The following is a 55,973-nucleotide window of genomic DNA, read 5'->3' as shown; positions in this document are numbered from 1 at the left end:
TGGGCTCGGCTCCAGCATCCACCCCCGCAACGTCGCCTACGAGAACTTCTCAGAGGTGCACTGGGTCGCCCCGCACGAGGCCGTGTGGACGTGCCGCCGACTGGCCGCCTCCCACTACGCCACCGGCGGCTGGAGCGTCGGCGCGGTCGCGTTGGTGGCCGGCTGGCTGGCCCGGACGATGCCCGCGGACGCACGGATCGTCGCGATCTTCCCCGATGGCCCCCAGCGTTACCTGGGGACGGTCTACGACGACGACTACTGCGTCGCCCACGGCCTGCTGAACTCCCCACCGGCGCCCGAACCGGAACTGATCGGCCGCTTGGACGAGAAGGAGGTCACCCGCTGGACCCGGTGCACCACCGTCGTCGATCCCCTCACTCTGCAAGGCGCTCAGGACGTGTCGGACGCCGAGTCCGGCGCTTCGGAGGAGGACCGGTGAAGGGGCTGTTCACCCAGGTCCGCTCGTACGACCGCAGCGTCCGGCTGTTGATGGTCAACCAGTTCACCATCAACCTCGGCTTCTACATGCTGATGCCGTATCTCGCCGCCCACCTCTCCGGCACCCTCGGCCTGGCCGGCTGGATCGTGGGACTCGTCCTCGGCGTACGGAACTTCAGCCAGCAGGGCATGTTCCTGGTCGGCGGCACGCTCGCCGACCGGCTCGGCTACAAGCCGATGATCGTCGCCGGGTGCGTGCTGCGCACCCTCGGCTTCGCGACGCTCGGACTGGTCGACTCCCTGCCTGCCCTGCTCGCCGCCTCCGCGGCAACAGGGCTGGCCGGTGCGCTGTTCAACCCGGCCGTACGGGCGTACCTCGCGGCCGACGCGGGGGAGCGCAGGGTCGAGGCGTTCGCCTTGTTCAACGTGTTCTACCAGGCCGGTATCCTGCTCGGCCCGCTGGTGGGCATGGTGCTGACCGGGGTGGACTTCCGCGTCACGTGCCTGGTGTCCGCCGCGATCTTCGCGCTGCTGAGCGCCGTACAGATCCGCGCGCTGCCCGCCCGAAGGTCCGAGGACACCGGGCGGCAGGACGGCGACGGCGATCAGGGCGTACTCGCCCAGTGGCGCGGCATCCTCGCCAACCGGCCGTTCCTGCTCTTCTCCGTCGCGATGATCGGTTCGTACGTCCTGTCCTTCCAGGTCTATCTGGCGCTGCCCTTGGAGGTGCGCCGGCTCGGCGGTGACGGGGAGTCCGGCACGGCGGCGGTGGCGGTGCTCTTCGCCGTCTCCGGGCTGAGCACGATTCTCGGGCAGACGCGGGTGACGGCGTGGTGCAGGGCGCGGTACGAGCCGGGACAGGCGCTCGTGCGGGGGCTGGCGGCGATGGGGCTGGCCTTCGTGCCCCTGCTGCTCGCCACCGCCGTGCCGGTACCGGAGTCCGGGATCGGGCTGTGGCTGCTCGCGGCGGCACCGCCGACGCTCGCCGCGCTGCTGCTGGCCCTCGGCACGATGATCGCCTACCCGTTCGAGATGGACACCATCGTCCGCCTCTCCGGTGACCGTCTCGTCGCCACTCACTACGGGCTGTACAACACGATCTGCGGCATCGGTATCACCGTCGGCAACCTGGGCACGGGCGCCGCGCTCGACGCCGCCCGCGCGGCCGGGATGCCCGCACTGCCCTGGATCACGCTGTGCGCGCTCGGCCTGGCCTGCGCGGCCTCCCTGTACGGCCTGCACCGCACCGGCCGACTGGCGGCGCCGGCCTCCGAGCCGCTGGCCGCGACCGTCTGACCCGACGGCCCTCCGGCCCGGGGGCGGGGCACCGCACGGTGCCCCGCCCCCACGGCCCCGCGGCAGCGGCCAGGTTCCCGGGTGTCAAAGACGCCCCCGCCGGAGGAGTACACCGCCTGTGCGGGTGTTCGTCAGGCGGCGGCCCGCGGCAACTCCTCCAACGGTTGCCGCAGTGCGTTGCGGTAGGCCGCGAGGCGGTTCGTTCGGCCGATGGTCAAGGCTCCGACCAGTCGGCCGGCCCGATGGTAGGTGATGTCGAGGCGGCGGGCTTCGAGGTCGTACTCGACGACGCGGGCCTCGTCCGCCGCGGCAGGCAGGCCGACTGAGCGGACCTTGACGCCGTGCAGGTCCGACCAGAAGGACGGCACGCCCGTGTAGGGCTGTGGGGCAGCCGGGTTGAGGAGCGTGTGCGCGGCGGTGGCCGACTGTTCCACGGCGTTGGTCCAGTGGCCCAGCGCCAGTGCGGTGCCGTCGGCCAGCGGTTGCGGCACCTTGGCGACGTCGCCGGCGGCGACCACACCGGGCACCACCGTTCCGTCGGTGCGCAGGGCGCGCAGATACGGATCGCAGCGCACGCCGCCCTCGATGGCGAGGCCGGATCCGGTCAGCCAGCCGGTGGCGGGGACCGCTCCGAGGGCCAGCACGGCGCTGTCGGCGGGCAACTCGGTGCCGTCGGAGAGGCGGAGGCCGGTGATCCGGCCATCGGCCGACGAGCGGAAGTCCGTGACCGTGGTGCCGGTCCGCAGGTCGATGCCCGCCTCGCGATGCAGCGCGGCCATGAAGGCGCCGCCCTCGGCGCCGATGGCGCGTTGCAGCGGCTGGGCACCCGCCTCGACCAGCGTGACGTCGAGACCCCGGCCACGGGCAGCGGCGGCGATCTCGCCGCCGAGGAAGCCCGCCCCCACCACGACGAGCCGCCGCCCCGGCACGAGTTCGGCCCGCAGCGCCAGCGCGTCGTCCCGCCCGCGGAGGGTGAACACACCCCGTGGCGGTGCCGGCCGGTCCGCGGGCCAGCCGCGCGCGGTCGAACCGGTCGCGATGAGCAGCCCGTCGAAGGGCAGGTGCGTCCCGTCGGACAGGGTGACGGTCCTCGTGCCCTCATCGAGGCGGACCGCCGGCCCGCCGAGCAGCCAGCGGGCCTCGAGATCCCCGGACAGCGGCAGTTCGGCGCCCGGGGGCGGCCCGTCGGAGGTCAGGACCTGCTTCGACAGCGGCGGGCGGTCGTACGGCCGGTGGGGTTCGTCGCCGACGATGGTCAGCGCACCGGTGAAGCCCTGGGCGCGCAGGGCCTCGGCCGTGCGCAGTCCGGCCAGGGAGGCACCCACGATGAGCAGTCCGCGGGGGTCGGTGCGGCTCACGGGGCGGCCGGACCGACGGTGATGGCGCGCACCGGGCAGACGGCGGCGGCCTTCTCGGCCTTGTCACGCAGGGCCTCGGACGGCCCGGCGTCGTACACGAGGTAGTCCTCGTCGTCGAAGGAGAAGATCTCGGGCGCCGCGAAGACGCACTGCCCGTGGCTCTCGCAGAGGTTCATGTCCACGGTGATCTGCATGTCTGGCTCCGTTGCGGGGTGCAAGGTCGAGTAAGGGGGCCGGTGCCGCTCAGGCCACCGGCGGGTTGAAGCGCGAGTAGCCGGGCGCCGTCCAGCGCAGGGGCGAGGCCGCCGAGATCTCCCGTACGGCCTCGACGGAGAACTCCACCAGTCGTTGCGCGCCGGGAATCGGCGCGACCTCCTCCGCGTCCCACACGATGCGTGCGGTGCCGGTCAGCTGGAGCGAGGAGCCCGTTTCCCAGTCGGGGACGACGATGCCCGCGGCCGGGTTGAGCAGCAGGTTGCCGAGCGTGAGGAACATGGCGTTCCCCGCGTAGTCGGGCCAGCGCAGCAGCGTCGGGGAGAGAACCCGTACGAAACCGGGGTTTCCGCCGCGGTGCGAGGCGTCCGCGTCGCCCCGGTCGGAGGCGGTGGCGATGAAGAAGGTGTCCGCGGCGCTCACCGCCCGGAGCTGGGCGGCGCTGAGTTCCGTGCCTTCGGTGACGGTACGGGCCCCGGCCGCCATCGCCTCCTCGGTCGGCGGCAGGGCGTGGTGGTCGCGCTTCTGTATGTACTTGGGGCAGTTGGCGATGACCTGGTCGAGGTCGACGCGCAGGCCGCCGCCGTCCCGGACGGCCCTGCCGTTCATCCGCATCCGGCGCCGGGTGGCGGGCTCGATGGCGATCATCCCGATCCGGGCCGGACCGTCGGCCCCGGCTTCCGCCAGTACCGCTGACAGCGGGTCCTCCCGGATCGGGAGCGCGTCGATGACGAGGGTGCGGGGGTCGGGCACCCGGAGGAACCCGGGTGCCCCCGTCAGCTGGGTGGCCCAGACGCGGCCCGCGCGATCGGTGCTCCCCACGACGATCATCGGCTGTTCGGCGAGGAATTCCGCCGCGACCGCGGGGACGGAGTCGCCGATGCCGCCGAGGGAGAAGTGTGCCTGGTCGGTGAGAGCCGCACGCTTCTGCACCGCGATCTCACCGCTGTGATACGTGGCCACGGCGTTCCTTTCCGAAGGGTCCGAAGTGTGGGCGGCGACCGATGTGGGGTGTGGTCGCTTCCTAGAAGAAGCCGCAGGTCGGCGTGCCGGTGGTCGGGGCGTCGGCCGGGTCGGCCCCGGTGGGGGCGTAGACCTCCAGACGGATGCCGTCGGGGTCGGTGAAGAAGATGCCGCCGGAGGTGGCGCTCTCGCCGTGCGGCACGACGCCGGCGTAGTTGAACTCGGCGCCCAGGCCGCGCAGCACCTCTTCGGTGGCCCTGACCTCTTCGATGGTGTCGACCTGGAAGGAGAGGTGGTGCAGGCCGGCCCGGTCCGCGGCGAAGGCGGTGCCGCTCTGCTGCCAGAGGGTGACGAGCAGGCGGGAGCCGCGGCCGAGGAAGGCCCAGCGGCGGCCCTCGTCCTTGCCTTCGGCCATGACCTCGAAGTCGAAGACCTCGCGGTAGAAGGGCAGGGAGCGGTCCAGGTCCGTGACGTTCAGTCCGACGTGGCCGGTCTGCAGGTTGGGTGCCTTGCTCATCGTCAATCACATGCCTTCTGTAGGGGCCACGAGGCGTTCCCGTAACCGTTGAAAATGAAGTTAGTGGTTAGGTTGACGATCGTCAACCGGTGATCAAGGAATGACCGGTTATCGTTGGTGGGGTGATTCCGTCCGTCTCCGCCCCGCAGGAAGGACCTGGCCTGTGCCGTCGCCCACCGAGGCCGACCCCCGGCCGCTGACCGGAGAGCCCCTTTCCATCGACCTGCTCAACACCCGGTGGATCGACGCCGGGGGCCGCCACGACCTGCTCGACTCCGTCGCCGGCCTGGCCGTGTGGCTGGGCAGCCCCCCGGTCCGCCAGAGTCTCGGCGACCGTCCCGTACCGGCCGACGAGAGCACCCTGGAGCGGCTCCTTCAGGCCCGCACCGCCCTCGACAAGGCGGTCACGGCCCTGCACCACCCGGCCCCGGGCGCCGCGACCGCCCTCAACGACGTTCTGGCGCACGGCCTGGTCCGCCACCTGCTGCGTCCCGACGGCCGGCCCGACACCGTGGTCGAGGTGGACGAGCCGTCCTGGCTGCCGGCCTGGTCGGCGGCCGAGAACTTCCTGCGGCTGCTCGCCGACCGCCCCGACCGGATACGCCCCTGCTCCAACGACGAGTGCGTGCTGCACTTCTACGACGTCTCGAAGAACGGAACCCGGCGCTGGTGCTCGATGGCGGGCTGCGGCAACCGCGCCAAGGCCCGCCGCCACTACGCCCGTCAGAACCCTCTCTGACCGGCGCGCCGCGACAGGCCCGGGCGGTGGCCGGCCGGGACGCGTACGCCGAAGGGCCCGGGCCTCGTGAACATCCGAGGCCCGGGCCCTCGCACACGGCCCGACCGGCGGGCCGCGTACGGTGTGACCGGCCGCAGCGCGAGAGGAACGGCGAGATCAGCCTCCGTGGGGCTCCCGCACGTCGATGCGGTGCTCGACGCCGCCCGCCACCCGCTCCCTCAACTCGGCGCGGCGTACCTTCCCCGAAGTGGTACGCGGCAGGGACGGCACGAACTCGATCACCCGCACCCACTTCTCGGGCGGCAACTGCGCCCGCACCCGCTCCAGGATCCCCTGCGCCGTGCCGGGCCCGGCAGGGTGGTCCGCCGTGGGGACCACATAGGCCTTGGGCGCCCACAGGCCCACCGGATCGGGCACCGGCACCACGGCTGCGTCGGCCACCGCCGCGTGGCGCAGCAGCACGTCCTCCAGTTCGCGCGGGGAAATCCGGTGGTCGAACGCCTTGAACATGTCGTCGGCGCGCGCCAGATAGGTGAGCGCGCCGTCCGGGGTACGCAGCGCGAGGTCCCCCGTGTGGTAGTAGCCGTCGGCGAACGCCTTCTCCGTACGGGCCTCGTCTCCCACGTAGCCCCGCATCAGACCCAGCGGGCGATCCGTCAGGTCAAGGGCGGTCTGCGACGACCGTGTCTCGCTGCTCCTCATGGACTGTCCCTCCCGGAGCCGGCTGAAGATCCTCGGCCGTGCCCGGACCGCCGGCGTCGACCGGTGGCCGGAGGCGGCCGGTGACGTGCTGCCCGGCGGCTACCGGGCGAACGTCGAGCGGATCGTCCTCGTCCAGGTCGAGGCGTACGACTGGGACTGCGCCCAGCACATCGAACCCCGCTACACCGCGGCCGAGTTGGATGACGCGCTCAAGCCCGTCCGGCAGCGCATCGCGCATCTGGAGCAGGAGAACGCCAGGCTGTAGCAGGCCCTCCGGTCACACCCCCGGTCCCATGCGCACTGAGCCCACCGCGGTCCGTACGCCGTCCTTCGCCGCGCACCCGGGGATGGCACGAGCCTTCCCCGGGGGCCGGGCGACGCTCGGACTGATCGCGCCCCTGGAGTCGTTCGCCGGTGACCTTCCCACCGTGACGGACCATCTGGAGCTCGCCCGCGTCGCCGAGGACCTGGGCTTCGCGTCGTTGTGGCTGCGCGATGTCCCGCTCCTCGTGCCCGGCCCGGGGGACGGCGGACAGCTCTACGACCCCTGGGTGTACCTGGGCGCACTGGCCACCGTCACCCGGCGCATCACCCTCGGCACGGCCAGCACCGTGCTCCCCCTGCGTCACCCCGCCCATGTCGCCAAGGCCGCGGTCTCCGTCGACCACCTCACACGGGGACGGATGCTGCTCGGCCTCGCCGCCGGGGACCGCCCCGCCGAAGTACCCACCTTCGGCCTGGCCGGAGCGGATATCGGAGCACGGCTGCGCGACGGCTGGGACTACCTCCGCCACCTCACCGGACGGTCCACCGCCGGATACGCGTCACCACTCGGAGACCTGGCACCCGGCGTGGAACTCGTACCGAAACCGCTCCACGGCCGGTTGCCGATGCTGATGACCGGCCGCGGCGGGCTGCCACTGGAATGGACCGCCGAACACGCCGACGGCTGGCTCTACACCGCACTCACCCCCGAACAGCAGCGTATGAACACCGCCCGCTGGCGCCGCCTCACCGGCGAGCCGGGCGCGCCCGGCGCCAAGCCGTACGCCCAGGCCGGCTACCTCGTCCTTCACGACAACCCCCGCTCAGCGCCCCGGCATCTTCCCCAGGGCTGGTCCATGGGACGCGAACCGCTCATCGACGGCATCTCGCTCACCACGACGATCACCCCCGAGGGCCTGGGGCACGACCCGGCCGAGCGTGCCGCGCACCTGGCCGGCATTCTCGACGCGTACATGGCCTCGGGCGGTTTCCACATGAACGTCAACGTCCTGGACCGGGCGACGCTGGAGGACGCCATGGAACACCCGGAGAAGTACCCGGAGCTGACGGTCCGGGTCTCCGGGTACGCGGTCAACTTCGTCCGCCTGACCCGCGAGCAGCAGCTCGACGTGATCAGCCGCACCTTCCACGGATCACTGTGAACACCACCGTCGAGCCGGTGACGGGCCGGATCCACTCCTGGGACCTGTCCACGGGAGTGGACGGTCCCGGGACCAGGTTCGTGCTCTTCCTCAGCGGCTGCCCGCTGCGCTGCCTGTACTGCGCCAACCCGGACACCTGGCACATGCGCGACGGCAAGCGGACCACCGTCGACGAGGTGCTGGCCGAGATCGAGAAGTACCGGCCCTTCATCACCACCGCCGGCGGGGGAGTGACCCTCACCGGCGGCGAGGCGCTGCTGCAGCCCGCCTTCACGGCCGCGGTCTTCCGCCGCTGCAAGGAACTCGGCCTGCACACCGCCCTCGACACCTCCGGCTTCCTCGGCGCCCGCGCGACCGACGAACTGCTCACCGACACCGACCTGGTCCTGCTGGACATCAAGTCCTTCGACGTCCGCACCTACCGGAAGCTGACCGGAGGAGACCTCTCCCCGACCCTGGACTTCGCCACCCGCCTGGACCGGCTCGGCGTCCCGGTGTGGATCCGTTACGTCCTCGTTCCCGGGTGGACCGACGCCCCGGCGGCCGTCGACGGCCTGGGCGCGTTCCTGGCCGGGCGGGGCAACGTCGACCGGGTGGACGTCCTGCCGTTCCACAAGCTCGGCGCCCGCAAGTACGAGGCGCTGGGCATCCCCTTCCCGCTGCGCGACACACCCGCGCCGGGACCCGACCTGACGGAGCGGGTGCGCGAGCAGTTCCGGGAGCACGGCCTTCGGGCACTGTGACCGAGGAGCGCGAGCGAGGTGCCGCGAGTACGTGCCGGAGTACGTCCGCGAGTGTGACGCGGGCCGGGCTCCACTGCCTCGTACACGTCCACGAGTCCGGCTCTGCGCAGCTCGCCGATCAGCCGCCTGATCACCACGGGGTGGTGTTCGCGCTGGTCGCGATGTGCTCGGAGGTGCGGTGATTCCTGAAGGCCGCGTCTGCCCCGCGGGTCAGGGATACCGGGTGTTCAGAAAGATCCCGTTGAGGCGCGAGTCGAGGACGTGGACCTGCTCGCGGCCGAAATCCCTCTTCGGCGGGTCTACCGTACCCGGGTACACGGCCGAGCCCCAGTTGTTGTTCGTCTCTATCTTGTGGACGGTCCAGGCCGGGTCGTTCGGGCTGAACCCCACATAGCCTTGGCCGCTGAGGCAGGAGGTGTCCCCGTCAGCGAACGTGACCTTCAACGATCCGGCCGGGGCCATCCAGCAGAACGCCCAGTAGTCCGCGGACGGCTGCTGCTGCGCGGCCGTGGCCGGGGAAGCCGCCCCCGCAGTCACCACCGCGGCGGCGGCAACCAGGGCAGCGGACAGCCGTCGGAGCATCGAAGAACTCATGATCCCTCTCATCTGGCTATTGCTGTCTCACTGATGTGGCAACCCGTACCCTGCCGGCGCTTTTCGCCCCGGTGCGGGATACGGAGCGCGTCTCTGACGGTAGGCGCCCGCAAAGGGCCGACGTGCCGCTGGGATCCCTCTATGGACACAAAGTCACACCCTTTCGACATGCGGGCGCACATCTCCCACGCTCCGGGCACACTCGATACGGGATCTTCCGCCTTCACCACAGGGCGTCTGCGCCACCAGAACCCGTCCGGGCGACCTGAGGGATCGGGGCCCGGACTGAAATTCAGCCGTGGTGAGACCGGTACTCCGCGGAGCCTGGCGCTCTGTGGACGTAGGCCGGGACGTTGCCGGCGCCGACGCCCAGGGCGGGCTTGCCGGCCGAGTAGGCGGCCTTGACCATGGCGTTGCCGCCGGTGGCCAGGATCAGCGAGACGCCCGGGTGGCGCATGAGCGTGCCGGTCGCCTCGACCGACGGGGTCTCGATCCACTGGACGCAGTGCTCCGGAGCGCCCGCGGCGACGGCCGCGTCGCGCACGACCCGGGCCGCCTCGGCACTGCACCGCTGGGCGGAGGGGTGGAAGGCGAACACGACCGGATTGCGGGTCTTCAGCGCCATCAGCGCCTTGAAGATCGTGGTGGAGGTCGGGTTGGTGACCGGAGTGATCGCGCACACCACCCCCACCGGTTCCGCGATCTCGACCATGTCCTCGATGTCGTCACGGGCGATGACACCGACGGTCTTCATACCTCCCATGCTGTGCGTGACGTGTTCGCACGCGAACATGTTCTTGGCCGCCTTGTCCTCGAAGACACCGCGTCCGGTCTCCTCCACCGCCAGGCGGGCCAGTGCGGTGTGCTGGTCCAGGGCGGCGACCGACGCCTTCCTGACGATGTGGTCGACCTGCTCCTGCGTCAGATCCTCATAGTCGGCGAGAGCCTTGAGCCCGTTCGTGACCAGCCGGTCGACGGCGATGACGGTCTCGGACGGCTCGCCGCCCGGGGCGGCGGGGCTGGTTCGGGCGTCCTGTCGGGTCATGAGGGTTGTGCCTCCATCGTCGAGGTCGTAGGCCGGAAGTCCGGCAGCCTGCCGTGCGGGAGCGGCACCGCGGGCGCCGGTACCGCTCCCACCGCCACCGTCCCGCGGACGGGAGCCGCCCCCCAGGCGTCGAAGGTCCCGGTCCGGGCCCGACCGGCCCGGGTCGCCGGGGCCGGTCGGGGTCACCGCTCGGAAAGCCAGTGGCGGGCGATCCGGGAGGAGTGCTTCTCGGGCGGGCGGGTGTCGTCGTCACGGAAGGTGAGGCCGTTCAGCACACCCACCACGCCGTCCACCCGCCAGGTCAGCCGGACCGCCACCGGGATGTCGCTGCGGCGTTCCAGGCGTCCCTCCAGCGTGGCCGTGCCGTCGTGGACCGAGACGAGGACAGTGTGCGGCGGCAGGCACATGGCGTGGGTCAGTACCTCGTCGATGATCTCCTGACGGATCTCCGCCTCGGTGCGCAGGAAGACCCGCAGCAGGTCACGGCGGGTGGCGATGCCGATCAGGCGGTGCTCCTCGTCCACCACGGGCAGCCGTTCGATGCGGTGACGCTCCATCACTCGCGCCGCGGCCGCGACGCGTTGCTCCGGGTGCACGGTGATCGCGGGTGTCGTCATCAGCTGCCCGGCGGTCATGGCGCGGGCCTTGGCCGCCGCGACACGTGCCGTGCGGCGCAGTGCCGGCAGCCGGAAGCGCCCTTCCCGGCCGCGCTCGGCCTGCGCCGCCTGCCGGTGCACCAGGTCGGTTTCGGAGATGACGCCGAGGACCTTGTCGTCGGAGTCCACCACCGGCAGGCCGCTGATCCGGTGCCGGGCCAGGAGCTGTGCCACGTCCTTGAACGGTGTGTCCTGGTACGCCTGGATGACGTCGGGGGTCATCACTTCGCCCACCTTGCGGGTCTTCACGGCAGTTCCCTTCTCCGCTGGTGCCTGTGGAGGGCCACCGGTCTTCCCTGCGTACGGCCGCTCCGGGCCGGCCCGTATCCCCGTCGGGCCTTGTGGTGCGCGGTGGGCATCGGGAGCCGGGACCCACTTGTGAGGGCGGCCAGACCGCTGCCGCTCTCCCGTTGGACTGTCCCGGGTGGCCGGCCCCCTGATGCCTCTTCAGCCTCCTGCGCACCGGGCTTGAAGGGGCAGGGCCGACCGGTACCGAGCTCCCTGGCCGAAGCGCCCTCTCGTCGGCCGGCCCCCGGGGGGCGGCGGTGATACCGGCCGTCACCCGGGCACGCCGCCGCCGCGGGGAAGTGCCGGCCTGCCCTGGCAGTGGCGCCGTCAGGCCCCGTGCGAAAGAGACCGCTACCCGTGGGAAGGCGGAAACGTGAGAGCAAAAAGGGCCGGTCGGCCCTGGCCGTTCAGTGCTGCATCGCGCAAGATCTGCGACAGGGATGGACCGGTCCCGCCCATGAGAGGCGTGTTCCGGTGCGGGACACGGACGACACAGACGAGACAGAACAGGAGCCGTCGATGGCGGACAGCGAGCGACCCGGTACCGACAACCCGATCCGGGTCTTCTTGCTGGACGACCACGAGGTGGTACGGCGCGGGGTGCGCGACCTGCTGAACGACGAGCCGGACATCGCTGTGATCGGCGAGGCCGGCACCGTCGAACAGGCCCTGGTGCGCGTTCCCGCGCTGCGTCCGCAGGTGGCCGTGCTCGACGTGCGCCTGCCCGACGGCGACGGCGTGACCGTCTGCCGCGAGCTGCGCTCGCGCATGCCGGACCTGTCCTGCCTGATGCTCACCTCGTTCGACGACGAGGAGGCCCTGCTCGACTCGATCATGGCCGGCGCCTCCGGATACGTGCTGAAGCAGATCCAGGGCACGGACCTGGTCTCCGCCGTGCGCGCGGTGGCCGTCGGCCAGTCCCTGCTCGACCCGAGCGCCACCGCCAAGGTGATGGCCCGGCTGCGCCAGAACCAGCAGCCGGAGGAGGAGCCGGACGCCCTGCCGGGGCTCACCGCCCGCGAGCGGGAGATCCTGGCCCTGATCGGCGAGGGCCTGACCAACCGCCAGATCGGCCAGCGGCTCTACCTCGCCGAGAAGACGGTCAAGAACCACATCTCCCGCCTGCTCGCCAAGCTCGGCGTGGAGCGCCGCATCCAGGCGGCGGTCATCGCCACCCAGGCCCAGGACCGGCTGCGGCACGAAGGACACTGAGCCTCCCCACACGGCCCCTACCCGCAGGGCACATGAACGCGGAGGCGGGCATCAACGGCTTCGGCCGCACCGGCCGCGCCGTCGTGCATGGCGGCGCCTCACTGACCGTGGATCCCCGCCTGGCCCGGACACCGCCACACCTCCTCGCCATCACTCGGTCCTTGGGTCACTCGTGCGGGATCACCGCGACCGGCGCCGTGGCGTGATGCAGGACCGTGTGCGTGACGGGTCCGATGCGGGCACCCAGCGGGGTACGCCGGATGCGACGGCCGACGACGACCAGCGACGCTTCCCGGGCGGCGTCCACCAGATGGTCGCCGGCGCTGCCGGCCGAGGTCTGCTCCACGACCTCCACACCGGGGAACTTCTCGCGCCACGGCGCCAGGACCGCCTCGACGGCGTTCGCCTCCTCACGGGCGAGTTCTGCGTTGAGTACCGGGTCCGGGGGAAGCCCGTACGCGAAATAGGGCGGCAGGCTCCATCCGTGCACCACGCGCAGCCTGGCCGAACGACGGGCCGCCGCCTCGAACGCGAACGCGATGACCGCGTCGTCGGGGTGCTGATGGTCCAGCCCCAGCACGACGTCCCGGTACGGCGTGGTGCTCGACGGCCGGCCGTCCGCGTCCAGCCGGTGCTCGTCCTCGGCGCTCACACCGGAGCGTACGAGGACGACGGGGCGGTCGGTGTGCGCGACGAGAGCGAGCCCGACGGAACCGACGAGGAAACCCACGGTGCCGCCGAGGCCTCTGGATCCGATGACCAGCGGTTCGGCGTCCGCGGACGCCGACACCAGCGCCGTCATGGGCGGTTGCGGAACCTGCTGGGAGGTGATCTCGAGGCCGGGGTGGTGCTCGTGCAGCCGCTTGGTCGCCTCGCGCAGGACCTTCCCACCCCAGTGCCGGTGTGCCGCGTTGTCAGGCACCGGCAGGGCGTAGGGCTGCCAGTCCCAGGCATGCACCAGGTGCAGGGGGAGACCACGCAGTTCCGCCTCGCGCGCGGCCCACTCCGCGGCGGCGAGACTCTCGGGGGAGCCGTCCACTCCGACGGTCACGGTACGGGGCATGGCAAGGACCTCCTGGCAGTGAACGGGGCGCCTTCCGCGTCCCGTTGACACGGTGTCAGCCGGAGGCCTCTCGGCAGCAGGGCCGATCGGCCCCACCCGTGGCGGCGTACGGCCCTGACGAACGGGCCGGGGATGTCGGGGGTCGATGGCGCGTGTGCCGCCTCGACCGCGTGCGGGCGGCACCATTCAGAACTCGACTTTGAGGGCGAGCGAGACCATCCTCGTTCGTTCGAACTGGATCTTGAATGTGTTGCTCATGCTCGCTTCGGCCTTCACCTGCCGGCGTCCCAGTGTTGCCTCGAGACCGGCGGCGGTCTTGCAGAACAGATCGAAATCGCGATTCAGCTCGCTGAGCAGATTGACCACGAGCGAAAGACTTGTGGTCACATTATGCGTCCCGTCCCGCTGCTCAATGAAGATTCGCAGGTCTTCGACGTCGCTCGGATCGTACCCATCCAGGACCCCCAGGGCTCCTGCGATCGAAGGCGCGTGGCCTGGCCAGTTCCCTTCCGCCTCGATGGTCAGCTTCAGATCGCGACGTAGATGGGCGGCAAGACGGAGCGAACTCTTCTCCTCGACGGACAGGCTCGCGTTCGACGGCTTCTTGCGCGCCTCTCCGTTCCGTCCGGCCCGTGTCTGAGCGGTGTACTCGTTGTCGACGCTGTACCCGCCTGACTCCGCCCGAGACTCCATGACGTGCAGCGACCTGGCCCCGAGTTCCTTGCATACCTTGAGTGCGAGACGGCACTTCCGCAACGCTGTCCCCTGAATCGCGTTCTCGGCTGCCACATAGCGATAGGCGGTGTCACGATCGCGCACATAGGCCAGGTCAGGATGCAGGACGGTCTCCCGCAACTCGGGGAAGCGCTTCCACCGGCCGAACAGCGGAACCGGCACGATCGTGATGCGATGGTCACGCAGCCGCTCCGGGTCGTCGTCGGAGATGCGAACGAAGTCCTCCAGCGATACGGTCAGCAGCCGATCGGCCAGTTCATCCGGAATCTGCATGTTCCCCATCTGTCTTCTGGTCGATTCGCTTCCTTCTTGTTCTGGCGGCCGCCCATGGGTCTCCCACCATGGCCTTCAGGGCCTGCTTCCCCTCCTCGATCCTCGATCTGGCACCCCATTCCAGAACGGAGCGGAACTTCTCACGATCCACGGTGATCCGGCCGGCGAGCAGTACCTCGGTGATCCGTTCCGTGACCGCGGCCTCCCAACCAGTCGCGGCGTCGGGGCCTTCGACGATCACGACGACACCCTGTGGCCCACTGCCGTCATGCCGGAGCCCGACTGTTGTCTGGATCAGCAGCCAACCCCTGAAGCGAACTGCCAGACCCGGCTCCCCGCGGCGGTGCCGCCCTTCTCGGCCGAGTCGGCCGATCACGTGGATGGCCCGTCGCTTCTCCTCGGGGCTCCGGCGCATCCCGTCGAGCCAGACGAAGGGCGGCTCGCCGCTCTCGTATTCCGCGTAGACCAGCATCAGACGGACGCTCATAGCATCGCCTGGACGACTTCGCTCGCGAGGAGTTCGGCGGATTCGAGAGTGGCGAGGCTGCCGACCACCACCTTGGTCTTTTCGCGCATACTCAGCAGGCTGATGAGGTCGCTGAGTTGCCCGCGCACACGAGTCAGATAGGCGGCCGAGCCCAGCAGATCGTATCGGGGGTCCTTGTCGGCGAAAGTGATGACGAAGATCACCTTTTTGATCTTGGTGCTGTATCTCTTGATACGGGCGACGTCAGCAGCCAGCCGCTCATACGCCTCGGATGCTCCGGGGGCTTCCTCATCCGCTTCGAGATGGGGTGCCTTGATGAGGTAGATGATGTATTGGGCCGCCTCCACGCCGTCTCGGGAGGCGTCGAGGATCTCGTCCATCCCGCTGAAGTCCTTGACGTTCCTGAACTTGAGCGGCTTGTCGACCCAGAGAACCTTCTTCCCGGTGTCCAGCCGGATTCGTCCGATGAACTCGCCCGCTGGGTGGGTCCGGTGCACCGGCTCACCCCACTTGCCCTGCCAGGTGTTCAGCAGAGTGGTCTTGCCGCTCATCCCTTCACCGAGCAAGATGATCTTTGCGGGACGTTTGAGACGACGAACGGCGACAGCCGTCCCGATTGCTCCCGTCAGCACGACGGCACCGACGATCACAGGCAGCGGCAAAGCGTGCTCCTTGCACAAATGAGGGAGCTCAGAGAAGTCTCTCGACGCTCGCCAATCGATGATCAATCAAAGCAGACGGATGAAGATCGATGTCAGGAATCACATAAATCGGTGCCCTCGGCGGCTGTTGGCTTTCGGCTCGCGGGAGATGTTTGTCGAACGCGAGTTCCGACAGGGTCAGGCGTGCATGTGTGCGGGCAACGGCACCGCCCATTCCGCGACCGTGCCGGTGGGCTCGTTCGGGGTGAGGGTGAAGCTGCCGCCGAGGTCGGTGGCGCGCCGGCGGAGGTTGTCCAGGCCGCTGCGGCGGGCGACGGCCGGGTCGATACCGGTTCCGTTGTCGGCGACGCGCAGCCGCAGCCGGCTGCCATCCGTCTCGGCGGCGACCTCGACGGCGGTGGCATGCGCGTGCCGGGCGGCGTTCGACAGCGTTTCCCGCAGCACCGCGACGAGGTGCTCGGCATGGCCGGAGGGCACGTCGGTGTCCAGCAGACCGGACATCCGCAGAGCGGGACTGAAACCCAGCACAGCGGCGGCCTGGTCGGTCTCGGCGAGAAGCTTCGCGCGCAGTCCGCCGCGGCCGTCGGAGCGGTCGCGCTCGTGCAGCGCGTAGATCGTGCCCCGTACCGTCTTGATGGTGTCGTCGAGGTCGTCGACGACCCGCTGGACCCGCTCGGCCACCTGGGGCCGGTCGGAGACGCGGCCGAGTACCGAGTTCAGTGTCAGGCCGGAGGCGAACAGCCGCTGGATGGCCAGGTCGTGCAGGTCCCGGGCGATGCGATCGCGATCGCTCAGCACCAGCAACTGGTCGGCCTCGCGACGGTGCTCGGCGATCTCCAGCGCCAGCGCCGCCTGGTCGGCGAAACCGCTGATCATGGTCATGGTGGAGTCCGAGAACCCGGCCCCGCCGGCCCGGTTGGCGACCTGCAGGACCCCGCGGACATGCTCGCCGCCTCCCAGCGGGAGCAGGAACCCCGGCCCCAGATCGATCAGCGCCGCGGAGCCGCCTCCCGCCTGAGCCTCGCCGGACAGCGCACCGCTGGTGATTCGCTCGTTGGAGTGGTAGACCTTCGCGGCCAGTGTGGTGGCGGCCAGCACCAATCCCTGCACCCGCTCGGCGCCTTCGCCGTCGGCCGCCTCGATCACCAGCTCGTCGCCGCCGTCGAACGGCACCGCCAGCGTCACCAGATCAGCGCCGGACAACTCCCTGACGGTCGCGGCGACTCGGTGCAGCACCTGGTCCGGGTCGGTGCCGGACAACAGGCTGCGGGTCAGTTCGCTGCTCGCCGCCAGCCACCGCTCCCTGCGGCGGGTGTCCTCGTACAGGCGCGCGTTGTCGATCGCGACGCCCGCCGCGGCCGCGAGGGTGCGCAGCACCGCCTCGTCATCGTCGTCGAACTCCGCGCCGCCGCGCTTGTCGGTCAGGTACAGATTTCCGAAGACCTGGTCGCGCACGCGCACCGGCGCGCCCAGGAACGTCGTCATCGGCGGATGGCCTTCGGGGAAGCCCACCGAGTCGGCATGCCGGCCCAGGTCGGCCAGCCGCAGCGGCTCCGGCTCCCTGATCAGCAGGCCCAGGATGCCCTGGCCCTCGGGATAGTGGCCGATGGCGCGGATGGTGTCCTCGTCCATGCCGACCGTGATGAACTGCCGGATCTTCCCTTCCTCACCCAGCACGCCCAGGGCCCCGTACCGGGCGTCCACCAGGGTGACCGCGGACTCGGTGATCCGCCGCAGTACGACGTCGAGATCCAGATCGGTGCCGATGGCGAGGACCGCGTCCAGCAGCGTGTGCACCCGGTCCCGGGCCGCGCGGACCTGCTCCACCTGCGCCTGGAGTCCCTCCAGCAGCTCATCCAGCCGCAACTGGGGTGCCGCCGGACGGCTCCTGCGCTCCTCGGCCGGACTGTCCGCCATCCCCGCTCCTCCGGATCAGGTGTCGCTGGCACCCCTCATCATGCCGGAACGGTCCGCCCTCCACGTGAGCACACCTGTCGAGGCGGTCGCCGGCCCTTGGGCCGGGTCGGCCGTCCTCACCACCCGGGCCGTGCGCGCCTGCCGAACAGCACACCGCGCGGCTCCGGCGGGGGCGGGGTGCCGGGACGCAGCGGCCAGGCGATCAGCATGCCCGCCACAAAACCCGCGACGTGCGCCAGGTAGGCCACGGTCCCCGCCTCGGAGACGCCCTCACCGGACGAGTACACCGCCTGGAGCGCGAACCAGGAGCCGAGGACGAGCCAGGCCGGCAGCCGCAGCGGCAGGAAGATCAGGAAGGGGACCAGGACCCAGACCCGGGCCTTCGGGTACAGCACGAGGTAGGCGCCCAGCACGCCGGCGATCGCCCCGGAGGCGCCGATCAGGGGGCCGGCCGAGCTGGAGTCGGCAAGGGCGAACACATACGCGGCCGCGTATCCGCAGACGGCGTAGAAGAGCAGGAACCGGATGTGTCCCAACCGGTCCTCGATGTTGTTGCCGAAGATCCACAGGAACAGCATGTTGCCCAGCAGGTGCAGCCAGCTGCCGTGCAGGAACATCGCCGTCAGGACGCTGAGTTCCGGGGACTTGTCGTAGGGCGGGGGGCCGACCACGCAGCCGGCTCCCCGCGCACCCACCCCGACGTCGCCCGTGGGCACCAGCCGTGGCATCTGATGGTGGATCAGCTCCCTGGGCACCGCCGCGTAATGGTCCAGGAACGCCTGGAGGTGGCACAGTTCGGCCAGGCTGCTCCCGCCCGTCACGGAGCCGGCCATGCCGGGGGTGAGCAGGAACACGACGATGTTGGCGGCGAGCAGCGCGTACGTCACCCAGGGGGTGCGTCGCGCGGGGTTCACGTCATGGACGGGGATGACCACCTCACACGTGTTCCCATCGAGTCGCCGGTGAATCGGGGACACGGCTGAACACAGTCGTCCAGGTGTGCGTATGTCTCGGCAACCGCCCGCGGCGCGGGGAAGGCGGGTCGCGGGGCCGACGTGAGGAACAGGCGATGAACGACCGAGTTACTCCTCCCATGCACGCACTGCCCGACGGCGAGGCGGAGCTGACGCTGGTGGTGCGGCTGCCCTGGGAGGACGTGGCCCGCCTCGGCCAGGAGGCCGGGCGGCTGGCCTCTCAGATGCGGCGGCCCGTGACGCTGGACGAGGCGGTGAGTCACCGGTTGCGTTCCTCGCGGATCGCGGCGCACGCGAAGCCGGCGGGGGAGCAGCCGCCGGCGGTGACGGCCGCCTCGGCGTCGGTTTCGTCGCTGCCGTCGCGGCCGCCGGCGGAGCAGGCGCGGCAGGCGATCGACCGGATCAACGGGACTGCTGGGACTGCCTAGGCTTTCGCCGCAGGGGTGCGGGTTCGCTGCCGGGTGCGGGGCCGTTGTGGCCGTTCGCGCCCGCGCGGCGGAGCCGCACAGTGATGCAGCCCCGCGCCCCTGGAGGGCATGACCGCACCGCCCTCTACAAGGAACCGCGGACCTTCGCCGCCGCCTTGCGCGCCGCTACCAGGACCGGGTCCCAGACGGGGGAGAACGGTGGGGCGTAGCCGAGGTCCAGGGCCGTCATCTGTTCCGCCGTCATGCCGGCCGTGAGGGCGACCGCCGCGATGTCGACCCGCTTGCCCGCGCCCTCCCTGCCGACGATCTGGACGCCGAGGAGGCGGCCCGTACGGTGTTCCGCGAGCATCTTGACCGTCATGGGGGAGGCGTTCGGGTAGTAGCCGGCCCGGCTGGTCGACTCGATGGTGACCGCCTCGAAACGCAGACCCGCGCGGTGTGCGTCCTTCTCGCGCAGTCCCGTGCGCGCGATCTCCAGATCGCAGACCTTGCTGACCGCCGTGCCGACCACGCCCGGGAACGTGGCGTATCCGCCGCCGGCGTTGGTGCCGATGACCTGGCCGTGCTTGTTGGCGTGCGTGCCCAGCGGGATGTGCCGTTCCTGGCCCGAGACCAGGTCCAGGACCTCGGCGCAGTCGCCGCCGGCCCAGATGTTCTCGTGGCCGCGCACCCGCATCGACCGGTCCGTGAGGAGACCCTCGTGCGTGCCCAGGGGGAGACCGGCCGCCTTCGCGAGGGTCGTCTCGGGGCGCACGCCGATGCCGAGCACGACGACGTCCGCCGGGAACTCCCGCTCCTTCGTCGCGACCGCGCGCACCCGGCCGTCGTCCCCCGTCAGGACCTCGGTGACCTCGGCGTCGTTGACCATCGTGATGCCCAGGCCCTCCATGGCCTCGTGCACCATGCGGCCCATGTCGGGGTCGAGGGTCGACATGGGCTCGCTGCCGCGGTTGACGACCGTCACCCCGTAGCCGCGCTTGATGAGCGCCTCGGCCATCTCCACACCGATGTAGCCGGCCCCGACGACCACCGCGTGACGGCCACTCGTGCCTGCCAGCGTGTCGAGCAGCGCCTGGCCGTCGTCCAGGGTCTGCACACCGTGCACCCCGGGGGCGTCCATGCCGGGCATGTCCGGCCGGATCGGCCGGGCCCCGGTCGCGATCACGAGCTTGTCGTACGACGTCCAGGACTCGGCGCCGGAGTCGACGTCCCGTGCGCGCACCCGCTGCCCGTCGAGGTCGAGCTCCATGACCTCGGTGCGCAGCCGCAGGTCGATGTCCCGCGCGCGATGCTCCTCGGGGGTGCGGGCGATGAGTTCGTCCCGGTCCGGGACGTCGCCGCCCACCCAGTACGGGATGCCGCACGCCGAGTACGACGTGAAGTGGCCGCGTTCGAAGGCCACGATCTCCAGCTCGTCGGGTTTCTTCAGACGGCGTGCCTGCGACGCCGCGGACATTCCCGCGGCGTCGCCGCCGATCACGACCAGTCGCTCCCGTGTTCCCCGCGTGCGGCTCATGCTCATGCGAACACGCTACGGGAGCAAGGCATTTCAGTCCTGCTCACCCTGGGTTCGCGAAGTCCCGGACTCCGGCGCCGGCCGGGCCGTCGGCAGCGGGCCGAGGGCGCTCATGGCGGACGCGGGCGCGGGCGCCGGTCGCGGGCGGCGCGGCAGGCGGGGACGTACGACGCGCAGCCAGAGCAGCGTGATCAGGGCGGCCACCGTCGCGAACGGCAGGAGCGCGCCGAGTGCCACCGCGAGCCAGCGCAGCATCGTCACGAACGCGTTCCAGCCGCCCGCGAGCGCGTCCACGAACCCCGGGTCGTCGTTCTTCTCCGCCTTCTTCACCGGTGTCTCGGACAGCGAGAGGGTGATGGTGGCCAGGCTCGTGCGGTCCTTCAGGGACGCCTGCCGGGCCAGCAGCGCCTCCAGGTCCGCCTGGCGGCTGCTCAGCTCGCCCTCCAGGGTCACCACGTCGCTGAGCTTCGTCGCCTGGTCCATCAGCTCCCGGATCCGGGCCACGCTGGCACGCTGCGACCTGATCCGGCTCTCCACGTCCACGACCTGGTCGGTGACGTCCTGGGCCTTCGCGCTGCGGTCGAGGAGCTTGCCGGCGCCCTCCAGGGCGGTGAGGACCTCCTCGTACTTCTCGACGGGCACGCGCAGCACGACCCGGGTGCGTTCGCGGCCCTCCTCGTCCCGGGTGGTGGTCTCGTCGCCGACGTAGCCGCCGGCGTTCTCGGTGCCGGCGCGGGCCTCCTCCAGGGCCTTCGGGGTGTCCTTGACCTGCACGGTCAGAGACACCGTGCGGATGATGTGGTTCGGCGTGAGCTTCGGCGGCGCGGTCGCCCGGGCACCGCTTCCGGCGCCGCCCGGAGCGGCCTCCTTCGCGTCGGCCTTGGCGTCCCCCTGGGACGCGGCCATTCCGCGGTCGGCCGAGCTTCCGCCCATGTCGCCGCCGCTGCCGCTGCACCCTGTGACCGCGAGGGCCGCGGCCAGCAGGAGGGCGGCCAGGGGCGGTGCGGAACGTCGTGCGGGTCGTTGTGTGCGCATGCGGGCATCCCCCGGGGTCGATTTCGCTGACGCTACTTCGACGCCCGGACCGTGCCGGACGTTTGGCCCGGGACGGTTCCGATGCGGTCACGGTCGGGACTCGTGCGGGACACCGGGCCCCGGGAGCGCTGCCGGTGGGGTCTGAGAGGCTGGGGGCATGCGCGAAGCACGAGAGCACGTCGTCGTCATCGGGGCCGGCATCGCGGGTCTTGCCGCCGCGCACCGGCTGCTGGAGCGAGGGGCGCGGGTGACCGTGCTGGAGGCCTCCGACCGGGTCGGCGGCAAGCTGCTGCCCGGGGAGATCGCGGGCGGCCGCGTGGACCTCGGCGCCGAGTCGATGCTGGCCCGCCGCCCCGAGGCGGTGGCGCTCGCCCGCGAGGTGGGCCTCGCCGACCGCCTCCAGCCGCCCGCCACGGCTACGGCGTCCATCTGGACGCGCGGCGCGCTGCGCCCCATGCCCAAGGGGCATGTGATGGGCGTGCCCGGCACCGCCGCCGCCCTGTCCGGCGTGCTGTCCGACGAGGGCCTCGCCCGCATCGAGCGGGACGCCGAGCTGCCCCGCACGGAGGTCGGCGACGACGCGGCGGTGGGGGAGTACGTGGCGGCGCGCCTCGGCCGCGAGGTCGTCGACCGCCTGGTGGAACCCCTGCTGGGCGGCGTGTACGCGGGCGACGCGTACCGCATCTCGATGCGCTCGGCCGTTCCGCAGCTCTTCCAGGCGGCCAGGGCCCACGCCTCCCTGACGGAGGGAGTCCGCGAGATCCAGGCCAGGGCGGCCGCCGCCCAGCAGACCGGCCCGGTGTTCACGGGCATCGAGGGCGGCGTGGGCACCCTGCCCCTCGCGGTGGCGGAGTCGGTCCGGGCTCGCGGGGGCGAGATCCTCACGCGCACGCCGGTGACGGAGCTGCGCAGGGTGGCTCCGCCGGACGCGGCCGGCGAGCCGGCGGACCTCGGGCGGCCGACCCCGGCCGACGGGGGCCGGCCGCGGGGCGTCGGGCGCATGGGTTCCCCGGTCCCGGGCGACGTGGGTGGGTCGCGGGGCCTGGGGGGCGTGGGTTCGCCGGACCCGGCCGAAGCCGGTGGGGCGCGAGACACCGGACTCGAGGGCGGGTCGGACCCGGGCCGGCCACCGGCCACCGGCCGCGGCCCCGCCGCCACCTCCGCGACGCCGCAGCCGCCCGCGGTATGGCGCGTCGTCGCCGGTGACCGCGTGCTGTACGCCGACGCGGTGGTTCTCGCCGTCCCCGCCCCGGCCGCCGCCCGCCTCCTGCGCACCGAGAGTCCCGAGGCCGCCGCCGGGCTCAGCGGCGTCGAGTACGCCTCCATGGCCCTGGTCACGCTCGCCTACCGCCGGGCCGAGGCGGTCCTCCCCGAGGGCAGCGGCTTCCTGGTGCCGCCGGTGGACGGGCGCACCATCAAGGCCTCCACCTTCGCCTCGCGCAAATGGGGCTGGATCGCCGACGAGAACCCCGGCCTCGTCGTCCTGCGGACCTCCGTCGGACGGTACGGCGAGACGGAGATCCTCCAGCGCGACGACAGCGAACTCGTCGAGGTGTCCCGGCACGACCTGAAGGCCGCGACCGGCCTGGCCGCCACCCCCGTCGCCACCCGCGTCACCCGCTGGGACGACGGCCTGCCCCAGTACCCCGTCGGCCACCACGCCCGCGTGGCCCGTATCCGCGAGCACGTCGCGAAGCTCCCGGGGCTCGCCGTGTGCGGTGCCCCGTACGACGGCGTCGGCATCCCGGCCTGCATCGCGAGCGCGTACGCGGCCGTGGACCAGATCCAGGGTGACCTGCGCGGTGTGCAGGAGCTCACCGCCCACCCGGTGCAGAGCCTGCACGGCGGAGCGGGAGAATGAGGAGCATGAGTGACGACGCCTCCACCCCGGCCTCCAGCACCGCGCCCGACCGCATCCCGAACAAGGGCAAGCTGGCCAAGGACCTCAACGAGGTCATCCGCTACACGCTCTGGTCCGTCTTCAAGCTGAAGGACGTCCTGCCCGAGGACCGCACCGGGTACGCCGACGAGGTCCAGGAGCTGTTCGACCAGCTCGCCGCCAAGGACGTCACGATCCGCGGCACGTACGACGTCTCCGGCCTGCGCGCCGACGCCGACCTCATGATCTGGTGGCACGCGGAGACCAGCGACGCGCTGCAGGAGGCGTACAACCTCTTCCGCCGCACCAGGCTGGGCCGGGCGCTCACGCCGGTGTGGTCGAACATGGCGCTGCACCGCCCCGCCGAGTTCAACCGCTCGCACATCCCGGCGTTCCTCGCCGACGAGACGCCCCGCGACTACGTCAGCGTCTACCCGTTCGTGCGCTCCTACGACTGGTACCTGCTGCCCGACGAGGACCGCCGCCGCATGCTCGCCGACCACGGCAAGATGGCCCGCGGCTACCCGGACGTCCGCGCCAACACCGTCGCCTCGTTCTCCCTCGGCGACTACGAGTGGATCCTCGCCTTCGAGGCCGACGAGCTGTACCGCATCGTCGACCTCATGCGTCACCTGCGCGCCTCGGAGGCCCGCAGGCACGTCCGCGAGGAGGTGCCGTTCTTCACCGGCCGCCGCAAGGACATCGCCGACCTGGTCGCGGGCCTCGCCTGATCAACGAGGCGGCCGTCCGGCCCCGGACCCGCCCGGGGCCGCGCGGTGCGGCGCGTGCGGTTCCGGCTCCGCGTGCGGGGCGCAGTCCGTACGCCGGCCCGGGAGGCGGCCCTCCAGCAGATACGCCTCCAGGTGGCCGCCCACGCAGGCGTTCGGCCCGCCCGCCAGGCCGTGCGCGCCGGCGTCCCGCTCGGTCACCAGGACCGAGCCCGCCAGACGGCGGTGGAGTTCGAGGGCTCCGTCGTAGGGCGTGGCGGCGTCCCGTTCGGCGGCGATGATCAGCGTCGGCGGCAGCTCGCCCGGCCCGGCGCCGACATCGACGGGGCGCTGCCGTGGCCCCCGCCAGTAGGCGCACGGCAGGTTCGTCCACACGTTCTCCCAGGTCTCGAAGGGTGCCACCCGCGCGAGCCGGGTGTTGTCCCGGTCCCACACCGTCCAGTCCGTCGGCCAGGGCGCGTCGTTGCACTCCACGGCCACGTACACCGCGCGGGTGTTCTCCGCCTCGGCCGCGGCTTCCGGCCGCGGCGCCGCCTGCTCGATCAGCGGCCCGGGATCACCTCTGAGGTACGCCGACAGGGCGTGCGCCCGCCGCGGCCACTGGTCGTCGTAGTACCCGGCCTGCAGGAACGCCCCCTGCAACTGCCCCGGCCCGACCTTCCCTCCGGCCGGCTTCACGGCCAGTCGCGCGCTCACCCGCTCGTAGCTGCGCCGCACCTCCCGCGCGGTGCTGCCCAGCCCGTACACGTCGTGGTGGCGGGCGACCCACCTCCGGAAGTCCGCCCAGCGGCCCTCGAACGCCGCCGACTGGTCGAGGTTGTTGCGATACCAGATCTCCCCGGGGTCCGGGTCGACCACCGAGTCGAACACCATGCGCCGCACGTGCGCGGGGAACAGCGTCGCGTAGACGGCCCCGAAGTACGTCCCGTACGACGAGCCCACGAAGGTCAGCCTCTTCTCGCCGAGCGCGGCGCGCAGCACGTCGAGGTCGCGTGCGTTGTTCGGCGAGTGGTAGTGACGCAGTGCGCCGCCGGCCCGTTCGGCGCAGCCACGCGCGTACGCCTTCGCCCGGGCGACGCGCTGCTTCTTGTACGACTCGGAGGGGTGCGTCGGCGCCTGCGTGGGCCCCTGGAAGAACCGCTTCGGGTTCTCGCAGGACAGCGGCGCGGAACGGCCGACCCCGCGCGGGGCGTAGCCGACCAGGTCGTACGCGGCCGCGATCCGCTTCCACTCGGGACGCAGCCCCATGAGCGGGAAGTACAGGCCGGAGGCACCCGGCCCGCCCGGGTTGTAGACCAGGGCGCCCTGGCGCGGAACCTTGCGCTTGCTGTTGCGCGGGTCCTTGTGCGTGGCCCGGGCCCGGCTGACGGCGAGCCGGATCTGCCTGCCGTGCGGCCGGGCGTAGTCCAGCGGGACGGTCACCGTGCCGCACCGCATGCTGCCCGGCAGGTCCCGCGCGTCGGGGCACGGGCCGAAGTCGACACCGGCCGCCCTGGCCCGCGCGGCGGCCACCGCGGTGCCGCGCACCTCGGCCGTCCCCCGCTCCGTGGCGGCCGGCGCCGCGGTGAGGGCGCTCAACAGCAAGGAGCCCGCGGCCGAGTAGAGGAGGGCGGCTCTCATCACGTATCCCTTCGGAGCACGTCGGCGACAAAAGGGATGTTTGGTTCGGGGGTGCGGGAAGGCAAGCACCGTCCGCCGGTGTCGGGCCCGATGCCCCGGTGAGCCACGGTCCGTCAGTCGCTCATGGTCAGCGCGGCGACGCCCGGGCCGAGCACGGCGACGTCCGCCACGCGCACCTGCCGGACGGCCGCCGCCACCGTCGCACGGGCGCTGTCGGGCACCGCCGGCCCCGCGCCCTCCAGCCGGTCGGCGATACGGCGTACCGCGTCCGCGGTGGCGGCGGTGGCGGCGGTGGCCCAAACCGGCGTGATCCGGCACTGCCCGGCGGGGCCGATGGCTCCTATGACCGACCACCGCCCTACCGCGGGGGTCTGCGTCGACTCAGGCCCCAACCAGTGCCGCAGCAGGCGACGTTTACTCGTTCAGGAGCCCCGTCCGGTACGTGATCCCGGCGTGCCGGGCGTCGCGGCGGGGCGAACGTCGCCTGCCGCGGCACTAGTCCACCCGGGTCCTCTGGAGCGCCCGGACGCCCTCGCGGCGGTGCGCCCCATGGCCGCCGACCCCCGGATGGGCCATGTTGCTGACGGTCGAGCCGATCGGCGCCGGCCGGATGCCAAGGAGGCCCCGCGGTGGGTGAGCTGCACATCGACGGCGAGTGGACACAGGCGGCGGCCGGTGGCCGGCGCGAGGTGGTCAACCCCTACGACGCGTCCGTCATCACCACCGTCGACGAGGCCGACGCCACCGACGTCGACCGCGCCGTACGCGCCGCCCGGCGTGCCTTCGACGAGGAGGACTGGGCGAACACCACCTCCCGCCGCCGGGCCGACCTGCTGCTGCGCGTCCACGACCTGCTGCTGCGCGACCAGGAGGACATCGCCCGCACCGAGACGCTCGACACCGGCAAGACACTGGCCGAGGCCCGGATCGACGTGGAGGACGTGGCGAACGCCTTCCGCTACTTCGCCGAACTCGCCGGCAAGGACGGCGGCCGGGTGGTGGACGTCGGCCCGGACGTCCTCAGCCGCGTCGTCTACCAGCCGGTCGGCGTGTGCGCGCTCATCGCCCCCTGGAACTACCCGCTGCTCCAGGCCTCCTGGAAGGTCGCCCCGGCCCTGGCCGCCGGCAACACCTTCGTCCTCAAGCCCAGCGAGACCACACCGCTCACCACGATCGCCCTGATCCGGCTCATCGAGGAGGCCGGCGCACCGCCCGGGGTCGCCAACCTGGTGCTGGGCTCCGGGGCGACCGTCGGCGCCGCCCTGACCACCCACCCCGAGGTCGACCTGGTGTCCTTCACCGGCGGCCTCGCCACCGGACGCGCCATCATGACCGGCGCCGCCGAGGGGCCGAAGAACATCGCCCTGGAACTCGGCGGCAAGAACCCCAACATCGTCTTCGCCGACGCCGATTTCGACGCCGCCGTCGACTACGCGCTGGACGCCGCGTTCCTGCACTCCGGGCAGGTCTGCTCGGCCGGTTCCCGCCTGCTCGTGCAGGACGCGCTGCACGACCGGTTCGTCGGGACCCTCGCCCGCCGCGCGGCCGCGATCCGCCTCGGCAACGGCATGGAGGACGGCACCGAGAGCGGCCCGCTCAGCTCCGCCGAACACCGCGAGAAGGTCGAGCGCTACATCGCCATCGCCCAAGAGGAGGGTGCCCGCCTCGTCACCGGCGGCACCCGCCCGGACGACCCCGCCCTGAGCCGCGGCTTCTTCCTGCTGCCGACGGTCTTCGCCGACTGCCACCGGTCCATGCGGATCGTCCAGGAGGAGGTCTTCGGCCCGGTGGTCACCGTCGAGCGCTTCCACACCGAGGACGAGGCGGTGCGCCTGGCCAACGACACCCGCTACGGCCTGGCCGGCGGCGTGTGGACCTCCGACGCGAGCCGCGCCCAGCGCGTCGCACAGCGGCTGCGGCACGGCACCGTGTGGATCAACGACTTCCACCCTTACGTGCCGCAGGCCGAATGGGGCGGCTTCGGCCGCTCCGGCGTCGGGCGCGAGCTGGGCCCCACCGGGCTGCGCGAGTACCAGGAGGCCAAGCACATCTACCAGAACCTGGCCCCCGCCCCCTCCGGCTGGTTCAAGGGCTGACCCCCGGCAGCACACCGCCAGCCCGTGGCGCACCGAACGACCAAGAAAGCAGGGCACGCATGGCCCCCACCACCGCGCACGGCGCCGAGTCCGCCTACGACTACGTCATCGTCGGCGGGGGCACCGCCGGCTGTGTGCTCGCCGCCCGGCTGAGCGAGGATCCCGACTGCCGCGTCTGTGTCATCGAGGGCGGCCCCAGCGACGTCGGCGACGAGCGCATCCTGCGCCTGCGCAACTGGATCAACCTGCTCGGCTCGGAGTACGACTACGGCTACACCACCGTCGAGCAGCCCCGCGGCAACTCCCACATCCTGCACTCACGGGCACGTGTGCTCGGCGGCTGCTCCTCGCACAACACGCTGATCAGCTTCCTGCCGCTGCCGCGGGACCTCGACGACTGGGTGAGCCGGGGCTGCTCCGGCTGGGACCCGGCGACGATCCTCCCCTACCGCGACCGGCTGCAGACCCGGATCGTCCCGGTCGCCGAGGCCGACCGCAACCCCATCGCCAAGGACTTCGTCACCGCCGCCTCCCGCGCCCTCGGCGTCCCCGTCGTCGACGACTTCAACGCCGAGCCCTTCCCCGACGGCACCGGCTTCTTCTCCCTGGCCTACCAGCCGGAGGGCAACCTGCGCTCCTCCGCCTCCGTCGCCTACCTGCACCCGGTCCTCGACCGGCCCAACCTCACGCTCCTGCTGGAGACCTGGGCACACCGGCTGCTCACCGACGACTCGGGACGCCTGACCCGCGTCGCCGTCCGGGGCGCCGACGGCGAGCCCGCCACCGTGCGCGCCGAGCGCGAAGTGGTGCTGTGCGCGGGCGCCGTCGACACCCCGCGCCTGCTGATGCTGTCCGGCGTCGGACCCGCCGACGACCTGCGCGCCCTGGGCATCGACGTGACGGCCGACCTGCCCGGGGTGGGAGAGAACTTGCTGGACCACCCCGAGTCCGTGATCGTCTGGGAGATCGCCGGTCCGCTGCCGCCCAACTCCGCCATGGACTCCGACGCCGGCCTGTTCCTGCGCCGCGACAGGAGCCAACCCCGCCCGGACCTGATGTTCCACTTCTACCAGGTGCCGTTCACGGTCAACACCGAACGCCTCGGCTACCCGGTGCCGCGGTACGGGGTGTGCATGACGCCCAACGTGCCGCGTGCCCGCTCCACCGGCCGCATGTGGCTGCGCAGCGCCGACCCCGACGAGCATCCCGCCCTGGACTTCAGGTACTTCACCGACCCCGAGGGCCACGACGAGCGCACCATCGTGGACGGTCTGAAGGTCGCCCGTGAGGTCGCCGCCACCGCCCCGCTGCGCGACTGGCTCGTCCGCGAGGTGGCGCCAGGCCCGGACGTCGTCTCCGACGCCGGCCTCTCCGAGTACGGACGCCGGGCGGCGCACACCGTCTACCACCCGGCGGGCACCTGCCGTATGGGCGCCCCGGACGACCCCTTGGCCGTGTGCGACCCCGAGTTGACACTGCGGGGCGTGGAGGGCGTGCGGATCGTCGACGCGTCGGTGTTCCCGACGATGCCCACCATCAACCCGATGGTGACCGTCCTGCTCGCCGCCGAACGCGCCGCCGACCTGATCACCGGCCGTCCCGGGCCCGAGGACCGGGGGGCGCGGCGGTGACCGGTACGCAGCCCCCCGCCCCCGCGTCGGGCGTCCCCGGAGGGGAGCCCGGCTCGGAGTTCCGCAAGGACATGGGACCCTGGGCGAACTTCGCCCTCGGCTTCACCTACCTCTCCCCGGTGGTGAGCACCTACACCCTCTTCGGCACCGCGCTCGCCGAAGGCGGACCGCCGATGATCTGGGCGTTCGTGCTGGCCGGCTGCGGCCAGTTCCTCGTGGCGCTGATCTTCGGCGAGATCGTCGCCCAGTACCCCATCGCCGGCGGTGTCTACCCGTGGGCGCGGCGGCTGTGGGGCACACGCTGGGCATGGATGACCGGCTGGGTGTACATGTGGGCGCTGCTGGTGACCATCACCGCCGTCGCCTACGGCGCCGGCCCCTACATCGCCATCCTGTTCGGCTTCGACCCGACCGTGCACACCACGGTGCTGTGCACCGCCGTGCTCATCCTGGTCGCCATCCTCATCAACTACATGGGCACCAAGGCACTGTCGGCGGCGGCCATCATCGGCTTCGCCGGTGAACTCATCGGCGCTCTCGTCGTCGGCATCTACCTGCTGGCCACCCACCGCCACCACGGCCTCGGCGTCATCTTCGACACCTACGGAACCGAGGGAGACGGCTCCTACCTGCCGGTGTTCCTCGCGGCCGCCATCATCGGCTTCTACCAGTACTACGGCTTCGAGGCGTGCGGCGACACCGCCGAGGAGGTCGCCCACCCGGGCCGCGTCATCCCGCGCGCCATGCGCCGCACCATCTACATCGGCGGCGCCGCGGCCACGTTCACCTGCATGTCGCTGCTGCTGTCGGTCACCGACTACGAGGCGGTCATCTCCGGTGAGCAGACCGACCCCGTGGTGGACGTGCTGTACGACGCCATGGGCGCGGCCGGGGCGCGGGCCGTGATGGCCGTGGTGCTGATCTCCTTCCTGTCCTGCACGATCAGCCTCCAGGCCGCCGCCGGCCGGCTCATCTACTCCTACGCCCGCGACGAGATGATCGTCGGGCACGGGCTGCTGCGGCGGTTCGCCCACGTACGGGCGGTTCCCGGCTACGCGCTGCTGGTGTCCGCGGCGGTGCCGATGCTCATCGCCTTCGCATCACTGCTCTCCGAGGACGCCCTCACCAACATCGTCTCGTTCGCCATCCTCGGCATCTACGGCTCGTTCCAGATGGTGGTGCTGGCCGCGCTGCGCGCCCGGCTCAAGGGATGGCGTCCGGCGGGCGAGTTCACCCTGGGCCGCTGGGGACTCGCGGTGAACATCGGGGCGCTGGCCTACGGCATCTTCGCCATCGTCAACATCTGCTGGGCCCGCACCCCGGAAAAGCCCTGGTGGGAGAACTGGATCGTCCTGCTGAGCGGTGTCGTGGTGGTCGGAACCGGGCTGCTCTACATGTTCACCACCCATCACTACGGCCGCGGTGACGCGCCGGCGGGCGACGCGGTGCCGAAGAGGCGGCGGCACGCCTCCTCCGGCCGGGCTCGCCCGAAGCACGACTGAAAGGGGGCGCGGGCCGGCGTCGGCGGCCACGGGGGAGGGGGGGCGGTGGAGCCGTGCGTCACCCGACCGTGCGGATCCGCGGCCGGGGCCGCCGATGCCGGTGCGGGGTGCTCGGCTGTCCGAGAGGAGCGGGCAGGGTGGCTGCCCTCAACGCCGCAGCAGCGCCCTGCGCGTGGCGCGGACGAGCCGGTGGGCCGGGCGCCCGGAGCGCGGTGCCGGCCCCGACCGCTCCAGCCACCACGCCCGCAGCTCGCGCCGCGCCCGGGCGTCCCCGGGCCGCCCGGCGTGGAGCAGGTGCTCGGCGAAGCCGAGGGCGTCATGCCGGTAGCCGCCGGTCATCGGCCGGGTCTGGGCGTAGGACAGGAAGGCCGGGCGGTAGCCGGACCCCAGGATCGCGGGCAGTTCGGGTGCGACCTTGGCCACGACATCGGCCCGCTTCGCCGCCAGCGCCCGGGCCTGCACACCGACCCGCACCCGGTCGAACCCCTCGGGCACGGGCGTCCCGGCGACCAGCGCGGACAGCAGCGCGGCCTGCGCGAGGCCGAGCCGCTGCCGAGCGGCTCCGCCGTCACCGGGCCGGGGCAGGCCGAAGGCGCCCCGTGTCGCCCCGGCCTCCCCGCCCGGCCGCCCGGCACCGGTGCCCCCGGTGCCGTGGGTCTCGCCGTGCCGCCCGCCGGCGACCCGTGTACCGGGCTCGCCGCCCATCGGCTGTGTGCCGGGCGTCGCCCTTTCCGGCCGCCGGGCCGAGGCTTCGGCCCCGTGTGTGCCGCGGTGCTGAGGGCGGGCCGCCGCTGCCCGCCGCAGGGCGGAGGCGTCGGCTTCGTGTGGGTCGCGGTGTCGACGGCCGGCCCCATCGGCACGTCCTCCGGCGGAAGCTCCCGCATCGCGTGCGGCGTGCTGCTGAGGGCGGGACGCCCCGGCCCGCCGAGCCGCGTCCCTCCCCGCGCGCACCTCACCGGCGGCGTCCCACTCGTCACACTGTCCGGCGGCGGCCCAGGCTCGCCGCGCGGCCGCGCTGCCCGCCGCCCGCACCTCCGTCTTCACCCGCTCCACAGCCCCCGCGTCCAACGCCCGCCGGATCGCCCCCAGCTCCCGCTCCAGTTCCGGCGGCTCCGGGAAGTTCTCGTCCCGTTCCAGCAGAACCCCCGGCGGGGACACCCGGGACGCCAGGTCCGTCAGGATGTCGAGGACCGGTCGCGGAACCGGGTGGGCGTGGCTGTCGTGCCAGACGCCGTCGCGTTCGAAGCCGCCCGCGACATGGACGTAGGCGATGGCCTCCAGAGGCAGCTCGGCGAGGGCCTTGGCCGGGTCCTCGCCCCGGTTGACGTGGTTGGTGTGCAGGTTGGCCACGTCGATGAGGAGCCGCACGCCCGTGCGGTCCGCCAGGTCGTACAGGAACTGGCCCTCCGTCATGTCCTCGCCCGGCCAGGAGATCAGCGCGGCGATGTTCTCGACGGCCAGCGGCACCGGCAGCGCCTCCTGCGCGATGCGCACGTTCTCGCACAGCACGTCGAGCGCGTCCCGGGTCCGCGGGACGGGCAGCAGATGGCCCGCCTCCAGATGAGGGGAGGCCGTCAGCGCGCCGCCCGCCCGTACGAACGCGATGTGCTCGGTGACCAGCGGCGAACCCAGCGCCTCCACCCGCTCCGCCAGCGCGGCCAGTCGTCCCTCGTCGGGCCGGTCCGCACCCCCGAGGCCGAGCGAGACGCCGTGCGGCACCACGGTGACGCCGCGCTCGCGCAGCCGCCGCAGCGACTCGGGCAGGTGCCCGGGGCAGACGTTCTCCGCCACGGTCTCGACCCAGTCGATGCCCGGCATGCGCTCCACGGCGTCCGCGATCTCCGGTCGCCACCCGATGCCCGTCCCCAGTCGCACCATCGTCCCCCTCCTCCGCACGGCCCGATCCCGAACGTGAGGGGGGTATGGCCCAGCCGTCCGCCCCCGAACCCCGCCCCGCCCTCCTTCAGAGCAACATTTGAGGTTCGGTGCGGGCCGGGCCGGCGGCTACATCGTGCGTGAGGAGCGGTAGTTGAACACCGACCACAGCACGAACAGGCCGGTCACGATCATGATGATCGACCAGAACGGCTGGTACGGCAGCCAGATGAAGTTCGCGATCAGCGCCAGCCCGACCACGACCGCGGCCACGACCCGCGCCCAGGGCTCAGCGGTGAACAGGCCGAACCCGGCTGCCACCACGAGCACGCCGACGGCCAGGTGGATCCAGCCCCACGCCGTCAGGTCGAAGGTGAAGACGTAGTCGCCGAAGCTCGTGTACACCTCGTCGTTCGCGATCGCCGCGATGCCCTGGAACACCGCGAAGAGGCCGTAGACGACCATCAGGGTGCCGCTCAGAGCGAGATCTCCGGCCGTCGAGGAATCGTCGACACCGCCGGAGCCGGAACCGCCGGGCGTCCGGTCGTCGGCGGAGGGAGAGGGCGCGGCGCTGGTCATGGCTGCCTCCTGAGTCGGGGTTGTCCGGTAACCCCACTGGAGCACTCGGCCGCGACCGGCGCGCCCGCGGCTACGCCGAACGGGTGGCCGCCGGAGCGCCTACGACAGGTCCCGGCGTCCCCGGCGCAGCGCGGGGTGGTCCGCGACGACCGTGCACGAGCCGGGCGCGATCTCCGTGAACCCCGCGTCGCGGACCAACGGCAGTCCACTGCCCGTCAGTCCGGGCCAGCGGGCCGCTTCGGCGGTCCGTACGGCGAGCGGGAAGCCCGCGTCGCGCCACGCGGCACGCTCCTCGCCGGACAGCTCCCACCAGGCGAGCTGCGCGGCGTGCCCGGCCTGGGCCATCGCCTTGCCGGCCGACATGCCGAGCTCGGGGTTCAGCCACAGCACGGGTGCGGTCGCGTCCGCGTCCACCGGCGGTTCCGGGTCGTCCAGGTCGGTGCCGGAGACCTGGAGCCGGGCCAGGTCCTTGGGCCAGCCGTCCAGCGGGACCGGCGGGAAGACCCGCACCTGGGCCGACTTGCCGGTGACCGTGATGCCGGGCAGCGCCTCGGCCCGCCGCCACTCGGCGCCCCGGGCCCGCCGCACCACCTTGCGGATCCGGGCGTCCTGCCAGTCGCGCATGGCACGGGCCCACTCGCCGTCGTCGGCCGACCGTTCGTCAGCGAGGATGGTCAGCACGGCCCGCGCGGCCGTCTCCAGCGCGTCCGTACGCGCCGGCGGGTCCGTACGCTCGATCCGCACGACCAGCGGCATCACGAACTGCGGTGCCGCGTCGCGTGCCGAGGGTTCGGACCGGAAGGGGCTGTCACTCACGGGCGTGGGGTCTTCGCTCACGAATCCCAGTGTGCCAGCCGTCAGATCGTGCAGGATGGCCGCATGCGACCCGACCTGTGCCTTCACAACGCGGGCCGCCGCTATGGTCTGCGCGGCCCCTGGGTGTTACGCGGCGTCGACCTGACGGTGGCACCGGGCCGGCTCGTCCGCGTCCAGGGCGCCAACGGCAGCGGCAAGTCCACCCTCCTGCGGCTGCTCGCCGGAATCGACGCCCCCAGCGAGGGCCGGATCACCGGCCGCCCGCGCACGGCCTACGTCCCCGAGCGGTTTCCGGCGGCCCTGCCGTTCACCGCCCTCGGCTACCTCACCCACCTCGGCACCGTGCACGGCCTGACCCGCGCGGCGGCCGTCCGTGCCGCGGGCGAGTGCCTGGAACGCCTCGGCGCCGCCGCGTACGCCGGGACGCCGATGGCCCGGCTGTCCAAGGGCACCAGCCAGAAGGTCGCCGTCGCGCAGGCCCTGCTGGGGGAGCCGGAGTTGCTGGTGCTGGACGAGGCCTGGACCGGTCTGGACGCCGATGCCCGCGCCGAGTTCGAACGGGCCGTCGCGGAGCGCACGGCGGCCGGCGGCTCCGTGGTGTTCGTCGACCACGACCCGCGCCGCCTCGCCGGGCTGCCCGACGCGACCTACGCCGTGCACGACGGACGCCTCGTCCCGCAGACGTCACGGGAGGCGGTGCCGACCGGCCCGCACATGACCGTCGAGACGCAGGGCCCACCGGACGGACAGCTCCCGGAGGACGTGCGCCGGACGGCCACTTCGGCCGAGGAGACCGGGCCGGGCCGCTACCGCCTGACCGTCCCCGCCCCGCACTCCGACGTCCTGCTCCGCACCCTCCTCACGGCCCGCCCGCCCTGGCACGTGGTGAGCGTGTCCCAGCGGGACGACACGTCCGGGAGCCGCCGATGACCGCCCTGCTGCGCTACCACGCCGCCCTCCTGCTGCGTTCGCAGCGCTGGCTGCCGCCGTTCCTGCTGTACGCCGCCTTCCTCGCGGTCAGCGTCCAGGCCGGCCAGCCGGTGCTGGACTCGCTCGGCTACTCCGCCGCCGCACTGCTGCCGGTCGCCGCCTGGCTGACGCGGATCTGCGTCACAGGTGAGCCGGACGCCGCGCGCGGCTGCGTGGCGGCGGCCGTCGGGCCGGCGCGGGCCCACGTGGCCTGTCTGCTGGTGGCACCGGCCGCGGCGGCGGCGCTCGGCACGGTCGCGACCCTGCTGGTGACCCTGCTCAGCGACCCCGTCGCCTCCGACCACCGCACCCGGGTACCGCTCGCCCCCGCCTGCGGGGCCGGGCTCCTCGCCGCCCTGGCCTGCGCCCTGCTCGGCACGGCCGTCGGCGCGCTCACCAGCCGCCCGCTCCTGCGGTCGCGTGGCCGTGCCGTCCTGGCGCTGCTGCTGGCGACGCTGCTGTCCCTGGTGGCCACCGGCTCTCCGGCGCAGGCGGCGGTGCAGGGCCTGGTGACCGGCTCACGGTCGGGCACCGTCCCGCTGCCGCTGCTGCCCCTGGCCGCGGCAGCCCTGGTCACGGCCGCCGCGCTGGCCCTGGCCGGTGCGCTGGCGGCCCGCAGGTCACCCTGAGCAGGTGGTGCGCTCCGCTTCCCGCCACTCACACGCCGGGCACAGCGTGATGCCCTTGTACGCCTCCGGGTACTCCGTCGGCTCCCGGCACAGCACGCACTCCGCGTACGGCGGTCCGTCCGCCAGGGGCGGCCTGGTCGCGTCGATCAGGCAGTAGTCGTTCTCGCTCATACGGCCAGCGTAGGACGGTCAGCGGGCTCGGGGGCCGGGACGTGCACCGTCGTCCGCCGCCCCGATCAGCTCGGAGACCTTCACGAACCGGAAGCCCCTGCCGCGCAGCTCGGGCACGATCGCGCGCACCGCCCGTTCGGTCGCCGGAGCGGCACTGCGCGTGCAGTGCAGCACGACCACCGACCCCGGGCGCACCCCGTCGAGCACCTGCCGGACGACCACGTCCGCGTCGGTCTCGAACGCGTCGCCCCCGACGACGTCCCACTGCACTGCGGTCACGCCGGTCGGCGTCAGCGCCCTGAGCGCCCGCCGGTCGTAACAGCCGCCGGGGAAGCGGAAGTACGGCATCGGATCGCGCACGCCGGCCGTCCGGAAGGCGGCGTACGCCCGCTCCACGTCCGATCGCATCCGTTCCCCGGGCACGACCGGCAGGCCGTAGCAGTCCCGCGTGTACGCGTAGTGGCTGTAGGAGTGGTTCGCGACCTCGAAGAGCGGGTCCCGGCCGATGGAGCGGGCCTGGTCCGGGTACTCCTCGGCCCACCGCCCGGTCATGAACACGGTGGCCGGCACCTGCAGCGCGCGCAGCGTCGAGATCAGCCGTGGATGATCGAACCGCTCACCCGCCGCCGCCCGCGCCCCCTGCCCGGCGGTCATGTCGGCGTCGAAGGTGAGCGCGAGGGTCCTGCCGCGGGTGCGGGAGCCGTGCTCGAAGACGGGGGTCAGCCCGGCCGGGCCGGGCGCGAGGGTCGGGGGCCTCGACGGCGGCGCGGACACCGGCGCGCGGGGCGCCTTCCGCGGCGGATGGGCGGTCCCGCAGGCGGCGAGGGCGGCGCCGAGGGCGCACACCAGGCCGGCCCGACGGAGAAAGGCGATCACCGTATGAAGATATGAGCGGGATCACCCGGATATGCCCGCACCGTGCGGTTGTCACCCGACCGTCAGATGTCCCGCCGCTCCAGCGGCTTGGTCGCCGGTCCCTGGATCACCTTGCCGTCCGTGTCGAAACGGGAGCCGTGGCAGGGGCACTCCCAGGCGCGTTCGGCGCCGTTGAAGGAGACCAGGCAGCCCAGGTGGGTGCAGCGGGCGGAGACGGCGTGCAGCGCGCCGTCGTCGTCCCGGTAGACCGCGACGCGGTGACCGTCGGCACGGACCACGGCGCCCTCGCCGGGCGGCAGGGACTCCACCGGCGGCGACGGCCGCAGCCGGTCGCCCACGAAGTGCCCGGCGACCTTGGCCTGTGTCTTGAGGAACGACGGCGCCTCACGCACGGCGGGCTTCACCCGGCGCGGGTCGTACAGCCCGCTCCAGGCGCACTCCTCGCCGGTGATCTGCGCGGTGAGGAGACGGCCCGCCATGATGCCGCCGGTCATGCCCCAGCCGGCGAAGCCGGTGGCCACATAGGCGTGCCGGGCGCCCGGGTGCAGCGGCCCCACCATCGGCACGGTGTCCGTCGGGTCGTTGTCCTGCGTGGCCCAGCGGTGGGTGATGTCGAGGTCCGGGAAGTGGTCCAGGGCCCAGGCGGTGAGGTTCTCGAAACTGGCCCGCGGGTCGCCCGTGCCGGGCGTGAAGTGCTCGCCGGTGACCACGAGCAGGCGCCGGTCACCCTCGTAGGGCGCGGTGCGCACCGAGCGGGTGCCCTCGTCGGGAGTGATGAACATGCCGTCGGGGTCCTGGTCCGCGGGGATCGTCCCGGCGACGACCAGCTCGCGGCGCGGCGACAAACGGGCGAACAGCAGTGCCCGGTCGAAGATCGGGTAGTGCGTCGCGACGACGACGTCCCGGGCCCGGACCGTCGCCCCGGCAGCCGTCGACAGCCGGCACGGTTCGCCCTCGTCCATGCCGAGGACGGTGGTGTCCTCGTAGATGCGCCCGCCGCGTCCCACCAGGTCGGCGGCGAGGGCCAGGAGGTACTTGCGGGGGTGGAACTGGGCCTGGCCGGTGACCCGGACCGCGCCCGCCACCGGGAAGGGCAGCCCGGTCTCCGTCACGAACGAGGCGGGCAGCCCGGCCTCGGCCGCGGCCCGCGCCTCGGCGCGCAGTTCCTCCACCCGGCCCGCGTCACAGGCGTAGGTGTAGGCGCTCCTGGTCTCCCACTCGCAGTCGATGCCCAGTTCGTCGACGATGGCGGCCGCGTGCTCGAGCGCCTCGGACTGCGAGCGTGCGTACAGCCGCGCGCCCTCGGGGCCGCGGGTGCGGCGCAGCTTGTCGTAGACGAGCGAGTGCAGGACGGTGACCTTGGCGGTGGTGTGCCCGGTGACCGAGGCGGCGACCCGCCCGGCCTCCAGCACCGCCACGCTCCGTCCGGCCCGCGTGAGTTCCCATGCCGTGCTCAGTCCGGCGATGCCGGCGCCGATGACCGCCACGTCGACGTCCAGGTCATCCGTCAGAGCCGGATGACGGCCGTCCGGTGCCGTTTCGAGCCAGTACGAGCTGCTGACCTGCTGCTTCTCGCTCATGGGTCGCCGAGTACCCCCGTCCGCCCGATCCAGTGTCCGATGTGTCGCTTTACGGGACGGGCCCGGCAGAGGTAATCTACAACCAAATGGTTGTAGATGAGTTGAACGACGAGACGGTGGACCGGCTGTTCCACGCCCTGGCCGACACCACGCGCCGGGACATACTGCGCCGATGTGTGCGCGGGGAGCTGTCGGTGTCCCGGCTGGCCGAGGCCTATCCGATGAGCTTCGCGGCGGTGCAGAAGCACGTCGCGGTGCTGGAGCGGGCCGGTCTCGTCACCAAACAGCGCAGCGGACGGGAGCAGCTCGTGCGCACCGACCCCGACGCCGTGGGCCGCGCACGCCAGGCCCTCGACGAGCTCGAGTCGGCGTGGCGCGGCCGTGTGGACCGGATGGCCCGGCTCCTCGCGGAGGACCCGGAAACCGCAGAGAACGACACCACGGAAGGACCCCGGAGATGAGTGTCACCAGTGTCGACAAGGACCTCGACAACCTCACCCTCACTCTGATCGCCGACTTCGCCGCCCCGGTCGAGCGGGTCTGGCGGCTGTGGGCCGACCCCCGGCAGCTGGAGCGCTGGTGGGGCCCGCCGGCCTATCCGGCGACCGTGGAGCAGCACGATCTGACCCCCGGCGGGGAGGTCACCTACTTCATGACCGGCCCGGAGGGCGACCGGTACCGCGGCTGGTGGCGGGTCTCCTCGGTCACCCCGCCGACGTCCCTGGAGTTCACCGACGGCTTCGCCGACGACGACGGCAAACCCAAGGACGACATGCCCACCATGTCCGTGCGCGTGCGCCTCAGTGAACACGGCGGCGGCACCCGGATGGAGATGCGCTCACTCTTCGACACGCGCGAGGAGATGGAGAAGCTGGCCGCCATGGGCATGGAGGAGGGCCTGAAGGAGGCCGTCGGGCAGATCGACGCCCTGCTCGCCGCCTGACCGTCCGGCCGCGTCAGGACTGCCGCGTCAGGACTGCCGCGGCCGGGCGCGGGCACGACCGCTGCGGCCGGTCGCGTCCGGTCCGGTACCTCGACGGTCCGCCAGGGCGCCGGGTTCCGCGCCCGCCGCCCCGGCCGGAGCGGCCGCGGCTAACAGCGCCAGGGGCCCGTCACCGCGAACGTGGTGCCGGGGCTGTAGCAGTTGACGTACATCGTGTCGCCGTCGGGGGAGAAGGTCACACCGGCGAACTCGCCCCACTCGGGCTCCTCCGGGGTGCCGATGGTCTGCCGGTTGCGGGCCATCGCGTAGACCTCGCCGCGCCGGGTCACTCCGTAGACGTGCTGGGCGCCCTCGCCGTCCTCGCAGACCATCAGGCCGCCGCTGGGCGCCAGGCAGATGTTGTCCGGCGACTCACCCGGGAGCTGCAGGTCGCTGTCCGGACCGAAGACGATCACCAGGGTCAGCCTGCGGCGCTCCGGGTCGTAGCGCCAGACCTGCCCGTAGTGGTCGGCCGCGGAACCTTCCGACCGGCGCGCGAAGGACGACACGAAGTACACCGACCGGCCGCCCCAGTAGCAGCCCTCCAGCTTCTGCGCGTGCGTGATGCCTCCGCGGCCGAAGTCCTGGAACCGGATGGGCGTCCCCGCGGCCTGCGGGTCGGGGACGTCCACCCACTCGACGCCGTCGAACTCGGCGCCGATGTCCTGGATGGTGGACAGGTCGGGTACGCCCGGCACGCGCATGGCCTGGAGCCGGCCGCCCGCGCGCAGCGAACCCCGGCCGCCCAGCGGCTTCTCCGGCAGGAAGCGGTAGAAGAGACCGAAGGGCTTCTCGAAGGCGTCCTCCGTCTCGTACACCACGCCCCGCCGGGGGTCGACGGCGATCGCCTCGTGCTGGAAGCGGCCCATCGCGGTCAGCGGTACGGCTCCGGTGCGGCGGGGGTCGACCGGGTCGACCTCGAAGATGAAGCCGTGGTCCTTGGTGTAGCCGTTGGTGCCGGCCTTGTCCTCGGTCTCCTCGCAGGTCAGCCAGGTACCCCACGGAGTGGGGCCGCCCGCGCAGTTCACGGCGGTACCGGCGATCGCGACCCGCTCCGACAGCACCCGGCCCCGCGAGTCCAGCGTCAGTGCCGTACAGCCGCCCTTGCCGGCCGGATCGTAGGTGAGGCCCTCGACGGCCGGGACCGGGATTTTGCCGTCGGCGCGGTTCTCGTGGTTGCGGACCAGGTGGACACGGCCGGCTCTGCCGGCGAAGGCCGACATGCCGTCGTGGTTGGAGGGGACCTTGCCCTCACCCGAACGGAGCTCGTCCCCCTGCCGGGAGAGGACCCGATAGCTGAAGCCTTTCGGTAGATCGAGCAGGCCCTTCGGGTCGGGCACGAGCGGGCCGTAGCCGTCGTGGCCGAGGGGCTGCGCGGCGGCGGTACCGGCGAAGAGTTCTGACAGGGCGCCGGAGAACGCGATCCCGAGGCCCGCGGCGCCCGTCCCGGCGAGCACCTGACGTCGTGTGGCGGAACGACCGTTTTCGGTCATGGGGAAACCTTCCTGCTGGCGGACAGGAACAGTGATCCCGCTGTGTCTATCACCTGGTGCGGTTCGCCGGAACCACGCGCGTAGCGCGCGTCATCGCTCGACGGCGCGCCGCAGGTCCTCCATGGCCCGTTCGGTCTTGTCGACGTCGTCGTCCGCCTTGTCGTCCGCGGGCGTCTGCCGGCCCTCCTCGCGGCCCCGTTCCAGGAACCGCAGGAGCTCCACCGGGATGGGCAGCACCAGGGTGGAGTTCTTCTCCGCCGCCACGGCCATCACGGTCTGCAGCAGCCGGAGTTGGAGCGCCGAAGGGGTGTCCGCCATCTGGTGGGCGGCCTGGGCCAGTTTCTTCGAGGCCTGGTACTCGGCATCCGCGTTGATCAGGCGCGCCCGCCGCTCGCGGTCGGCCTCGGCCTGGCGGGCCATGGAACGCTTCATCGTGTCCGGCAGGGACACGTCCTTGATCTCCACGCGGTCGATGGTCACGCCCCATTCCACGGCCGGGCTGTCGATCATGAGCTCCAGGCCCTGGTTGAGCTTCTCCCGGTTGGACAGGAGGTCGTCCAGCTCGCTCTTGCCGATGATCGAGCGCAGCGAGGTCTGTGCCATCTGGGAGACGGCGAAGCGGTAGTCCTCGACGTTGACGACCGCGGCGCCCGGGTCCACGACCTTGAAGTACACGACCGCGTCGACCCGCACGGTCACGTTGTCCCGGGTGATGCCCTCCTGGGCGGGCACCGGCATGGTGACGATCTGCATGTTGACCTTGCGCATCCGGTCCACCGCGGGGACGATCACGGTGAAACCGGGCCGGCGTACGTCGCCGTGCAGCCGGCCGAGCCGGAAGACCACCCCGCGCTCGTACTGCTTCACGACCCGCGCCGCCGCGGTCAGATAGACCAGACCGGCGGCCCCGGCGGCCACAACCGCCGCGACCAGCTCTTCGAGCATGACGACCTCCCGTCCAGAGGTCCCGATTCGTCTGCTCCTGTAACGATATGCCCGGATGCTGGGCGGGGGCCATGCCTCGGTGTCCGGGCCGGCCCGGACACGCGAAGGTCCGGGGCGCGCATGCTCTGCGCACCCCGGACCGGTGGCTGCCGGCCTTCCGGTCGGTCGCTAGGCCGCCGCCACCTTCTCGCTCTCCGACGACTCCTCGGGCTCCATGACCTTCACCGGCTCGGTGCCCGCCGCGCTGTGGCGCTCGGCCCAGCTCTCCAGGGCCGTGCGGCAGGCGTGGTCGAGGTGGTGCAGGCCCTTCAGGTCCAGCTCGACCGGGCGGTCCTGCGGCAGACTCTCCAGGCTGTCCAGGATCTTCGGCAGCCGCAGGAACGTCGCGTTGCCCGACAGGTACGCCTGGATGGGGCCGGCGCCCTTGTCTATGACCTCGAGCTTGACGTGCGAGGCCTCCCAGGCGGTCTTGACGACCGACAGGGCCAGACCGATGAGCACACCCTCGAACATGTTCACCGCGACGATGGACACGGCGGTGACGACGAGGATCAGCGCCTCACCCTTGTGTGCCCGCCACAGCGCCGTGATCTGACGGAACGGGATCAGCTTCCAGCCGGCGTGCACGAGGATGCCGGCCAGGGCGGGGATCGGGATCAGGGCCAGGGCCCACGGCATCGCGGCGGCGAACAGCAGCAGCCACACGCCGTGCAGCACCCGCGACGCCTTGGTCTTGGCACCCGCGGCGACGTTGGCCGAGCTGCGCACGATGACCGCGGTCATCGGCAGCGCGCCGAGCAGACCGCACAGGGTGTTGCCCGCGCCCTGGGCGATCATCTCCTTGTTGTACTCGGTGCGCGGGCCGTTGTGCAGCCGGTCCACGGCCGCCGCGCTGAACAGGCTCTCCGCGGAGGCGATCAGCGCGAAGGCGAGGATGGTGCCCCAGATGGCCGGGCTCGCCAGCTCGCCGAAGGCCTCGGCCCCGGGCGGCTGGATGACGCCGAGCAGACCCTCCACCTGGACGGTGGCGACCGGCAGGCTGAAGGCGAGCGTGGCGACCGTGGCGAGGACGACCGCCGCGAGGGCGCCGGGCACGGTCTGGACCGCCTTCGGCATCTTCTTCCACAGCACGATGACGGCGATGGTGCCCGCGCCGATCGCGAGGGAGGTCAGGGCCTTGGTGCTGCCGAGCGCGTCGGCGAACGCCCCGGGCAGCCCCGCGATCTTGCCGAGTCCGGACTCCGGGGCCTTCAGGCCGGCCGCCGCGTAGATCTGACCGGCGATGATCACCAGTCCGATACCGCAGAGCATGCCCTCGACGACGGAGACGGAGATCGCGCGGAACCAGCGGCCTATGCCGAGGAAGCCCATGGCGAGCTGGAGCAGTCCGGCGAGCAGCACGATCACGCCGAGCGTGGCCACTCCGAACTCGCTGACGGCTTCGAAGACCAGCACGGTGAGACCGGCCGCGGGCCCGGACACCTGAAGGCTGCTGCCGCGCATCAGCCCGGTGACGAGACCGCCGACGATGCCGGTGATGAGGCCGAGCTCGGCCGGGACACCGGAGGCGACCGCCACGCCGACGCACAGCGGCACCGCCACCAGGAAGACGACGATCGAGGCGAGGAAGTCCTGCTTCAGGTAAGGGAACTTGGACAGCATGGTCACCGGCCCCCTCAGAGCGTCTCGAACGTGTCGGACTCCGTGCTGTGTTCCCGCACGACGCCCGTGTGGACCTCGTAGTACCAGCCGTGCAGCTGGAGTTCACCCGCCTCGAGGCGCTTCTCGATGCACGGGTAGGACCGCAGCCGCAGCAGCTGCGTCAGCACGTGGTTCTGCACGGCCTCGGCGACCGTCGGGTCGGCGGGGTCGGAGCACTTGGGCTCGTCCGCCGCGTGGGCGAGCCAGTCGCGTACCGCGGGTACGGCGGCGAGATCGTCGTGACGCACCACCGCGCCGACGGCGCCGCAGTGGGAGTGGCCGCACACCACGACGTGCTGGACGCCGAGCACCTGCACGGCGTACTCGATGGTGGCCGCCTCACCGGTGGGGGTGGCGGAGGTGTACGGCGGGACGACGTTGCCCGCGGTGCGCAGCTCGAAGAGCTCGCCGGGCCGGGCGCCCGTGATCAGGGCCGGTACGACCCTGGAGTCGGAGCAGGTGATGAACAGGACGTCGGGGGACTGACCCTCGGCGAGGCGAGCGAACTCCTCAGGGCGCTGTCCGAACATGCGGGCGTTGTCGATGAGGGGTTGCATGAGTGTGGTGACTCCTCCTGGCGCGCGTGGGGGCGCGTCGGACGGGCATGACAGAGGTGGGGGATGGAACGGCTCTGTTCCTCAGCAGCGGAAGATCTGAAGCGCTGCCGGGGTGTGTGACACCGAGGATCTCGGCGTGCGTTGATGCGCGGCGCCGGGGATGACTGGTTCCTCCGCCGTCGGCTGGATGTGCCTCAGCAGCGGCCGCTCGGGCGCCGGGTGCGCGGAGGTGGCGGCCTGGGACCGGAGGCGGGTCCGCAGGGGACCGGTCGGGTCCCCGTGGTGCCCGGCGCGGCACGAGGTGATCTCGTCGCGCACTGCCTTCCCGGAGAACTCGGGTCCGGGACGCGAGGACTTGCCGGAGGGTTTGGTTCCGGGATGAGCCTTGGCCTCGACCTGACTGGTCGTGTGCGCGGTTGCGAAGGACGCGGTCGGTGCGAAGAACTGAAGGGCGAGCAGGACGGCGGCGAGGAGCGAAACCACGGTCCGTGCCGTCGTACCTCGGTACATGCGCCCCCCTTCAGGTGCTCGACACGCCTAGCGCTGACCAACACTTGGTCAATGACTGGTCAAGAAACACGTTAACCCTGCAAAGTCGTTTGCAGGGTTAACTTAACGTTTCAAGCTGAAGAGAGCCTGAAAACCGTGGCTGGGTTGGCGCGAATCAGCCCTTACTTCACGGTAGTTGGGCGCGGTATTGGGCTCGTGGTCACCGGGGGTTCGCGAGTCGGCCCGCGTCGCGGGCCAGGGCGGTGAGCCGGGAGATGGCCCGGAAGTACTTCTTGCGGTAGCCGCCGTTCAGCATCTCCTCGCTGAACAGCTGGTCGAAGGGCAGGCCAGAGGCCATCACGGGCACCTCGCGGTCGTAGAGCCGGTCCGCGAGCACGACGAGCCTGAGGGCCGTCGACTGGTCGGGAACCGGCCGCACTCCGGTGAGGCACACGGCCTCGATTCCGTCGGTCAGAGCGCCGTACCGGCTGGGGTGGACCCGTGCGAGGTGCTCCAGGAGGGACGGGAACGCGTCAAGGGACGCGCCCTCGGTGGCGTGCGCCGCCCTGGTCACCTGCTCGTCGGAGTAGGGCGGCGGCGCCGCGGGCAGGCCGCGGTGGCGGTAGTCCTCGCCGTCGATGCGCAGGGGGCGGAAATGCGCCGACAGGCCCTGGATCTCGCGGAGGAAGTCGGCCGCGGCGAACCGGCCCTCGCCGAGCTTGCCCGGCAGCGTGTTCGAGGTGGCGGCGAGCGCCACCCCCGCGTCGACGAGCTTGCCGAGCAGGGTGGAGACCAGGACGGTGTCGCCGGGGTCGTCGAGCTCGAACTCGTCGATGCACAGCAGGCGGTGGCCGGACAGGGTCTGAACGGTCTGCTGGAAGCCGAGGGCGCCGACCAGGTTGGTCAGCTCCACGAAGGTGCCGAACGCCTTGAGTCCGGGTTCGGCGGGGGTGGCGTGCCACAGGGAGGCCAGCAGGTGGGTCTTGCCGACGCCGTAACCGCCGTCGAGGTAGACGCCACGCGGGCCGGCCGGGGCCTTCTTCGGCGCCTTGCCGAATCCGAACAGCCGCCGCTTGCCGGAACCGCCCGCCGCACGGTCGAGGCTCGCCGCGAAGCTCTCCAGGACCTGGACGGCCTCCGACTGGCTGGGCTGGTTCGGGTCCGGGATGTACGTGCTGAAGCGCACCGAGTCGAACCGTGGCGGCGGCACCATCTCGGCGACCAGCCGGTCCGCGGGAACGCGCGGCTCACGGGCACACAGGGAGAGCGGGGCCGCGTCGGTTATCGGGCCGGTACCGGAGGGGGCGGGGGAAGAGGACACGGTTCACCATGCTAGGGCCTGTCCGGTGGACCAAGCCGTGCCGGATCTCACGCTGACCTGGTAACGCCGACGAGCGGGGGCTGGTGCGTCCAGCTGCAAGGCGGAGGAAGGAGTAGACGCGGAGCGTCGGCGAGTGACAACAACGCCGCAGATGGGCGTGCCAGGCCCCGCGCCCTACGGCTTGGTCCGCCGGACAGGCCCTCAGGCGCGTGGAACACTGCACGGCATGCGACGTCTGTTCCCTGTGACCGATGAAACAGCAGCTCCGGCCCCGGGTGAGGGGGCGGTGGGCGGTGCCGGGCGGGAGTGGAGCCTGGACGAGCTGGCCGCCGCTTACGCCTATCCCGAGCCGGGCCCCGAGGGGTCGGCGCCGTGGCTGCGCGCCAACATGGTGTCCACGCTGGACGGGGCCGCCCAGCACGACGGCCGTTCGCAGCCCATCTCCAGCGCCGCCGACATGCGGATCTTCGGCACGCTGCGGGCCCTGGCGGACGTCGTGGTGGTCGGCGCGGAGACCGTGCGCCGGGAGGGGTACCGCCCGGCCCGCGCGCGTGCCGACTTCGCGGCGATGCGGGAGGCGGCCGGACAGGCCCCGGCACCGGCGATCGCGGTGGTCACCGCCAGCCTCGACCTGGACTTCTCGCTCCCCCTGTTCACCTCGCCCCTGGTGCCCACCCTGATCCTCACGGGAGCCTCGGCCGCCCCGGACCGCGTCGCCGCCGCCGAGAAGGCGGGCGCGCGGGTGCTGGCCGCCGGGGACGGGATCGGCGTGGATCCGGCCCGCGCCGTCCAGGCCCTCGCCGGACTCGGCCACACCCGGCTGCTGACCGAGGGCGGCCCGCGGCTGCTCGGACAGCTGGTGGCGGCCGGAGTGCTCGACGAGCTCTGCCTGACCGTCTCCCCGATGCTCACCGCGGGCGACGCGCAGCGCATCGCCGGTGGCCCCGCGGTCACGGTGCCGCAGCGCTTCGCACTGGTGTCGATGCTGGAGGAGGACGGCTTCCTGTTCACGAGGTACGGGCGGGCCTGACGTACTGAATCGCGCGCCACGGGGTAACGGCACCTCGGTACAGATGCCGCCGGTCCGGTCACCCGCGGCGCACACGGGGCAGGATGGTTTCCGCAGGGCCCGGCCGGCCCACGGCAGGAGTGGGGCCATCGGCCCCGGAGCAGAAGGGGCGCCTGGTGTTCACAAGCGTACTGATGATCGAAAAGGCCCTGACGTCCGCCGACGTGGAGTTCGTCACCACCTTGCACGGGGACGAGGAGGTCTCCTTCCACGTGCTGCTCCAGCCGCGCGGTGAGCAGGCGGACCGGCTGCTGCGAGCCATCGACGACGTCGCGCTCGGCGAGCTCGACGAGGCCGTGCGGGAGGGGGAGACCCCGGAGGGCCAGGAGGCGCTCAGTGTGGGGCAACGGGCGCTGGAGGTCTCCCTCGCGGCGCTGCGGGCCTCCGGAAGCCCGGCCGAAGGGCGGCTGATCGAGGACCACCCGCTGGACGCGCTGAAATCCCTGGTCGAGGAGGCCGGTGCCGACGAGGTCATCGTGCTGACCGACCCCCACTACGTGGAGGAGTTCTTCCACCGGGACTGGGCGTCCCGGGCCCGGCACAAGGTGGGGGTGCCGGTGCTGAAGCTGTTCTCGCACAGCAAGGCGTAGGGCGTCCTCGTCCCGCGAAGGCAATAGGCTGGGGGCGCTAACCGTCCCGGAACGCTCTTGGAGATCTGCATGGCACCCGGCCTTCCTCCCGCCATGGAACGACCGCACTTCATCGGCATCGGTGGGGCCGGAATGTCGGGCATCGCGAAGATCCTCGCGCAGCGCGGCGCCGTCGTGGCGGGCAGTGACGCCAAGGAGTCGGCGACGGCCGAGGCGCTGCGGGCGCTGGGCGTGACGGTGCACATCGGGCACGCCGCGGACCACCTGGCCGACGACGCCAGCTGCGTGGTCGTGTCCTCGGCGATCCGGCAGGACAACCCCGAGCTGGCCCGCGCGGCGGAGCTCGGCATCCCGGTCGTGCACCGCTCCGACGCGCTCGCCGCGCTGATGGAAGGCCTGCGCCCGATCGCGGTCGCCGGTACGCACGGCAAGACGACCACGACCTCGATGCTGGCGGTGTCGCTGAGCGCGCTGGGCCTGAAACCCTCGTACGCGATCGGCGGCGACCTGGACGAGCCCGGCTCCAACGCGCTGCACGGCGAGGGCGAGATCTTCGTCGCCGAGGCGGACGAATCGGACCGCAGCTTCCACAAGTACGCCCCCGAGGTCGCGATCGTCCTCAACGTCGAGCTCGACCACCACGCGAACTACGCCTCGATCGACGCGATCCACGAGTCGTTCGAGACGTTCGTCGACCGCGTCACCGAGGGCGGCACGCTGGTGATCTCCGCCGACCACGAGGGCGCGCGGGAGCTGACGCGCCGGGTCGCGGAACGCGCGGTGCGGGTGGTGACGTACGGCGAGTCCGAGGACGCCGGCGTGCGCATCCTGTCGGTCGTGCCGCAGGGGCTGAAGAGCGAGGTCACCGTGGCGCTGGAGGGCAAGGAGCTGACCTTCACGGTCTCCGTCCCCGGCCGCCACTACGCGCACAACGCGGTGGCCGCGCTGGCGGCCGGTGCGGCGCTCGGCATCCCCGCCGAGGAACTGGCCCCGGCGCTGGCGGCCTACACGGGCGTGAAGCGGCGGCTCCAGCTGAAGGGCGAGGCCGCCGGCGTGCAGGTGATCGACTCCTACGCCCACCACCCCACGGAGATGACGGCCGACCTGGAGGCGATGCGCGCGGCGGTGGGCGACTCCCGCATTTTGGTCGTCTTCCAGCCGCACCTCTTCTCGAGGACGCAGGAGCTGGGCAAGGAGATGGGGCAGTCCCTGGCCCTCGCGGACGCCTCCGTCGTGCTCGACATCTACCCGGCCCGCGAGGACCCGATCCCCGGCGTGACGAGCGAGCTGATCATCGAGGCGGCCCGGGCCGCGGGCGCCGATGTGACGCCGGTGCACGACAAGGCGGACGTGCCCTCGGTGATCGCGGGAATGGCGAAGCCGGGGGATCTCGTTCTCACGATGGGAGCGGGCGACGTCACCGACCTCGGCCCGCGCATCCTGGACCGTCTGTCGAACTGAGGGGCTGGAGCTCATGCCGTACGACGTCGAGAAGCCGGACGAGCAGTGGCGCGCGGAGCTGAGCCCGGGCGAGTACGCGGTGCTGCGCCAGGCGGCCACGGAGCCCGCCTTCACCGGTGAGTACACCGACACCAAGACCCAGGGCGTCTACTCCTGCCGTGCCTGTGGCGCCGAGCTGTTCACCTCGGACACCAAGTTCGAGTCCCACTGCGGCTGGCCGTCCTTCTTCGATCCGAAGGACACCGACGCGGTGGAGCTGATCGAGGACCGTTCGCACGGCATGGTGCGGACCGAGGTGCGCTGCGCACGGTGCGGCTCGCACCTCGGACACGTCTTCGAGGGGGAGGGCTACCCGACGCCCACGGACCAGCGGTACTGCATCAACAGCATCGCGCTGCGGCTGACGCCCGTCGGGGGCTGAGGCGGCGCTCAGCCGATCGCGCACTCCTTCCGTGTGAGGCGTTCGGTGTCACCCGCGACGCGGCTGCACAGCACGCGGGATGTGGAGGTGCCATCGCCAGCGCGGCGGACCTCCTTGAGGACGATGCTGTGACCGGCGCGGTCGCCGTACAGCGGGGCACGGGTGAAGTCGATGGTGCCGGTGGCCATGCCCTCGATCTTGACGTTGCGCAGGTTCACCCAGGTCGAGGCGCGGCTCTGGGGCCGGTCGTCCCGGGTGGCCGCCCAGTGCAGGGCGCGGGTGGCGTCGTGTGCCAGGGCGGTCTGGCCGCTGTCCAGGGCGGGACTGTCGTACTGCGGGCTCCGGTCCCGCAGCCCCGGCAGGTACGTGGCGGCGTCCAGGTAGAAGGTCGTCCTGGCGGCGGCCTTCTCCAGCTCGGCCAGGGCCGCGTGGTACAGCGTGACCTCCGGCGCGACGGACTGCTTGCCGGTGGTGAAGTCGGCTTTGGACAGATCGTCGCCGGTGAGGATGGCCAGGGGTGTTCCGGCGCAGCCCGGCTCGGTGCTCATCTGGCTCATCAGGGGGTCGATGTCCTCGACCCGGCCGGCGAAGTAGATCACCGACGGGACCCGGCCGCGCCGGCAGATCTCCTGGGCGTGCGAGCGGAGTTCCGGCGTGCCGCCGCTGAGCGTGTAGCGGCGCTGATCGAGCACGGTGAAGCCGTGCCGGCGCAGCATGTGCTGGCCGTAGCGCGCCTGTTCGTCGGTGTACAGGTCGTTGGTCTTCGCGGTGTCGCGGGCGAGGACGAGGGCGTACTGCCGCCGCTTCGGTGTGCGTAGCTGGGCCGCTATCAGGCCCAGCTGTTCGGTCTGCCACTGGTCCGTGGCGGCCAGGCTGAACCAGTTGGCGAACTCGCGGGGCAGGTAGGTGGCGGAGTTCGTGCCGGAGACGACCGGCAGGCCGGCCTCCAGCAGCGTGCGGGTCGTCGCCCGGCTCGACTTCAGGTCCCGGCCGGTGCCGACGACCCCCACCACGGTCGGATCCTCGGCGGCGTACGCCGCGACCGCCTCGGCCATCTCCTTCTGCCGGCCCAGGTCCACCCCGCCGTTGGCGAGCAGCACACGCAGCTTCACGCTGGAGTTCTTGTTGATGACGGCCTGCGCCAGATACACCCCGGCCAGTTCCTCGGCGCCCTTCACGAGCGAGGAGCCGTCAGCGGGGTCGGCGCTGAGCGGCCCGGCGTAGACGACGGTGACGTACTTGCCGGGGTGGTGGGCGAGGACGTCGGCGTTCTGCCCCGCGATGCGGTCCTCCAGGTCCTCGACCGTCCAGGGGGATGCGTCGTCGGCCGTCAGGGCCGTGACCTCGTCGGCGGGCTCGGGGGGTGCGGGCAGCCAGTCGGCGAAGCGGACGCCGTCCGTCGCGATGCCGATGCATTCCGTGCCGCCGCCGGGCGTCCGCTCGCGCCGGGTGTCCCGGTTGGCGGTCAGCACGGACGCCGAGCAGTACCGGTCGTGCAGGGCGTCGGCCCGCATGACGGTTCCGGCGGTCAGCAGGGCGATCACCAGGACCAGGGTGTGCAGGGCCCACACCAGCCGGGCGAGCGTGGGCCGGGTGGAGGCCCGCAGATGACGGCTGCGCTCCTCCACGGGAACGAGTTGGTCGTGCGGCAGCGGGATCTTCATCACCCAGGGCAGCACGGACCGCTCCCGGCTGGGCGACTGCTCGGCGCGCAGGTTGCGCCCCCACTCCCGGTACCAGGTGCGCAGCCGCTCGCTGAACCTGGGCGGAGTGGCCTCCGGCTCGGACGTCGCCGGGATGACACTGCGCTCCAGGCGTGGCACGTCCTGGGCGCGCACCGCGGCGACCACGAGCAGCGGATCGAGCTCGCTGCGCCGGCTGCGGACGTCGCTGATGGCCCGGATCAGTTCGATGCCGCCGTTGCCGGTGTCCGCGTGCGGCAGGAACAGCATCGGCGGGCGCGGCCGTTTGAAGCCGCGCAGGTCCCAGCTCCAGCGGCGGTGGTTGTCCCGCAGGTCCTCCCGCAGCGCCAGCACGCACAGCTGGAGGTGGAAGTCGCCGCCCGCCGTGAGCGCCTCGGCCACGTCGTACGCCCGGGCCGCGATCGCCTTCCAGGACCGCACCGGCCTGAGCAGCGAGACCTCGGTGGGATCCTCCTGGTCCGCCGCCCTGAGGAAGGTCGTCGTCATGAACCAGCGGCTCTCCCGGCGCAGCCACAGGAAGATCGGCGCCCGCCCCGGCAGGGCGTAGTTGAGGACCGTGAGCAGCAGCAGGAAGACGAGACCGGCGCCCACCGCCACGTACCACTCGCTGCGCGCCAGCAGCGCCGCGAGCACGGTCACGAGGCTCGCGGGGAGAATGTGCGCCATGTCGAACAGCGGCAGACCCGAGCGCCAGCGCGCGGTGTTCCTCGGCCGCCAGCGCTGCTGGGCCAGCTGGTTCAGCAGGCGCTGCCGCTGGTCCTGACCGGCCTCGGCGCTGCCCGGGGCGGGCGCGGGCCAGGTGTCGCCCAGGGCCGCCACCGCGTCGTCGATGGCGTGCACCAGCCGGAGCCGCGGAAACGCGTAGCGGCGGTAGACCGCCTTCGGGCCGCCCCACCTCTTCGGATCGCTCAGCGCGCGCACCATCGCGGCGGCCCGGCGCACTTCGGTGGCCCCGTCGTACGTGTCCTGCGCCACCGCGCAGCGCGTGCCGTGCGCCTCCTGGCCGGCGTGCAGCTGCCGGACCAGGCCGGTCACCGCGTCGTCGTCCGTGCTCTCCTGGGCGTGCACGACGAACACCGGCATCGGAGGCTCGGTGCTCGTGCGGAAGTCCTGAATGAGGATCTCGAGCTGGTCCTGGATGTGGAGCCCGGCTCCACTCGCCGGCATGCCGTCATGCGCCCCAGGGCAGTCCGGCGGCGTGCGTTCGGCATTCACCATGAGCAACCCCCCGTTCACTTTCGGTGTCTCATGAGGCTAGCGGGTGCCGGTGGGATGCGAGTGGGGGACGAGGGAACTTCAAGAACGTTCCGCAGGGCCGGCCCGTCACGGTGGCTTTGAATGAATGAGCCATCACGTTGTTGACTTGTGGCTGATCGAGTCAGAACATGTGCGGGGTGACCAACTCCGCGCACTCGCCCACAGGCCCCGCCGTTCTCCCCGTCGACCTCGACGAAGCGGCCCACCGCTGTCTCGTCGCGGGGTTCGACGGCACGGCGGGAGTCCCCGACGAGCTCAAGCGGCTCGTCGACCGGGGACTCGGCGGGGTCATCCTGTTCACCCGCAACGTGCGGGACGCCGAGCAGGTGCGGAGGCTCACCGACGAGCTGCGGGCCATCCGGCCGGACCTGCTCGTGGGGATCGACAACGAGGGCGGCGGGATCGGGCACCTGGTGAGTGCCGGAGCTCCCGACGTGCCCGGGGCGTTCGCGCTGGGCGTCGCCGACGACCCGGCCCTGACCGCGCGTTGCGCCGACGCCCTGGCCGGACATCTCGCCTCGCTCGGCATCACCGTCTCCTACGCCCCGGTCGCCGACCTCCAGCACCATCCGCGCAACCCGATCGTGCGCACCCGGTCCTTCGGCGCCGAACCCGTGCTCGCCGCCCGGCACCTGCGGGCCTGGATCGCCGCCACCGAGCGGCGGGGCGTCGCCTCCTGCGCCAAGCACTTCCCGGGGCACGGCGGTACGGAGACCGACAGTCATCACGGCGTCGCCGTCGATCCCCGGTCGCACGACGAACTGCGGTCCGACCTCGAACCGTTCCGCGCGGCCGTGGCCGCCGGGGTGCCGATGATCATGAGTGCCCATGTCGTCTTCCCGGCGCTCGACCCCGAGCGGCCCGCCACCCTGAGCCGCCGCATCCTGGGCGACCTGCTCCGCCACGAGCTCGACTTCGACGGGGTCCTGGTCACTGATGCCCTGGAGATGAGGGCGATAGCCGACCGCTACGGCGAGGCCGCCGGGGCGCGCATCGCCCTCGCCGCCGGCGCCGACCAGGTCATCGTGGCCGTACCGCACCTGGAGGTCACCCTCGCCTGCCGGGACGCCGTGCTCGGCGCGCTGGGTTCCGGGGTGCTGCCCGAGGAGCGGGTGCGGGAGGCCGCGGGGCGGGTGCGGCGGCTGGCCGAGCGGTACGCGGTTCCGGCCGGGGAGGCCGCCGGCTGGGACACCGGAGCGGGGCCGGAGGCGGCGCGCCGGGCCGTCCGCGCGCTCCCGGGGCCGCCGGCCGTGCGGGGCGCTCACGTCGTCGACCTGTTCCCGCCACCGCACCCCGCGCTCAACTGGGGCGGCGAGGACCTGCTGACGGAGGTACGCGCCGTCGACCCCACGGCCACCGGAACCGCGGTCACCGGGGAGCCGGCCGACCCGCCCGCCGTCGTGGCGCGGATTCTGCGCGCGGCCGGTGGCGCACCACTGGTCGTCGCCACCTGCGATGCCGGGCTGTACCCCTGGCAGGAACGGATACGAGCCGCCCTGCTGTCCCGGCGGCCCGATGCCGTACGGGTCGACACCGGGCTGCCGGAGGGCGGCGCGGCCTGCTCCTACGGGCGGGGACGGGTGAACCTGCGGGCCCTCGCCGAGGTGCTGACGGGCGTGTAGCCCCGTGGGGCCTGTCAGGCAGGCCCTACGGCACGCGTACGACGTCCTTGACCCCCCGCGCCGCGAGGTAGGCGGTGTCGTCCGCCCGCGCGGCCGGGACCACCGCCGGTCGGACGCCCTGTGCGCGCAGTTCCATCCACGCCTCGAAGTACGCGCCGCCCGGACCGGAGACGGAGCGGGAGGAGTGCGTGCAGTCCAGGAGCAGGGCCGTCTCGCGGGGGCGGGCCGGATGGTGCCCCGCGCGAACCTCGGCGACGGTGTCGGCCAGGGCCGTCGCGATCGGCTTGGCACGGCCCCGCGCGTCGAACAGGCCCAGCGTGTACTCCAGTTCCGGGAAGTCGGCGAGTGACCGGTCCACGTCGTGCGAGCACCACCAGGTCACACCCCACAACCCCGAGCACCCGGCCGTGTTCCGTACCGTCGCCCGGGCGAACTCCGGGGCGTCGGCCGCCGGGATGTGCGGCTCGGGTGCGCCGGTCTCCTGGACCCAGACCGGGCGGGCCGGATCCTCGGCATAGGCCTTGGCGAGTTCCGTGCCGTACTCGGCGAGGTGCAGGACCTGCGGGGAGCGGGGGCCGTACCGGCGGGCGCAGTCGCCGGAGAACACCCAGGGGTGGACGGTCGTCACGTCACCCTTGCGGGCCGAGGCCTCGGGAGTGAACGGGTGGTCGTCGCCGTACCAGGCCGCGTCGTAGGCGGAGTGGGTCACGAGCCGGTCCGGGGGCAGGTGCTCGCGGGCGGCGGCCAGCAGGGTGTCGAGATAGCGGTCCACCTCGTCCGGGGCCACCGGGTTGTGCTCGACCAGGTTGTTCAGCTCGTTGCCGAGCTGGAGTCCGATGAGGTTGGGGCGGTCCGCGAGGGCGCGGCCGAGGGCGCGCAGGAGGTCGGCCTGGGCGGCGACGGCCCCCGGGTCGGTGAAGACGTTGCGGTGGTGCCATCCACGGGTCCACTCCGGGTAGAAGTCGAAGCTCGACAGATGGCCCTGCACGCCGTCCACCAGGACGTCGAGACCGGCCTCGCCCGCCAGGTCGACCAGGCGGACCAGCTGGTCCACGGCCGCCGGGCGGACGAACGTGCGGTTGGGCTGGAGCAGCGGCCACAGGTGGAAGACCCGGACGTGGTCGAGGCCGAGGGAGGCGATCTGGTCCAGGTCCTCGCGGACGTGCGCCGCGTCGAAGTCGTGCCAGGAGTGGAACCAGCCGCGGCGGGGCGTGTAGTTGACGCCGAAGCGGAGCGTGGGGATGGGATCCTCCTCGGGTCGAGGCTTGCCCTGGGTGAATGCATCAATCACCATAGTCGTCGATGGGTAATGAATTGAACCAGGAAGCTCGAGATCTGGTGGTCGGTCTCGACGCGGGCGGCACACGGACCCGGGCGGTCCTGGCGGCCGCCGAGGACGGACGTCCGCTGGGCGAGGGCGCCGCCGGGCCGGGCAACGCCCTGACCGTGCCCGTGCCGCAGCTCACCGAGCACCTCGCCGAGGCCGTCGGGCAGGCGGTGCCCGAGCCGGACCGGGGCCGGGTGGTGGCCGTGGCCGGCGGATTCGCGGGGGCCACGGACGCCTTCGCCGACGAACCGGGGCGGCGCAACGCCCTGGCCGCTCTCACCGCCGCGCTGCGCGGCCTCGGCATCGACGCCGGCCCGCCCGTCGTTCGCAGCGACATCGAGGCGGCCTTCGCCTCCGCACCGGGCACCCCGGCCGACGGTCTCGCCCTGGTCGCCGGCACCGGCGCGGTCGCCGTGCGCATCACTGACCGCCGCGCCAGCGCCACCGTGGACGGCGACGGCTGGCTCCTCGGCGACGACGGCAGCGGCTTCTGGATCGGGCGGGCGGCGGTGCGGGCTGCCCTGCGGATGGCCGACGGGAGGGGAGCGCCGACCTCCCTGGCGGAGGCGGTGGGACGGGAACTCGGGGTGCCGGGCGACGTGTTGCCCGGCGGGGCGTCCGGCGGCGTGGCCGGTGGCGCGGTGCGGAGACTGTCCCCGGGCGTGGTCCAGGGCCGCGCGGAGCGGACGTCGGGCGACGTGCGGCACGCGGCGGTACCGCCGCTGACCGGGCCTGCCGCCCTGGACCACGCCGGGGGACAGCCGGCCGGCCCCGCGCACACCGGAGCGGCCGGTCCCCCCGCA

At 72.3% G+C, this 55,973-nt stretch carries 53 protein-coding genes and 4 pseudogenes (1 of these 57 running past the window's edge); 24 read left to right on the top strand and 33 right to left on the bottom strand.

Annotated elements, in window-relative coordinates:
• On the top strand, positions 1–439 hold the final stretch of the coding sequence (locus IE97_RS0133575) for a PLP-dependent cysteine synthase family protein (protein ID WP_030249135.1). 689 nt of this gene lie to the left of the window's left edge; only the last 439 of its 1,128 coding nucleotides appear in the window; its start codon lies beyond the left edge, outside the window; the stop codon is at positions 437–439.
• Positions 436–1,734, top strand: a complete 1,299-nt coding sequence (locus tag IE97_RS0133570) for an MFS transporter (protein ID WP_030249132.1) — start codon at positions 436–438, stop codon at positions 1,732–1,734. Before IE97_RS0133575 ends, IE97_RS0133570 begins: the two co-directional genes overlap by 4 nt.
• 131 nt (positions 1,735–1,865) lie before the next feature.
• Here IE97_RS0133570 and IE97_RS0133565 read toward each other — a convergent pair whose 3' ends face one another.
• From IE97_RS0133565 to IE97_RS0133550, 4 genes are all read right to left on the bottom strand, one after another.
• On the bottom strand, positions 1,866–3,092 hold the full coding sequence (locus IE97_RS0133565; protein ID WP_037845185.1) for an NAD(P)/FAD-dependent oxidoreductase: 1,227 nt from the start codon (positions 3,090–3,092) through the stop codon (positions 1,866–1,868).
• Positions 3,089–3,286: a ferredoxin gene (locus tag IE97_RS0133560; protein ID WP_030249123.1), complete on the bottom strand. Its 198-nt coding sequence runs from the start codon at positions 3,284–3,286 to the stop codon at positions 3,089–3,091. The genes IE97_RS0133565 and IE97_RS0133560 overlap by 4 nt, the downstream gene beginning before the upstream one ends.
• Positions 3,287–3,335: 49 nt before the next feature.
• The gene (locus tag IE97_RS0133555; protein WP_030249120.1) at positions 3,336–4,268 is read right to left on the bottom strand and encodes a pyridoxamine 5'-phosphate oxidase family protein; all 933 of its coding nucleotides are present in this window, start codon (positions 4,266–4,268) and stop codon (positions 3,336–3,338) included.
• A gap of 61 nt (positions 4,269–4,329) precedes the next feature.
• The gene (locus IE97_RS0133550; protein WP_030249116.1) at positions 4,330–4,785 is read right to left on the bottom strand and encodes a VOC family protein; all 456 of its coding nucleotides are present in this window, start codon (positions 4,783–4,785) and stop codon (positions 4,330–4,332) included.
• Positions 4,786–4,948: 163 nt separating this feature from the next.
• Between IE97_RS0133550 and IE97_RS0133545 the strand changes: the two genes are divergently transcribed.
• Complete coding sequence (locus IE97_RS0133545; protein WP_030249112.1) at positions 4,949–5,524, top strand: CGNR zinc finger domain-containing protein; 576 nt, start codon at positions 4,949–4,951, stop codon at positions 5,522–5,524.
• A gap of 156 nt (positions 5,525–5,680) precedes the next feature.
• Here the strand turns inward: IE97_RS0133545 and IE97_RS0133540 are convergent, their stop codons facing one another.
• Positions 5,681–6,226: an AMP-binding enzyme gene (locus IE97_RS0133540; RefSeq protein WP_030249108.1), complete on the bottom strand. Its 546-nt coding sequence runs from the start codon at positions 6,224–6,226 to the stop codon at positions 5,681–5,683.
• On the opposite strand from IE97_RS0133540, the gene IE97_RS0133535 reads away from it, so the two are divergent.
• The 4 genes and pseudogenes from IE97_RS0133535 to pflA all read left to right on the top strand — a co-directional run bounded on the left by IE97_RS0133535 (position 6,225) and on the right by pflA (position 8,396).
• Complete coding sequence (locus tag IE97_RS0133535) at positions 6,225–6,491, top strand: hypothetical protein (RefSeq protein WP_199809849.1); 267 nt, start codon at positions 6,225–6,227, stop codon at positions 6,489–6,491. The genes IE97_RS0133540 and IE97_RS0133535 overlap by 2 nt on opposite strands.
• Positions 6,427–7,332: pseudogene (locus IE97_RS0133530) on the top strand (LLM class flavin-dependent oxidoreductase); the annotation flags it as partial. The gene IE97_RS0133535 and the pseudogene IE97_RS0133530, both read left to right, overlap by 65 nt.
• Positions 7,333–7,362: 30 nt before the next feature.
• Positions 7,363–7,653, top strand: a pseudogene (locus IE97_RS43860) (glycine radical domain-containing protein); the annotation flags it as partial.
• Complete coding sequence (gene pflA, locus IE97_RS0133520) at positions 7,650–8,396, top strand: pyruvate formate-lyase-activating protein (RefSeq protein WP_030249101.1); 747 nt, start codon at positions 7,650–7,652, stop codon at positions 8,394–8,396. The pseudogene IE97_RS43860 and the gene pflA, both read left to right, overlap by 4 nt.
• 38 nt (positions 8,397–8,434) lie before the next feature.
• On the opposite strand, the pseudogene IE97_RS43855 reads toward pflA, so the two are convergent.
• From IE97_RS43855 to IE97_RS0133500, 4 genes and pseudogenes are all read right to left on the bottom strand, one after another.
• Positions 8,435–8,571 (bottom strand): annotated as a pseudogene (locus IE97_RS43855) (transcriptional regulator); the annotation flags it as partial.
• Positions 8,572–8,606: 35 nt separating this feature from the next.
• A complete protein-coding gene (locus tag IE97_RS0133510) occupies positions 8,607–8,990 on the bottom strand; it encodes a hypothetical protein (RefSeq protein WP_158708378.1) in 384 nt (127 codons plus the stop codon).
• A gap of 328 nt (positions 8,991–9,318) precedes the next feature.
• A pseudogene (locus IE97_RS0133505) lies at positions 9,319–10,035 on the bottom strand (aldehyde dehydrogenase family protein); the annotation flags it as partial.
• Between the two features lie 182 nt (positions 10,036–10,217).
• Positions 10,218–10,940, bottom strand: coding sequence for a CBS domain-containing protein (locus IE97_RS0133500; RefSeq protein WP_037845181.1), 723 nt, complete (start codon positions 10,938–10,940; stop codon positions 10,218–10,220).
• Between the two features lie 558 nt (positions 10,941–11,498).
• Here IE97_RS0133500 and IE97_RS0133495 point away from each other — a divergent pair.
• Positions 11,499–12,191: a response regulator gene (locus IE97_RS0133495; protein ID WP_030249088.1), complete on the top strand. Its 693-nt coding sequence runs from the start codon at positions 11,499–11,501 to the stop codon at positions 12,189–12,191.
• A 166-nt stretch (positions 12,192–12,357) separates the two neighbouring features.
• On the opposite strand, the gene IE97_RS0133485 is transcribed toward IE97_RS0133495, so the two are convergent.
• From IE97_RS0133485 to IE97_RS0133460, 6 genes are all read right to left on the bottom strand, one after another.
• The gene (locus IE97_RS0133485; RefSeq protein WP_030249083.1) at positions 12,358–13,254 is read right to left on the bottom strand and encodes a universal stress protein; all 897 of its coding nucleotides are present in this window, start codon (positions 13,252–13,254) and stop codon (positions 12,358–12,360) included.
• Between the two features lie 186 nt (positions 13,255–13,440).
• Positions 13,441–14,262, bottom strand: coding sequence for a hypothetical protein (locus IE97_RS0133480; RefSeq protein ID WP_030249079.1), 822 nt, complete (start codon positions 14,260–14,262; stop codon positions 13,441–13,443).
• Entirely contained in the window at positions 14,246–14,734 is a 489-nt protein-coding gene (locus IE97_RS0133475) for a hypothetical protein (RefSeq protein ID WP_030249075.1), read from the bottom strand. Before IE97_RS0133475 ends, IE97_RS0133480 begins: the two co-directional genes overlap by 17 nt.
• Positions 14,735–14,745: 11 nt before the next feature.
• Positions 14,746–15,411 (bottom strand): GTPase domain-containing protein, encoded by a 666-nt coding sequence (locus IE97_RS0133470; RefSeq protein ID WP_158708377.1) that lies wholly within the window; start codon positions 15,409–15,411, stop codon positions 14,746–14,748.
• Positions 15,412–15,588: 177 nt separating this feature from the next.
• Entirely contained in the window at positions 15,589–17,328 is a 1,740-nt protein-coding gene (locus IE97_RS0133465) for a GAF domain-containing protein (RefSeq protein ID WP_030249066.1), read from the bottom strand.
• A 116-nt stretch (positions 17,329–17,444) separates the two neighbouring features.
• Entirely contained in the window at positions 17,445–18,263 is an 819-nt protein-coding gene (locus IE97_RS0133460; protein ID WP_030249062.1) for a rhomboid family intramembrane serine protease, read from the bottom strand.
• A gap of 134 nt (positions 18,264–18,397) precedes the next feature.
• Between IE97_RS0133460 and IE97_RS0133455 the strand changes: the two genes are divergently transcribed.
• Positions 18,398–18,730 (top strand): hypothetical protein, encoded by a 333-nt coding sequence (locus IE97_RS0133455; RefSeq protein ID WP_030249058.1) that lies wholly within the window; start codon positions 18,398–18,400, stop codon positions 18,728–18,730.
• Positions 18,731–18,854: 124 nt separating this feature from the next.
• On the opposite strand, the gene IE97_RS0133450 is transcribed toward IE97_RS0133455, so the two are convergent.
• Positions 18,855–20,252, bottom strand: coding sequence for an FAD-dependent oxidoreductase (locus IE97_RS0133450; protein ID WP_030249054.1), 1,398 nt, complete (start codon positions 20,250–20,252; stop codon positions 18,855–18,857).
• Positions 20,253–20,279: 27 nt separating this feature from the next.
• Positions 20,280–21,281 (bottom strand): DUF4349 domain-containing protein, encoded by a 1,002-nt coding sequence (locus tag IE97_RS0133445; protein WP_030249050.1) that lies wholly within the window; start codon positions 21,279–21,281, stop codon positions 20,280–20,282.
• A gap of 157 nt (positions 21,282–21,438) precedes the next feature.
• Between IE97_RS0133445 and hemG the strand changes: the two genes are divergently transcribed.
• Together hemG and hemQ are read left to right on the top strand one after the other, a co-directional pair.
• Positions 21,439–23,142, top strand: a complete 1,704-nt coding sequence (hemG, locus tag IE97_RS0133440) for a protoporphyrinogen oxidase (protein WP_030249045.1) — start codon at positions 21,439–21,441, stop codon at positions 23,140–23,142.
• Positions 23,143–23,147: 5 nt separating this feature from the next.
• Entirely contained in the window at positions 23,148–23,891 is a 744-nt protein-coding gene (hemQ, locus tag IE97_RS0133435) for a hydrogen peroxide-dependent heme synthase (RefSeq protein ID WP_030249041.1), read from the top strand.
• On the opposite strand, the gene IE97_RS0133430 is transcribed toward hemQ, so the two are convergent.
• Together IE97_RS0133430 and IE97_RS39515 are read right to left on the bottom strand one after the other, a co-directional pair.
• Positions 23,892–25,508 (bottom strand): alpha/beta hydrolase, encoded by a 1,617-nt coding sequence (locus tag IE97_RS0133430; RefSeq protein WP_030249194.1) that lies wholly within the window; start codon positions 25,506–25,508, stop codon positions 23,892–23,894.
• A gap of 113 nt (positions 25,509–25,621) precedes the next feature.
• A complete protein-coding gene (locus IE97_RS39515; protein ID WP_051705217.1) occupies positions 25,622–25,900 on the bottom strand; it encodes a hypothetical protein in 279 nt (92 codons plus the stop codon).
• Between the two features lie 237 nt (positions 25,901–26,137).
• Here IE97_RS39515 and IE97_RS0133420 point away from each other — a divergent pair, with 237 nt between their 5' ends.
• From IE97_RS0133420 to IE97_RS0133410, 3 genes are read left to right on the top strand one after another with little or no spacing between them, the layout of a single operon-like run.
• Entirely contained in the window at positions 26,138–27,604 is a 1,467-nt protein-coding gene (locus tag IE97_RS0133420) for an aldehyde dehydrogenase family protein (protein ID WP_030249037.1), read from the top strand.
• Between the two features lie 59 nt (positions 27,605–27,663).
• Positions 27,664–29,235 (top strand): GMC family oxidoreductase, encoded by a 1,572-nt coding sequence (locus IE97_RS0133415; RefSeq protein ID WP_030249032.1) that lies wholly within the window; start codon positions 27,664–27,666, stop codon positions 29,233–29,235.
• Positions 29,232–30,737: an APC family permease gene (locus IE97_RS0133410; protein WP_051705216.1), complete on the top strand. Its 1,506-nt coding sequence runs from the start codon at positions 29,232–29,234 to the stop codon at positions 30,735–30,737. Before IE97_RS0133415 ends, IE97_RS0133410 begins: the two co-directional genes overlap by 4 nt.
• 147 nt (positions 30,738–30,884) lie before the next feature.
• On the opposite strand, the gene IE97_RS43235 is transcribed toward IE97_RS0133410, so the two are convergent.
• The 3 genes from IE97_RS43235 to IE97_RS0133395 all read right to left on the bottom strand — a co-directional run bounded on the left by IE97_RS43235 (position 30,885) and on the right by IE97_RS0133395 (position 34,028).
• On the bottom strand, positions 30,885–32,615 hold the full coding sequence (locus IE97_RS43235; RefSeq protein ID WP_030249024.1) for a DUF692 domain-containing protein: 1,731 nt from the start codon (positions 32,613–32,615) through the stop codon (positions 30,885–30,887).
• A 126-nt stretch (positions 32,616–32,741) separates the two neighbouring features.
• Positions 32,742–33,191, bottom strand: coding sequence for a DUF7144 family membrane protein (locus tag IE97_RS0133400; protein ID WP_030249019.1), 450 nt, complete (start codon positions 33,189–33,191; stop codon positions 32,742–32,744).
• A 99-nt stretch (positions 33,192–33,290) separates the two neighbouring features.
• Positions 33,291–34,028 (bottom strand): aminoacyl-tRNA hydrolase, encoded by a 738-nt coding sequence (locus tag IE97_RS0133395; protein WP_030249016.1) that lies wholly within the window; start codon positions 34,026–34,028, stop codon positions 33,291–33,293.
• A 42-nt stretch (positions 34,029–34,070) separates the two neighbouring features.
• On the opposite strand from IE97_RS0133395, the gene IE97_RS0133390 reads away from it, so the two are divergent.
• Positions 34,071–34,937 (top strand): ABC transporter ATP-binding protein, encoded by an 867-nt coding sequence (locus IE97_RS0133390; RefSeq protein WP_030249011.1) that lies wholly within the window; start codon positions 34,071–34,073, stop codon positions 34,935–34,937.
• Positions 34,934–35,605, top strand: coding sequence for a hypothetical protein (locus tag IE97_RS0133385; protein ID WP_030249007.1), 672 nt, complete (start codon positions 34,934–34,936; stop codon positions 35,603–35,605). Before IE97_RS0133390 ends, IE97_RS0133385 begins: the two co-directional genes overlap by 4 nt.
• On the opposite strand, the gene IE97_RS0133380 is transcribed toward IE97_RS0133385, so the two are convergent.
• From IE97_RS0133380 to IE97_RS0133370, 3 genes are all read right to left on the bottom strand, one after another.
• Complete coding sequence (locus tag IE97_RS0133380; RefSeq protein WP_030249002.1) at positions 35,597–35,776, bottom strand: hypothetical protein; 180 nt, start codon at positions 35,774–35,776, stop codon at positions 35,597–35,599. The two genes, IE97_RS0133385 and IE97_RS0133380, sit on opposite strands and share 9 nt — an antisense overlap.
• 18 nt (positions 35,777–35,794) lie before the next feature.
• Positions 35,795–36,652, bottom strand: a complete 858-nt coding sequence (locus IE97_RS0133375) for a polysaccharide deacetylase family protein (protein ID WP_030248997.1) — start codon at positions 36,650–36,652, stop codon at positions 35,795–35,797.
• A 62-nt stretch (positions 36,653–36,714) separates the two neighbouring features.
• A complete protein-coding gene (locus tag IE97_RS0133370) occupies positions 36,715–38,232 on the bottom strand; it encodes an FAD-dependent oxidoreductase (RefSeq protein WP_030248994.1) in 1,518 nt (505 codons plus the stop codon).
• An 86-nt stretch (positions 38,233–38,318) separates the two neighbouring features.
• On the opposite strand from IE97_RS0133370, the gene IE97_RS0133365 reads away from it, so the two are divergent.
• Positions 38,319–38,693 carry an ArsR/SmtB family transcription factor gene (locus IE97_RS0133365; protein WP_030248991.1) on the top strand — a complete coding sequence of 125 codons (375 nt, stop codon included), beginning with the start codon at positions 38,319–38,321 and terminating at the stop codon, positions 38,691–38,693.
• Positions 38,690–39,175, top strand: coding sequence for an SRPBCC family protein (locus tag IE97_RS0133360; protein ID WP_030248988.1), 486 nt, complete (start codon positions 38,690–38,692; stop codon positions 39,173–39,175). The genes IE97_RS0133365 and IE97_RS0133360 overlap by 4 nt, the downstream gene beginning before the upstream one ends.
• A gap of 149 nt (positions 39,176–39,324) precedes the next feature.
• On the opposite strand, the gene IE97_RS0133355 is transcribed toward IE97_RS0133360, so the two are convergent.
• The 6 genes from IE97_RS0133355 to zapE form a co-directional block, all read right to left on the bottom strand.
• On the bottom strand, positions 39,325–40,707 hold the full coding sequence (locus tag IE97_RS0133355) for a PhoX family protein (protein WP_030248985.1): 1,383 nt from the start codon (positions 40,705–40,707) through the stop codon (positions 39,325–39,327).
• A 90-nt stretch (positions 40,708–40,797) separates the two neighbouring features.
• Positions 40,798–41,652: a slipin family protein gene (locus IE97_RS0133350; RefSeq protein WP_030954231.1), complete on the bottom strand. Its 855-nt coding sequence runs from the start codon at positions 41,650–41,652 to the stop codon at positions 40,798–40,800.
• 168 nt (positions 41,653–41,820) lie between these two features.
• Positions 41,821–43,314, bottom strand: coding sequence for a SulP family inorganic anion transporter (locus IE97_RS0133345; RefSeq protein WP_030248978.1), 1,494 nt, complete (start codon positions 43,312–43,314; stop codon positions 41,821–41,823).
• Between the two features lie 14 nt (positions 43,315–43,328).
• Positions 43,329–43,910: a carbonic anhydrase gene (locus tag IE97_RS0133340; RefSeq protein ID WP_030248975.1), complete on the bottom strand. Its 582-nt coding sequence runs from the start codon at positions 43,908–43,910 to the stop codon at positions 43,329–43,331.
• An 81-nt stretch (positions 43,911–43,991) separates the two neighbouring features.
• Entirely contained in the window at positions 43,992–44,420 is a 429-nt protein-coding gene (locus tag IE97_RS0133335) for a hypothetical protein (RefSeq protein ID WP_030248972.1), read from the bottom strand.
• 199 nt (positions 44,421–44,619) lie between these two features.
• A complete protein-coding gene (gene zapE, locus IE97_RS0133330; protein ID WP_030248968.1) occupies positions 44,620–45,720 on the bottom strand; it encodes a cell division protein ZapE in 1,101 nt (366 codons plus the stop codon).
• Between the two features lie 226 nt (positions 45,721–45,946).
• Here zapE and IE97_RS0133325 point away from each other — a divergent pair, with 226 nt between their 5' ends.
• The 4 genes from IE97_RS0133325 (at position 45,947) to msrB (ending at position 49,261) form a co-directional block, all read left to right on the top strand.
• On the top strand, positions 45,947–46,750 hold the full coding sequence (locus IE97_RS0133325; protein WP_030248964.1) for a pyrimidine reductase family protein: 804 nt from the start codon (positions 45,947–45,949) through the stop codon (positions 46,748–46,750).
• A gap of 155 nt (positions 46,751–46,905) precedes the next feature.
• A complete protein-coding gene (locus IE97_RS0133320) occupies positions 46,906–47,379 on the top strand; it encodes an indole-3-glycerol phosphate synthase (protein ID WP_199809848.1) in 474 nt (157 codons plus the stop codon).
• Positions 47,380–47,448: 69 nt separating this feature from the next.
• Positions 47,449–48,840 carry a UDP-N-acetylmuramate--L-alanine ligase gene (gene murC, locus IE97_RS0133315; RefSeq protein WP_030248956.1) on the top strand — a complete coding sequence of 464 codons (1,392 nt, stop codon included), beginning with the start codon at positions 47,449–47,451 and terminating at the stop codon, positions 48,838–48,840.
• Between the two features lie 13 nt (positions 48,841–48,853).
• Positions 48,854–49,261, top strand: coding sequence for a peptide-methionine (R)-S-oxide reductase MsrB (gene msrB, locus IE97_RS0133310; RefSeq protein ID WP_030248953.1), 408 nt, complete (start codon positions 48,854–48,856; stop codon positions 49,259–49,261).
• Positions 49,262–49,269: 8 nt separating this feature from the next.
• On the opposite strand, the gene IE97_RS0133305 is transcribed toward msrB, so the two are convergent.
• Complete coding sequence (locus IE97_RS0133305) at positions 49,270–52,131, bottom strand: branched-chain amino acid ABC transporter substrate-binding protein (protein WP_030248951.1); 2,862 nt, start codon at positions 52,129–52,131, stop codon at positions 49,270–49,272.
• Positions 52,132–52,358: 227 nt separating this feature from the next.
• Here IE97_RS0133305 and IE97_RS0133300 point away from each other — a divergent pair, with 227 nt between their 5' ends.
• Positions 52,359–53,843: a glycoside hydrolase family 3 N-terminal domain-containing protein gene (locus tag IE97_RS0133300; RefSeq protein WP_030248948.1), complete on the top strand. Its 1,485-nt coding sequence runs from the start codon at positions 52,359–52,361 to the stop codon at positions 53,841–53,843.
• A 25-nt stretch (positions 53,844–53,868) separates the two neighbouring features.
• Here the strand turns inward: IE97_RS0133300 and IE97_RS0133295 are convergent, their stop codons facing one another.
• The gene (locus IE97_RS0133295; protein ID WP_030248944.1) at positions 53,869–55,137 is read right to left on the bottom strand and encodes a glycoside hydrolase 5 family protein; all 1,269 of its coding nucleotides are present in this window, start codon (positions 55,135–55,137) and stop codon (positions 53,869–53,871) included.
• An 8-nt stretch (positions 55,138–55,145) separates the two neighbouring features.
• Here IE97_RS0133295 and IE97_RS0133290 point away from each other — a divergent pair.
• Positions 55,146–55,973: N-acetylglucosamine kinase (locus IE97_RS0133290; RefSeq protein ID WP_234331882.1), on the top strand; the 828-nt coding region annotated here is incomplete at its 3' end.

It is taken from the genome of Streptomyces sp. NRRL S-455 (genome assembly GCF_000717875.1).
Taxonomy (GTDB): domain Bacteria; phylum Actinomycetota; class Actinomycetes; order Streptomycetales; family Streptomycetaceae; genus Streptomyces.
This window is presented reverse-complemented; position numbering and strand designations above follow the sequence as displayed.

Excerpts from the sequence above, each read along its gene's own strand:
- IE97_RS0133560 (WP_030249123.1), bottom strand. The coding sequence starts at position 3,286 with ATGCAGATCACCGTGGACATGAACCTCTGCGAGAGCCACGGGCAGTGC.
- IE97_RS0133550 (WP_030249116.1), bottom strand. The coding sequence starts at position 4,785 with ATGAGCAAGGCACCCAACCTGCAGACCGGCCACGTCGGACTGAACGTC.
- IE97_RS0133535 (WP_199809849.1), top strand. The coding sequence starts at position 6,225 with ATGGACTGTCCCTCCCGGAGCCGGCTGAAGATCCTCGGCCGTGCCCGG.
- IE97_RS0133540 (WP_030249108.1), bottom strand. The coding sequence starts at position 6,226 with ATGAGGAGCAGCGAGACACGGTCGTCGCAGACCGCCCTTGACCTGACG.
- IE97_RS0133510 (WP_158708378.1), bottom strand. The coding sequence starts at position 8,990 with ATGAGTTCTTCGATGCTCCGACGGCTGTCCGCTGCCCTGGTTGCCGCC.
- IE97_RS0133495 (WP_030249088.1), top strand. The coding sequence starts at position 11,499 with ATGGCGGACAGCGAGCGACCCGGTACCGACAACCCGATCCGGGTCTTC.
- IE97_RS0133485 (WP_030249083.1), bottom strand. The coding sequence starts at position 13,254 with ATGCCCCGTACCGTGACCGTCGGAGTGGACGGCTCCCCCGAGAGTCTC.
- IE97_RS0133480 (WP_030249079.1), bottom strand. The coding sequence starts at position 14,262 with ATGCAGATTCCGGATGAACTGGCCGATCGGCTGCTGACCGTATCGCTG.
- IE97_RS0133475 (WP_030249075.1), bottom strand. The coding sequence starts at position 14,734 with ATGCTGGTCTACGCGGAATACGAGAGCGGCGAGCCGCCCTTCGTCTGG.
- IE97_RS0133465 (WP_030249066.1), bottom strand. The coding sequence starts at position 17,328 with ATGGCGGACAGTCCGGCCGAGGAGCGCAGGAGCCGTCCGGCGGCACCC.
- IE97_RS0133455 (WP_030249058.1), top strand. The coding sequence starts at position 18,398 with ATGAACGACCGAGTTACTCCTCCCATGCACGCACTGCCCGACGGCGAG.
- IE97_RS0133450 (WP_030249054.1), bottom strand. The coding sequence starts at position 20,252 with ATGAGCATGAGCCGCACGCGGGGAACACGGGAGCGACTGGTCGTGATC.
- IE97_RS0133445 (WP_030249050.1), bottom strand. The coding sequence starts at position 21,281 with ATGCGCACACAACGACCCGCACGACGTTCCGCACCGCCCCTGGCCGCC.
- hemG (WP_030249045.1), top strand. The coding sequence starts at position 21,439 with ATGCGCGAAGCACGAGAGCACGTCGTCGTCATCGGGGCCGGCATCGCG.
- hemQ (WP_030249041.1), top strand. The coding sequence starts at position 23,148 with ATGAGTGACGACGCCTCCACCCCGGCCTCCAGCACCGCGCCCGACCGC.
- IE97_RS0133430 (WP_030249194.1), bottom strand. The coding sequence starts at position 25,508 with ATGAGAGCCGCCCTCCTCTACTCGGCCGCGGGCTCCTTGCTGTTGAGC.
- IE97_RS0133415 (WP_030249032.1), top strand. The coding sequence starts at position 27,664 with ATGGCCCCCACCACCGCGCACGGCGCCGAGTCCGCCTACGACTACGTC.
- IE97_RS43235 (WP_030249024.1), bottom strand. The coding sequence starts at position 32,615 with ATGGTGCGACTGGGGACGGGCATCGGGTGGCGACCGGAGATCGCGGAC.
- IE97_RS0133400 (WP_030249019.1), bottom strand. The coding sequence starts at position 33,191 with ATGACCAGCGCCGCGCCCTCTCCCTCCGCCGACGACCGGACGCCCGGC.
- IE97_RS0133390 (WP_030249011.1), top strand. The coding sequence starts at position 34,071 with ATGCGACCCGACCTGTGCCTTCACAACGCGGGCCGCCGCTATGGTCTG.
- IE97_RS0133385 (WP_030249007.1), top strand. The coding sequence starts at position 34,934 with ATGACCGCCCTGCTGCGCTACCACGCCGCCCTCCTGCTGCGTTCGCAG.
- IE97_RS0133380 (WP_030249002.1), bottom strand. The coding sequence starts at position 35,776 with ATGAGCGAGAACGACTACTGCCTGATCGACGCGACCAGGCCGCCCCTG.
- IE97_RS0133370 (WP_030248994.1), bottom strand. The coding sequence starts at position 38,232 with ATGAGCGAGAAGCAGCAGGTCAGCAGCTCGTACTGGCTCGAAACGGCA.
- IE97_RS0133365 (WP_030248991.1), top strand. The coding sequence starts at position 38,319 with ATGGTTGTAGATGAGTTGAACGACGAGACGGTGGACCGGCTGTTCCAC.
- IE97_RS0133360 (WP_030248988.1), top strand. The coding sequence starts at position 38,690 with ATGAGTGTCACCAGTGTCGACAAGGACCTCGACAACCTCACCCTCACT.
- IE97_RS0133355 (WP_030248985.1), bottom strand. The coding sequence starts at position 40,707 with ATGACCGAAAACGGTCGTTCCGCCACACGACGTCAGGTGCTCGCCGGG.
- IE97_RS0133350 (WP_030954231.1), bottom strand. The coding sequence starts at position 41,652 with ATGCTCGAAGAGCTGGTCGCGGCGGTTGTGGCCGCCGGGGCCGCCGGT.
- IE97_RS0133345 (WP_030248978.1), bottom strand. The coding sequence starts at position 43,314 with ATGCTGTCCAAGTTCCCTTACCTGAAGCAGGACTTCCTCGCCTCGATC.
- IE97_RS0133340 (WP_030248975.1), bottom strand. The coding sequence starts at position 43,910 with ATGCAACCCCTCATCGACAACGCCCGCATGTTCGGACAGCGCCCTGAG.
- IE97_RS0133335 (WP_030248972.1), bottom strand. The coding sequence starts at position 44,420 with ATGTACCGAGGTACGACGGCACGGACCGTGGTTTCGCTCCTCGCCGCC.
- IE97_RS0133325 (WP_030248964.1), top strand. The coding sequence starts at position 45,947 with ATGCGACGTCTGTTCCCTGTGACCGATGAAACAGCAGCTCCGGCCCCG.
- murC (WP_030248956.1), top strand. The coding sequence starts at position 47,449 with ATGGCACCCGGCCTTCCTCCCGCCATGGAACGACCGCACTTCATCGGC.
- msrB (WP_030248953.1), top strand. The coding sequence starts at position 48,854 with ATGCCGTACGACGTCGAGAAGCCGGACGAGCAGTGGCGCGCGGAGCTG.
- IE97_RS0133305 (WP_030248951.1), bottom strand. The coding sequence starts at position 52,131 with ATGCCGGCGAGTGGAGCCGGGCTCCACATCCAGGACCAGCTCGAGATC.
- IE97_RS0133295 (WP_030248944.1), bottom strand. The coding sequence starts at position 55,137 with ATGGTGATTGATGCATTCACCCAGGGCAAGCCTCGACCCGAGGAGGAT.